The sequence below is a fragment of the Nonomuraea sp. NPDC050643 genome (genome assembly GCF_040654715.1).
Lineage (GTDB): Bacteria > Actinomycetota > Actinomycetes > Streptosporangiales > Streptosporangiaceae > Nonomuraea.
This window is the reverse complement of record NZ_JBFAIM010000072.1, coordinates 1-57146: the sequence shown is the minus strand read 5'-3', so window position 1 is coordinate 57146 and position 57146 is coordinate 1. Positions and strand designations below refer to the sequence as shown.

The window sequence follows — 57146 nt, the reverse complement described above, 5'->3', positions numbered from 1 at the left end:
GATCCACGCGCACAGCGTGTTCTCCCACTCCCCGCTGCACGTGATCGAGGAGTGCTTCGCCCACGTGGGCCGGATCATGAAGCCGGGTGGCTGGTTCGACTTCACCTTCGACCGTACCGAGGGCAAGGAGCACCAGGTGCTGCGGGAGGACTTCTACTACCGCACCGAGACGCTCATCGCGCTGGCCGCCAGGCACGGGCTGCAGGCGACGTTCATGGAGGACTGGGAGCGCTCGCCGCACAAGCAGTCGAAGATCCGCATCACCCGGCCCCCGCTCACCCTCGTCTGAGCACACCGCTCCAGAACGTCTCGAGCCGCGCCGCGCCCGCGGCCGGGTCCTGGAGCATCCACCAGTGGCCGAGCCCCGGCAGGTCCGCCACCGCCGCGCCGGCTCTGGCCGCCGCCGCCCGCGCCACGTCCCCAGCCAGGAACGGATCACCGGCCGGCACCAGCACCAGCCCCGGCGCCGGGACGTCGGTGAAGGCCGGCGACCACTCCTCGCCGACGTGCACCGCCGACCGGTACAGCGCCAGGATGCTCGCCGCCATGACCCCGTCGATGCCGGCGGCCATCGTCAGGGCGTGCCCGGGCGGGATGCCGTAGCCGCCGAGCGCGGCGGCCCGCTCCTCGACCGGCAGGGCGCGCAACTGCTCGAAGAACTGCTCGCCGGCGTCCGGGGTCTGCCACAGCAGGGCCGCGTCGTGCCAGCGGAAGTCGACATGCCCGAGGCCGGCGGCGTCGGTGACCCAGGAGCGTACGAGGCCGGGACGGGTGCTCACCAGGCGCACCACCAGCCCGCCGCCCCAGTCGTGGCCGACCAGGTCGACCTCGTCCTCGATCGCCTCCAGCTCGGCGGCCAGCCACGCCACGTACTCCTCCTTGGTGGCGCCGAAGCCGTGGGGGCGGGGGCCGCCGAAGCCGGGCAGCCGCAGGGCGCGTACGTCCCGCCGGCGCAGGGCCGACCGGAGCGGCTCCCAGATCGCGGGTGTCTCCGGGACGCCGTGGAGCAGGACGGCGGTCATGGTGCGCTCCTTTGCCGGGCGTTTTATCCGAATGCGGAGGCCGGAGGGGTCCCATATGGTGGTGGGACGTGAGAGACGTACGGGCACTTCCCAAGGCCCACCTGCATGTCCACCTGGAAAGCACTGTACGACCCGAGACCGTGCGCGAGCTGGGCGGCACCACCGAGCGGGCCACGGTCTTCGGCAGCTTCCGAGAGTTCGGCGACGAGCGGGCCCGGGTGCGCGACCTGCTCCGCACGGCCGGCCACTTCCGGCGGATCGCGGTCGAGTTCTGCGCCGACGAGGCCGCCCAGGGCACCCGCTACGTCGAGGTGACCTTCACCGCCGCCGCCCACGGTGAGCGGGTGGGGGAGCCGGAGATGCCGCTGGAGGCCGTGCTCGACGGGCTGGCGGAGGGCCGGGCCAGATACGGGATCGAGAGCCGGGTGCTGCTCGACCACTCCAGGCGGCGGCCGGTTGAGCGGCTGTGGCGCACGTACGAGCTGGCCTCCCGCCACGACCAGGTGATCGGGCTGGGCCTGGCCGGCGACGAGAGCCATCCGCTGGCGCCGTTCGCGGAGGTGTTCGGGGCGGCCAGGGACGCCGGGCTGCACCTGGTGCACCACGCGGGGGAGACGGCCGGGCCCGCGAGCATCCGTGAGGCGCTCGACCTGGGGCACACGGAGCGGCTCGGGCACGGCATCCGGGTGCTGGACGACGACGCGCTGGTGGCCGAGGTGCGTGAGCGCGGCATCCCGCTGGAGGTCTGCCCCACCTCCAACGTCCTGCTCGGGCTGGTGCCGTCGCTTGCCGAGCACCCGCTGCCCCGGCTGCGGGCGGCCGGGCTGACGGTCACGATCAACACCGACGGGGAGACGGCGCTGGCCGAGGAGTACTCCCGGCTGCGCGAGGTCTTCGGCTATGGGGACGCCGACCTGGCCGATTTGGCCCGCGCCTCCATCGACGCCTCGTTCGCCCCGGCCGCCTTGAAGACGGAACTCAAGGACGGCGTGGACGCTTGGCTCGCGGCCCCATGAGCGGTGAGGTGAGTGGGTTCGAGGGTGATCGGCCGCCGCCGACGGACGTTCTCGCCGCGTTCGGGACCGCCGGGGAGCCGGTGTGGCTGGGTGGGGCGTGGCGGGCCGGTTCGCTGGTCCTCAAGGCGGTGGAGTTCCCGCCCGAGACGTTGTGGCGCAGTGAGGTGCTCGCCGCGCTTCCGGACTCGCCCCATTTCCGGCTCGCCCGTCCCGTCCGGACGGGGGACGGCGCCTGGGTGTGGCGCGGCTGGGAGGCGTGCCGGCTGGTGGCCGGGGAGCCGGACGTGAGCAGGCAGGACGACGTCCTGCGCGCCGGGGCCGCCTTCCACGAGGCGATCGCCCACCTCGACCGGCCCGCCTTCCTGGACCTGCGCGACGATCCCTGGTCGGGTGGCGACCGTGTCGCGTGGGAGGAGTCGCCGGTCCCACCCGGCGGGGCCGGGCTCCTGGAACCGCTGGTGGAGGCGCGCCGCCCGGTCGCTCTGCCCGCGCAGGCGGTGCACGGGGACCTGCCGGGCAACGTGCTGTTCGCCGAGGCCCGGCCTCCGGCGATCATCGACTGGCCGGTCTACTGGCGGCCGCCGTCATGGGCGGCGGCGGTCGCGGTCGCCGACGCCCTGTGCTGGTACGACGCCTCCCCCGACCTGGCCGCCCGGTGGGCGCACCTGCCCGAATGGGGCCAGATGCTGGTACGTGCGCTCATCTACCGAATCGTCACCCACGAGACGGCCCACGGACCCACCGGCTGGACCCCGGCCCAGATCGCCGCCTACCGCCCGGCGATCGAAGTCGCGCTGCGCCACGCGAACGAGGGGGCGGCATGACCGGGGGTGGCCGGGGTGGCCGGAAAGACTGGCCGGCCCGTTCGGCGCGGGTGTTGGCTCCGCGTCGTGGACGGGTGTAATGACCAGTCCTGCTTGTTGCCTATTACTCGTAAGAGCAAGAGGGTCGTGAAACCTGGCGTTCCGCCGTGTGTGCCGGAAGCGTCAGGCGGGCTCGTCGCCGAAGAGTGCCGTGCTGCCGCGGACGACGAGCGTCGTGGCGAGCTCTATGCGGGTGCCCGCCGGGCCTCGCGGGTGGGTCAGCTCCTCCGAGACGAGGCGGACGGCCTCGTTGGCCATGTCGTCGAGCGGCTGGCGCACCGTCGTGAGGGGCGGTGAGAGCATCTCGCACAGCGGCGAGTCGTCGAAGCCGACCACCGACAGGTCGTCGGGGATGCGGATGCCGTGCTCGGTGGCGGCCTGGTAGACGCCCGCCGCCTCCAGGTCGTTGCCGGCGAAGATCGCGGTGGGCGGGTCGTCGCGGTCGAGCAGCTCCAGGGCGAGCTTCTTGCCGCCCCGGACGAGGAAGTCGCCGTAGCGGGTGAGCGACGGGTCGGAGTCGATCCCGAAGGTACGGTGCGCGGCCAGGTAGCCCTCGTAGCGGTCGAGCGTGCACTGGGTGTCGAGCGGCCCGCCGATGAACCCGATCCTGGTGTGCCCCAGCTCCAGCAGGTGGGTCGTGGCCATGACGCCGCCCAGCCAGTTCGTCGCGCCGACCGTCGACAGGCGCGGGTCGCGCTGCCCCACCGGGTCGAGCAGCACGAGGGGGACGTGCAGCAGCTCCTCGATGGCCGTGATCTCGCGCTGGTCGGCCCGGGACAGCACGAGCACGATGCCGTCGGTGTTGCGCTTGCGGATCATCCCGATCCAGCGCCGCAGGTCGAAGTCGGGCCGCGCCGAGGAGGTCACCACGAGCGAGAACCCCCACCGGGCCGCCGCCTTCTCCGCGCCGCTGACGAGCACCTGGGCCCACGGGGAGCCGAGCCCGTCGATGAGCAGGTCGACGAGGCCGACCCGGGGTGTGCTGGGCGGGCGCGGCGCCTCGTATCCGGAGGTCCTGACCGCTTGGAGGACCTTGTCCCTCGTGGCGGCGGAGACGTGCTTCTTCCCGCTCAGGACCTTGGAGACGGTCGGCACCGACACACCGGCGGCGGCCGCGACGTCGGCCAGGGTGGCTCGAGCCACAGGACCTCCCGCTTGCCAGGGTGCCGCCGTCCGGCGGGCACCGGCGAATTACGAGTTTCGGAAAATCACGCGAAATCGAGGAGTCCACTGACCTGGGACGATCAGCGGCATCTCGTCATATGACCGGACTGTTGACAGGGCTACGAGCGGGAGCCTACCGTAACCCTTCGGCAATGTCACGGTAACCTTTCGGAAAGTTGGCCGGAAACTTTCTGCTCGGCCACAAGGTGCCGGCCGGCCTCCGAAAAGCCTGAACGAACGAGGGTAAATGCCTGCACGTGTGGAGCAGCCGGCTCGGGAAGCCCACGAGCGCCGCGTCGAGGAGTTGGTGGCGGACATGTCGCTCGGCGAGAAGCTCGCCCAGCTCGTGGGCGTCTGGCTGAACGTCAACCGGGACGAGGGCGTGGTCGCGCCCCTGCAGGACTCCATGCAGGGCGAGGAGGTCGCGTTCGAGGCCTTCGCCCGCGACGGCGTGGGCCACATCACCCGTCACTACGGCACCAGGCCCGTCGAGCCCGAGCAGGCCGGCGCCACGCTCGCGGCGCGGCAGCGCTGGCTGCGGGAGCACACCAGGCTCGGCATCCCGGCGATCGCCCACGAGGAGTGCCTGACGGGGCTGGCCGCGTGGCGGGCCACGACCTATCCGGCGCCGCTCGCCTGGGGCGCGTCGTTCGACGCCGGGCTGGTGGAGGAGATGGGCCGCAGGATCGGGACGGGCATGCGCGCGCTCGGCGTCCACCAGGGCCTGGCCCCCGTGCTCGACGTGATCCGCGACCAGCGGTGGGGCCGGGTGGAGGAGTGCATCTCCGAAGACCCGTACGAGGTCGCCACCATCGCCGCCGCCTATGTGCGCGGCCTGCAGTCCGCCGGCGTGATCGCCACCCTGAAGCACTTCGTCGGCTACTCGGGCTCCCGCGCCGGCCGGAACCTGGCCCCCGTGCACGCGGGCGCGCGCGAGGTGGCCGACACGTTGCTGTTCCCGTTCGAGGTCGCGGTACGCGACGCCCGCGCCGGCTCGGTCATGAACTCCTACGCCGAGATCGACGGCATCCCGATCGCCGCCGACGAGCACTACCTCACCCGCGTCCTGCGTGACGAATGGGGCTTCGAGGGCACGGTCGTCGCCGACTACTTCGCGGTCGCCTTCCTGCACACCCTGCACGCCGTGGCCTCCGGCGCCGAGGACGCCGCCGTGCAGGCGCTGAGCGCGGGCATCGACGTGGAGCTGCCCACCGGGGTGGCGTACTTCGAGCTGCGGCAGGCGGTCGCCGCAGGCAGGATCGACGAGGCCCTCATCGACCGGGCGCTGCGCCGCGTGCTGCGGCAGAAGGCGGAGCTCGGCCTGCTCGACGACGACTACGAGCCCGTGCCGCCCGGCCCGATCGACCTCGACGACGCCGAGTCGCGCGACCTCGCGCGGCGGCTGGCCGAGGAGTCGGTCGTGCTGCTGACCAACGACGGCACCCTGCCGCTCGGCGACGCGGCGGGCCGGCGGATCGCCCTCCTCGGCCCCAACGCCGACAGCGTGGCCGCCCTGTTCGGCTGCTACTCCTTCGTCAACCACGTGCTGCCGCACTTCCCCGAGGCCGAGGCCGGCATCGCCGCGCCCACCCTGCTCGAAGCGCTGCGGGAGGAGCTGCCGGGCGCGATCCTGCGGACCGAGCGCGGCACGGGCGTCGACGACGGCGATCGCTCGGGGATCGCCGCCGCCGCCCGCCTGGCGGCCGGGTCGGACGTCGCCGTCCTCGTGCTCGGCGACCGGTCGGGGCTGTTCGGCCGGGGCACCTCGGGCGAGGGCTGCGACGCCGAGACGCTCGACCTGCCCGGCGCCCAGCGGGAGCTGGCCGACGCCGTCCTGGCCACCGGCACGCCGACCGTGGTGGTGCTCATGACGGGCCGCGCGTACGCGGTGCCGGCGCTGCTGGGCTCCGCCGCCGCCGTCGTCCAGGCGTACTTTCCCGGTGAGGAGGGCGCGGGCGCGATCGCCCGGGTGCTCAGCGGCGCCGTGAACCCCTCCGGCCGCCTGCCGATGAGCATGCCGAGGACCACGGCCGGGCAGCCGTACAGCTATCTGCACCCCAGGCTGGGCGGGGCCGGCTCGGTCAGCAACCTCGACCCCGCCCCCGCGCTGAGCTTCGGGCACGGCCTGAGCTACACGCGCTTCTCCTACGCCGGCCTGACCGCCGACGAGACGGTCCCGGCGGGGGAGCCGATCCGGTGCTCGGTGGTGGTGCGCAACGACGGGGACCGGGCGGGCGCGGAGGTCGTCCAGGTGTACGCCTCCGACCGCGTCGCCTCGGTCACCAGGCCGCTGGCCCAGCTCGTCGGGTACGCCCGCGTCGAGCTGGCCCCCGGCGAGAGCGCGCGGGTCGCCTTCGAGGTGCCGGCCCGGCTGCTGGCCTTCACCGGCAGGGACGGGCGCCGCGTCGTCGAGCCCGGCGAGGTCGGCCTGTCCGTACGCCGCTCCGTCGCGGACGTCGTGGACGAGACGACCGTCCTGCTGACCGGCCCTGTCCACGCCTGCACCGGCGCCGAGCCGCGCCTGACGGGCGTGACCGTCGACCAGGGGACGCGCCCTTGAGCGGCCCCGACCTCATCCGGCATCACCACGGGAGCAGTGAAATGGCACGTATGGCCGCGTTCAGGGAGCGCGTGGGCGGCTTCGCCTTCGGCGGCGACTACAACCCCGAGCAGTGGGACCCCTCCGTCTGGCGGGAGGACGTCCGGCTCATGCGCGAGGCCGGGGTCAACGCCGTCAGCCTGGGCGTCTTCGCGTGGGCCTCGCTGGAGCCCGAGCCGGGCACGTACGAGTTCGGCTGGATGGACGAGGTCATGGATCTCCTCCACGACAACGGCATCAGCGTCAACCTGGCCACCCCGACGGCGGCGCCGCCCGTCTGGCTGACGCACCTGCACCCCGAGGTGTTCCCCATCAGGGAGGACGGCCAGCCGTTCGGCTTCGGCAACCGCCTGCACTACGACCCGTCGTCGCCGATCTACCGCCGGTACGCGGCCGGCATCACCACCAAACTCGCCGAGCGCTACTCCTTCCACCCGGCGCTGGCGATGTGGCACATCAGCAACGAGTACGGGCCCACGTCGTACGGCCCCGCGGCCTCGGCCGGCTTCCGGAGCTGGCTGCGGCGCAAGTACGGCTCCCTCGACGCGCTCAACGAGGCGTGGACCACGCGCTTCTGGGGCCAGGTCTACACCGACTGGGACCAGATCGACGTGCCGCACATCCCCCGTACCTGGATGAACCCCACCCGCCGCCTCGACTTCAAGCGCTTCACCTCCGACGCGCTGCTCGAGTGCTACATCGCCGAGCGGGACATCGTGCGCTCCTTCCGCGACGACCTCCCGGTCATGACCAACTTCATGCGCTTCTTCCGCCACGCCGACTACTGGAAGTGGGCGCAGGAGGAGGACGCGGCCGCGCTCGACATCTACCCCAACCCGGCCGACCCCGACTCGCACGTGTCGGCGGCCTTCAACTACGACCTGTTCCGCTCGCTCAAGGGCGGCCGGCCGTGGATGCTCATGGAGCAGTCGAGCAGCGCGGTCTCCCAGTGGCAGCTCAACATCGTCAAGGAGCCCGGGCGGATGCGGCTCGGCTCGCTCCAGGCGGTGTCGCGGGCGGCCGACTCGGTGATGTTCTTCCAGTGGCGGGCCGGCCGGGGCGGGCAGGAGCGCTTCCACTCGGCGATGCTGCCGCACTCCGGGCCCGGCTCGCGCACGTTCAGGGAGATCACCGACCTCGGGCGGGAGATGAGGCTGCTCGCGCCGGTGGCCGGCACGACCTCCCGCTCGGAGATCGCGGTCCTGTTCGACTGGGACGGCTGGTGGGGCCTGGAGGAGGTCTTCGGCCTGCCGCGCAGCGACTTCAGCTACACCGAGACGGTCATGCGGCACTACACGCCGCTGTGGGAGCGGCACCACGCCGTGGACGTCGTGTCCTACCGGTCGTCGCTGGACGGGTACAAGGTGCTGGTGGTGCCGAACGCGTACCTGATCGACGACGAGGGCGCCGCGCGGATCACCGAGTTCGCCAGGAACGGCGGGACGGTGATCATGTCGTTCTTCTCCGGCGTCGTGGACGCCGACAACCGCGTCCGTCCCGACGGCTATCCCGGGGCGTTCCGCGAGCTCATCGGCGCCAAGATCGACGAGTACTGGCCGGCCCGGCCTCACGAGGAGTTCACCGTGGAGTTCGCCGACGGGCGCGGCACCACGTCCACGTGGTGGCGTGACGACCTCCACCTGGAGTCGGGCAAGGCGCTGGCGACGTACGCGGACGGGCTGCTGGCCGGCCGGGCCGCCGTGGTCGAGAACCGGTACGGGGCCGGGCGGGTGGTCTACTTCGCGACCCTGCTGGAGCGGTCCGCGTTCGACGCCGTGGTGGCGGACGTGGTGGCCGAGGCGGGCGTGCGCTCGCGCTTCGAGGGCGTCCCCGCGCACGTGGAGTGCTCGGTACGGGGAGACGGGACCGACGAGTACGTGTTCCTGCTCAACCACAGCGGCGACCAGAGCGCGTCCGTCCCCCTGGGAGGGGAGGGGACGGACCTGCTCACCGGGCTCCCGGTGGCCGGCGAGGTGTCGCTGGAGCCGCTGGGGGCGGCGGTGGTCCGGCTGGCTCACCCGTAGCGGCCCGCCCCTGGTCGGCGTGGTCCTGTCAGAGCAGGCCGGCGTCGCGGACCTTCATGGCCACGTGCACCCGGTTGTCGGTGCCGAGCTTGGCGAAGATGCGGGTGATGTTGGCCTTCACGGTCGCCACGCTCACCGACAGCCGGCCGGCGATCTCGGCGTTCGAACTGCCTCTGGCCACCTCCACGGCGACCTCGCGCTCCCGCTCGGTCAGCGCGGCCAGCTCACGTTCGGCCTCCTCGCGGCGCGGCTCGTAGCGACCGGTGGCGGCCGCGATCACCTGCTGGGCCACGCTCGGCGACAGCACCGGCTCCCCGTTGGCCACCGCCCGCACCGCCTCGATCATCTTCGGTGGCGGCGTGTCCTTCAGCAGGAAGCCGTGGGCGCCGAGCCGCAGCGCCCGCAGCACCATGTCATCGGCGTCGAACGTGGTCAGCACCAGGATCCGCGGCGGCTCCGGATGCCGCAGCAGCAGCTCGGTCGTGGTGAGACCGTCCTGCTCCGGCATCCGGACGTCCATCAGCACCACGTCGGGCCGCAGGTCGCGGATCACCCGCATGGCCTGCCTGCCGTCCCCGGCCTCGCCGACCAGGTCCAGGTCGGGCTCGCCGCCGAGGATGAGCCGCAGCCCCGTGCGCACCATCGGGTCGTCGTCGACGATCACCACGCGAATCACGTGCTCAACCCTCCCACGGCAGCCTCGCGTCCAGCACGAAGCGCCCGTCGCGTACGGCGTGGGTGAGGGTGCCGCCGGCCATCCGGGTGCGCTCGGCCAGCCCGACCAGCCCCAGCCGCCCGCCCGGCCCGGAGGGCGCGCCGAGCGGCGCCGCGTTGCTCACCCGGATGCGCAGGCCGTCGCCCGGCCGCCCGACCAGCTCGGCCCGGACGTGGCTGCCCGGCGCGTGCTTGCGCGCGTTGGTCAGCGCCTCCTGCACGATCCGGTACGCGTGCCGTCCCGTCTGGGCCGGCAGCAGCTCTTTGCCGTGCACGCTGTCGGCCACCTCGACGCGCTGCCCGGCCGCGCGCACCTCCTCGAACAGGGCGTCCAGGTGCGCCAGCGTCGGCTGCGGCGCCTCCGGCCCGCTGCCTCCCTCGCGCCGGAGCGTGCCGAGGACGGCGCGCAGCTCGTTCAGCGACTGGTGGGCGTTCTCCTGGATCGCCAGCGCGGTCTCGCGGGTCTGCTCGGGGCTCAGGTCCTTGCGATAGGCGAGGCCGCCCGCGAGCATCGCCAGCAGGGAGATGCGGTGCGCCAGCACGTCGTGCATCTCCTGAGCGATCTTCAGCCGCTCCTCCAGCTTGGCCCGCGCCACCCGCTGCGCCTGCGCCGTCTCCTCCGCGGCCCGCCCGGCCGCGTCCAGCTCGCGGCCCCCGCCCAGGTAGAGCCCGAAGGCCGTCACCCCGCCGAGCATGGTGACCCCGACCACCGCGTAGAAGGCGGGCAGCCGGAGGTTGCCCGCCCAGTGGGTCGAGGCGATGAAGCTCAGCCAGAACACCACGGCGACCGGCACGATCCGCCGCCACTGGCGATGGGTGGCCAGCGACGTGAGGGCCACCAGCGCCGGGCCGACGAGGGCCAGGGAGGCGACGATCGGCACGGCCGTCGCCAGCGCCACCTGCCACGGCCACCGGTGCCGCCAGCGCAGCAGGACCAGGCCGGCCACGGCCAGCCCCATGTCGGCCAGCAGCACCGGCAGGTCGTCCGCGGGGCCGGGGCGGCGGTCGGAGAGCGCGATCAGCAGGACGACCTGGAGCAGCAGCGGCAGCGCGGCGAACCCGTAGCGGAACACCGCGCCCAGCCTCTGTCCAGCGGACGAGCGTCGCGTGGCGGGGTCGGGCACGACTCCAGCCTAAAGGCCCTGTGGCCTGTGCTTTCAGCTACCTGGGTCCATGCCTGTAGCGACTCTGGTCCACCATCGGCGCGGCGGGCCGAGCCCAACCGCCCGCGGCTTTTCGACCCTGGTCCGATGAGGCCGGACGCGTTCTCCGGTGGACTTGACCCGTGATCGAATTCAACCGCGTCACCAAGACGTACCACGGGGTGCGGGCGCTCGACGAGGTGTCCTTCAGCGTCCGGCCGGGCACCGTCACCGGGTTCCTCGGCCCCAACGGGGCCGGCAAATCGACCGCCCTGCGCGTCCTCGCCGGGCTCGCCCGGCCGACCTCGGGCTCGGCCACCGTGCTCGGGCGGCCGTACACGGAGCTGGAGCGGCCGGGCTTCGACGTCGGCACGCTCCTCGACGCCGGCGCCCACCATCCCGGCCGCACCGGGCGTGAGGTGCTGACCCTGGGCGCCCTGCTGCTCGGCCTGCCCAGGTCGCGTGTGGAGGAGGTGCTGGAGCTGGTGGGGCTGACCGTCAAGGAGAGCAGGCGCGTCGTGGGCGGCTACTCGCTCGGCATGCGGCAACGGCTCGGCATCGGCCACGCGCTCCTCGGCCGGCCCCGGGCGCTCCTGCTCGACGAGCCCGCCAACGGCCTCGACCCCCAGGGCATCCAGTGGATGCGCACCCTGCTGCGCGGCCTGGCCGGCGAAGGGTGCGCGGTGCTGCTCAGCTCCCACCTGCTGTACGAGGTGGAGCAGGTCGCCGACCACATCGTGATGATCGGCCGCGGGCGCGTGCTGGCCGACGGCACGGTGGCCGAGCTCGGCGCGGGCCGCGGCCTCGAACGCACCTTCCTCGACCTGACCGCCGAAGCCGATCGGAGCCTGGCATGAGCACGCCCCAGACCCTTGCCCGCCAGGTCCCGTTCCGCAGGCTGGTGTGGGTGGAGACGCGCAAGCTGTTCGACACGCGCAGCGGTCTCGTCATGACCGGGATCCTGGTCGCCGCGGCGGTCGCGCTCGTCGTGGGGCGGGCCGCCACGGTGGGGCCGCCCAGGCTGTTCACACTGGCCGGGACCGCCGCCGTCGCGCTGGGGGTGCTGCTGCCGGTGCTCGGCATCATCACGGTCACCGGCGAGTGGAGCCACCGGACCGCGCTGACCACGTTCGCGCTGGAGCCCCGGCGGGCGCGGGTGCTGGCGGCCAAATGCCTGCCCGCGCTGGCCGCGGCCGTGCTGGGCAGCCTGCTCGCGGTGCTGGTCGCGGTGCCGGCCACCGCGCTGTCCGCCTCCGTGCTGCACGTCGAGCCCACCTGGGAGGTCGCGCCGCGGGCCCTGGCGGGCTGGATCGTCGTCATGGTGCTGCAGACCGCCCAGGGGCTGGCCCTGGGGCTGCTCCTGCTCAACGCGCCGGCCGCGATCGTGGTCTGCCTGGCCGGTCCCATGCTGTGGAGTTTCGTGGCCGCGGCCGGCGACGGCGGGCAGGCCGTGGCGGAGTGGCTCGACCTCAACCGCACGACGGGCGTGCTCATGAGCGGTGAGCTGACCGGTGACGGCGTCGCGCGGCTGGTCACGTCGGTGCTGGTGTGGGTGGTCATCCCCATGGCGACCGGGGTGGCGCGCGTCGTACGGTCCGATCTGCACTGATGATCTGCCCTGATGATCTGCACTGATGATCTGCACTGACGCTTTACCGAGGAAGGTAGATCTATGCCCGTTTTATGGGGATTCGTTTGCCTTTGTCCGGTTTGGGGGGTAATGTTGTGACTGTTAACGGCGAATGACCTGCGTCTTGCCTGGGTAAGGCGGGGGTCGCGCCGGATCCCGAATCCCGTTTCCGTGGATTCCTTCGCGCTCCACGTAGCGTCCGTATGGCGTGCTGCCCGGCTACGTCTTGCTAAGCGAGCGCCAAGTTGCCATGTCCCTATAACAAAGGACCTGAGAGATTTATGTCTGCTCGTTTGCGTAAGTTCGCCATGCTCGCCGCGTCCGCCGCGACGGCCCTGACCATGGGGTCGGCCGTGGCGCACGCCAACACCCCCCAGGCCGACAAGGGCCGGACCGACCGCCCGGCCACGGCGCACTCCACGCAGGCGCTGCTCCAGGGCTCGACCAAGGCGTCCTACTTCTGGGACGACTCCTCCGGGCGCGCCGGTGACACCGGCCTGCCGGCCGCCGGCAAGCCCATGCAGAAGGGCCTGGTCGCCAGCCCGAGCTGGCCGCTCATGACCGAGGGCTACGTTGTCTACAAGGGCAAGAAGATGCCGTTCTTCGTGGGTGACCGTGGTCCCGGCGACCCCTCCAGCCGTGGCGTGATGCTGGACCTGGACGCCAAGACCTTTGCCGAGTTGACCGGTGGCCGCTTCAACCCCGACACCCTGGGTGTGGACGGCGCCGGCGGCGAGGGCCACATCAAGGTCGACTACGTCATCACCAAGTGGGGCGACGGCGTCGGCAAGAAGAGCTACCCGGTCGCCTTCTCCACCGGCGCCTGGTCGGAGAAGGACGGCAGGTCCATGATCCAGCCGGTGTCGGTCAAGAAGTAACCGGCCGGCCGCTGGAGGAGGGCGCCCCCGTCGCGGGGGGCGCCCTCTTTTCGCCTGTCGCCTGTATCGTTACAAATCGATCGACGCGAAAGGTCCCGATGATCCCCCAGCCCTACCGCGACCCCATGTACGACGGCGCCACCGACCCCACCCTGATCTGGAACCGGGCCGAGCGCGCCTGGTGGCTCGTCTACACCGCCCGCCGCGCCACCGCCCCCGCCAGGGAGGACGTGAGCTGGGTGCACGGCACCGACCTCGGCGTGGCCTCCTCGACCGACGGTGGCGGCACCTGGCTGTACCGGGGGGTGATCGAAGGGCTGGACACCGAATGGGGCCGGCACACGTACTGGGCGCCGGAGATCGTCGACGACGGGGTCACGTACCACATGTACGTCAGCGTCATCCGGGGCGTCCCCGACGCCTGGGCGCCCCACGACCGCCACATCCGCCACTACACCAGCCCCGACCTGATCCGCTGGACGTTCCGCTCCACCCTCGGCCTGTCCTCCTCGCGCGTCATCGACGCCTGCGTGGCCGCGCTGCCGGGCGGCGGGCACCGCCTCTGGTACAAGGACGAGGCCCACGGCTCCCACACCTGGGCCGCCGACAGCGACGACCTGCGCCACTGGCGGGTCCGCGGCCCGGCGGTGACGATCTCCGCGCACGAGGGGCCGAACGTGTTCACCCTCGGCGGCCGGCACTGGATGATCGTGGACGAATGGCACGGCCAGCGCGTGCTCGTCTCCGACGACCTCGACACCTGGCGGCCCCGCGGCCTCATCCTCGACCGGCCCGGCGGACGCCGCGACGACGGCGGGTACGGCCACCACGCGGACGTCGTCGTCACGGGGGAGGAGGAGGCGCTGATCTGCTACTTCACCCATCCGGACGGCGATCGGCGGTCGTCGGTCCAGGTGGCCCGGCTGCGCGTGCGGGACGGCGACCTGCGCTGCGACCGCGACGAGCCGCTCACCGGCCCGCTCCTGCCGGGTGCGGGCCCGGTAACGCGTCCTTGACACGGCGTGATTTGTATCGATAAAAAACTGTATCGATACAAGCATGAAGAGGTGAGCGATGTCCCTTTTCCGCCTGTCCCCTCCCCGCCTGTCCCTTGCCCGGAAGAGATCGAGCGCGATACTGGCGGCGGCGGCCGTCGCCCTGGCCGGCCTCACCGGATGCGGGTCGGGAGGCGGTGGCGGCAAGACCACGCTCGGCTTCTTCTCCTGGGACAACGAGACCACGATGAAGCCGCTGATCGACGCGTTCGAGAAGCAGCACCCGGCCGTCGAGATCGAGTTCTCCAACGCCCCGCCCGTCGCCGAGTACATCTCCACCCTGCAGACCCGGCTCGGCTCCGGCACCGGCGCCGACGTGTTCCTGATCGCCGCCGAGAACAAGACGAACCTCATCGAGGGCAGGTTCGTCAAAGACCTGACCGGCAAGCCGTTCATGGCGAACGTCTCCACGTTCAACAGCGCCACCTACGCCAAGGACGGCAAGACGTACGGCATGTCGCTGTCGTCCTGGGCCGGCGGCATCCTCTACAACGACGACCTGCTCGCCAAGGCCGGCGTCACCGAGTTCCCCACCACGTGGGACGCCTTCATCGCGCTGTGCCAGAAGCTCAAGGCGTCCGGCGTCACCCCGTTCTACGACACGGCGACCGCCATGCCGCTCACCCTCGCCGCCCTCGTCGGCCACGAGAACGCGGCCAAGGGCGGCGACGTGGACGCCCGGATCTTCGCCGGCGGCGCGACGTTCGGCGAGCTGTGGAACGGCCCGCTGACGACCTGGAACAAGCTCTTCACCAGCGGCGCGATGAGCAAGGACGTCGTCGGGCTGACCGGCGCGCAGATCGTGGACGAGTTCGCGGGCGGCCGCGTCGCCATGATCGCCGCCGGCCCGTGGGACGTCCCCAACCTGAAGCAGAAGGCGCCGAACCTCAAGATGACGTTCGCCGGCGTGCCCACCCCGGACGGAAAGCCGTTCTGGGCCGGCGCCGCCTCACCCGGGTACGCGATCAACGCCAAGACCGAGCACCCCAAGGAGGCCGAGGCGTTCCTGACGTACCTGTCGAGCAAGGACGCCGTCACCCTCTACAACAGGCAGACCGCGGCCATGACCACCACCTCCGACGTCAAGCCGCAGCTCGACCCGGTGCTGGAGCCCAACTTCGCGGCCCTGGAGGAGGGCCGGTTCTACCTGCCGCAGATCGCCTGGGAACGCAACCAGGACGCGCTCAACACCGAGGCCGTCGCCCAGATCCAGCTCCTGGTCCAGGGCCAGGCCCAGCCCGCCGCCGTCGCCGCGGCGCTCGACGACCGGCTGAAGTCCGCCGGTGGCTGACCGGGGATCGAGGGTGCGGCTCGAAGCGCTGCGCCTGCAGGCGTTCCTGATCCCGATCACGGTGGTCTTCGCCGTGCTGTTCGCGATCCCGCTGGCGCAGTCGCTCTACTACAGCGTCACCGACTTCAACGGCTACTCGCCCGACGTGCGGTTCGTGGGGCTGGAGAACTACCGGCGGATCTTCACCGACCCGGCCATGCTGGCCGGGCTCGGGTTCACGCTGCTGTACGCGATCGGCACGACGGTGATCATCACGATCCTGGCGATCCCGCTCGCCGTGCTGCTCAACCGGCGCTTCTTCGGCCGGAACGTCGTACGCGCGGTGTTCTTCTTCCCCGCCGTCCCCAGCATCGCGATCCTCGGCCTGGTGTGGGGGTTCATCCTGTCCCCGCTCGGGTCCGGCGCCATCAACAGCCTGCTCGGCGACCTTGGGCCGGTCCCGTGGCTGTCCGACGGCACGCTCGCGCGGCTCTCGGTCATCGTGGTGGCCGTCTGGTCGTCCACCGGCTGGCACGCCATCCTCTACCTGGCGTACCTGCAGTCCATCCCCGGCGACTACTACGAGGCCGCGCGGGTGGACGGCGCCACCCGGCGCCAGTCGTTCTTCTCGATCACGCTGCCGCTGCTCGCGCCGGCCGTCACGATCAGCTCGCTGCTGCTGATGACCGGCGGGCTGAAGGTCTACGACCTGCCCTACACCCTCACCAAGGGCGGCCCCGGGTACGCCACGTTCACCATCACCCAGTCGATCATCCAGAGCGGCATCGCGCAGGCCAAGTTCGGCCAGGCGTCGGCGCTCGCGGTGGTGTTCATGCTGGTGGTGGGCGCGATCGTGGCCGTGCAGCTCGTCCTGTCGCGCCGGGTCGAAGGGCGGCTGTCATGACCGCGAGACGCCGCCCGTCCGTCCTGCTGAGCTGCGCCATGATCCTGGCCGCGGCCGTGGTCGGCGTGCCGTTCTACTACATCGTCGTCAACACCTTCAAGACCCAGGCGGAGACGGCCGCCGCGCCGCTCGCCCCGCCGTCGGCCCTCTATCTCGACAACTACGCCCGCGTCTTCGACAGCACGCCGATCGCGCAGTCGTTCCTCAACACGCTCTACGTCACCGTCCTGTCGATCGTGATCATGCTGGTCGTCGGCTCGATGGCCGCCTACGCGATGCTGCTGCGCAGGACCCTGCTCAACCGGCTCATCGGCGTGCTGCTCGTCATCGCGTTCCTGGTGCCCGGCCAGGCCACACTGATCCCGGTCTACCGGATCCTGGTGGCGCTGCGGCTGGTGGACAGCCTCGAAGGGCTCATCCTGTTGTACGCGGCCGGCTCGATCTTCTGCTACTTCCTCATCCAGGGCTACCTGCGCTCGCTGCCGATCTCGATCTTCGAGGCGGCCCGCATCGACGGCGCCGGACCGTGGCAGATCTACTGGCGGATCGTGCTGCCGCTGATCCGGCCCATCCTCATCACGGTCGGCGTGTTCCAGACCATGTGGATCTGGAACGACTTCATCACGCCCAACGTGTTCATCAGCTCGCCCGAGAAGCAGACCCTGGTGCTGCAGGTCTACAAGGCGGTCGGGCAGTTCGGGGTGGACTGGCCGGCCTTCCTCACGCTCAGCGTGATCGTGCTGATCCCCGTCGTGGTCTTCTTCGTCGCGATGCAGCGCCACATCGTCAACGGGCTCCTGCAGGGCGGCGTCAAGGGATGAGGCCGGGAGAAAGCCACCGCCGTGAAAAGATGCTGAGGTGGTGACGATACAGGACGTGGCGAAGGCCGCCGGGGTCTCGCCGATGACCGTGTCCCACGTCATCAACGACCATCCCCACGTCAAGAACGAGACGCGCGAGCGCGTGCTGCGGGCCATCGCCGAGCTCGACTACCGGGTCAACGTGGCCGCGCGCAACCTGCGCACCGGCCGGACCGGCACGATCGGGCTCGCCGTCGCCGAGATCGACCGGCCCTACTACGGCCAGCTCGCCGCCGCGATCATCACCGCGGCGGAGCGGCGCGGCCTCAAGGTGGCGATCGAGCAGACCGGCGCCTCACGCGAGGGCGAGCTCGACGCCCTCGCGCTGTCGCGCAACCGGCTCTACGACGGGCTCATCCTCAGCACGGTCGGGCTCGGGCCCGCCGACACCGAGCTGCTCAAGGTCGACCACCCGGTCGTGATCCTGGGGGAGCGGATCTTCGACGGGCCCGTCGACCACGTCGCGATGCCCAACGTCGAGGGCGCCCGCGCCGCGACCGCGCACCTCATCGAGCGGGGCTGCCGCCGCGTCGTGCTCATCGACGGCGGTGTCCGGGGCGACGAGGTCGACGTCTCCAGCCTGCGCTACACCGGTTACCGCGAGGCCCTCGACGCCGCGGGCCTCGCCTTCGACCCCGCGCTGGTGGCGCCCATCGACGCGTTCACGATGGAGTCGGGGGCCGCCGCCGCGCGTCGGGTGGCCGACTCGGGCCTCGACTTCGACGGGATCTTCTGCGTGACCGACACCGTGGCGATCGGCGCCCTGCGCGGGCTGGCCGATCGCGGGGTGGCGGTGCCGGGGCGGGTGAAGGTGATCGGGTTCGACAACATCGCGGAGGGGGCCTACTCGGTGCCGTCCCTGTCGACGATCGACCCCGACCACACGCTCATGGCCGACACCGCCGTCGACCTGCTGGCCCGCCGCCTGACCGAGAAGGGCAAGAAGAACAGGCAGGTCGCCCAGGAGTTCATCAGCCGCTTCTCGGTCGTGGCGCGCGAGTCGACCGGCTAGTTCCCGCCGGGCACGGGCACCTTCGACCAGTCGATGTCCGAGCCGAAGTAGAAGCTCGGGTACGCCGGCTGGTTGTAGGCCGTCTGCTGCCGGGCCACCTCCACGCGATACTGCGGGTCGTGCATGAGGGTGTACAGCTTCCGGCCGGTCACCTCCGTGCTCAGGAAGATCCGGATGGCCCCGCTGTCGGTCGTGCGGGTCAGCATCTCCTCCCGCCAGTCACCGAACACGTCGGCCACCAGCCCGGGGTTGCCCTTCGTCCAGTTGTTCGTCAGCGTGCCCTCGGCGGTCAGCACCGTGCCGCGCCTGTAGTCGTCGATGGTCGGCGTCTGCAGGACGGTCGTGGCGGTGCCGTTGACGAGCTGGGTGGTCATGTCGGCGGCCCAGCGGATGCTCATGTTCGTGCCGGGGGCGTTGCGGCCCAGGTACGCGCCGCGAGCCGACCACAGCCCGGCCTCGATCGCCTGGTTGGGCGGCATCGACGACCACGACTCCACGCCGCGGACGGCCGGGTCGATGTCGCCGACCATGCCGCGTCCGGTGTCGACGCCGCTGTAGCCGCCGTGGATCACCTTGCCGGTGGCCGCCTCACGCAGCGCCCACCCGTACGGCGCCCACGGGCCGCCCTCGTGCACCGTCCAGATCTCCAGGCCGGGGCGGTCGGGGTCGAAGTCGCCGACGTGCATGGCGTCACCGTGGCCGAGGCGGACGTTCTGGCCCGGCACGTTGCTCTGGGGCGGGCCCTCGGCGAAGGAGGAGTAGAGCAGGTCGCCGTCGTCGTCGATGGTGGCGGAGCCGTACACGATCTCCTGCCGGCCGTCGGCGTCCACGTCGGCCACGCTCATCGAGTGGAAGCCCTGGGTGGTCAGGGCGGCGTACGCGGGGTCCCCGCCGTCCACGCCGTGCGGGCTCGCGTTGAACGGGTTGGCCATCGGCGCGTGGCCGCTGTCGACGTACCAGACCTGCTTGAGCCGCCTGCCGTCCCAGTCGTAGGCCACCAGCGTCGTGCGCGTGTAGTAGCCGCGGGCGAAGATCGCCGACGGGCGGCGGCCGTCGAGGTAGGCGACCGACGACAGGAACCGGTCCACCCGGTTGCCCGGCTCGATCCTGGCCATCGCGTAGTCGCCCCACATCAGCCCGTCGTCGCCGCGGCCGGGCTTGTACGGGATCGTCTGCAGCTCCTTGCCGGTGGCGCCCTCGAGGACCGACAGGTATTCGGGGCCGGTGATGACGAAGCCGTTGAACTCGCGCAGCCGGTTGTTGCCGCTGCGGCCCGGCGCGTAGACGTCGACGAAGTAGGTGGCCAGGTCTACCGCGGCCTCGTGGGAGAGCGGGTACCGGTGCCGCGGCGCGATGCCGAACGCCGCTTCCAGGGTCGCCGGCCAGCGGCCCGCGACGACCTCCGGGTGCTCATGCCATTTCGCGAACATTTGCACCACGTAGTCGAAATAATCGGCGGCGCTCTTTCGATAGTCGTCGGTGTGCGCGTATCCGGCCTTGACGTCTTTCTGCGGCATCGTGATGAAACGCTCGGAGACGACGTCGCCCCGGGGGCCATAGCGGATGATCTTCGTGCCGGGGGCGGTCTTGAGCATCATCTCCGAACGGCCGTCGCCGTCGAAGTCGTAGACCAGGAACTGCGTGTAGTGGGCGCCGGAGCGGATGTTCACGCCCAGGTCGAGCCGCCAGCGCAACGTGCCGTCCAGCTCGTAGGTGTCCACGTAGGTGTTGCCGGTGTAGCCGCGCTGGGAGACGTCCTTGGAGTTGGACGGGTCCCACTTGACCACGTACTCGTACTGGCCGTCGCCGTCCACGTCGCCCACGCTCAGGTCGTTGGCCGAGTAGGTGTACGCCTCGCCCATCGGGGTCACGCCGTCGGCCGGTTTCTTGAGCGGTAGGTCGTAAAACGATTTAACCCAAGGCGTGGCCGGGGCGCTGCGCTGACCTTCGCGTCCCTTGACGATCGGGGCCACCCGGTACTGGGACGTGGCGGTGCCGGCGGGGTCGCGGTAGTTGGTGCTGTTGGTGACCGTCGCGATGGCGCGGCCGTCGCGGTAGACGCGGAAGTCGGCGCCCGTCATGCCGGAGTCGCCGTGCCCGGTCACCTCGTCGCCGAGCAGTCGCCAGCTCAGGAACACGCCCTCGCTGGCGGGAACCGCCACCAGGCCGCGGTCGAGGTGCTCGAGCCGGATGCCCGCGCCGGGGCGGCCCGTGTCGCCGGCGGCGGCGGGGGCCGCCGGGACCGCCGCCAGGGGCAGGCAGAGCAGGGCGGTCAAGCCCGTGGTGAGCGCGCGGCGGATGCTGCTGGGGGGTCTCATGGTCACGAGCTCCGCTGATTAAATCGATATAATTTTAGGTGGGAGAGTATTGGTCATCTGTGAGGTTTGTCAAGAGCCTGTTACCGGGCGATTTCCCTGCATGGAAAATGGCAGCCCGCCGTAATTGGCCGAGTAAAAGGAAAAGGCGATCGCCGGGCGAATGGCCCTTATGCGGCGCACTCCACGCGGACCTCCTGGAACCCGGCCGGCACGGCGTCGGTGACCAGGCGCTCGGCCGCGTCCCAGCCGCACACGCGGATGGGGGCGCTCAGGGCGAACTTGCGGGCGTCGCCCACCACGATCGTGCGGCGGGCGATGGCGATGAGGCGGCGCTTGGTCTCGGCCTCGTACGGGGTGGCGCCGTACACCCCGGAGCCGTCGAGCGCGGTGGCGGCCAGGAACAGGGTGCGCACGCCGAGGTGCTCCAGGGCCGCCAGGGTCTCGGGGCCGCCGAAGGAGCGGGTGTCGCGGCCGTACTGGCCGCCGATGCCGATGAGTGTGACGTCCGGCCTCGGGGCGAGGACGGCGATGGCGGGCAGCGAATGGGTGACCACCGTGAGGCCGGCGTCGGCGGGCAGGAGCCGGGCGATCTCCAGCGTGGTGGTGCCCGAGTCGAGCGCGACCGTGGTGCCCGGCTCGACGTGCCGTACGGCCGCCGCGGCGATGGCGTGCTTGGCGTCGGTGGCCTGGGCGGAGCGGTCGGCGAAGGGCAGGGCGGGGGAGTCCGCGGCCGTGGCGCCGCCGCGCACCGCCCGGATCAGCCGGTCGCCGGCCAGCCTGCGGAGGTCGCGGCGGATGGTGTTGGGGGAGACGCCGAGCTCGGTGACCAGGTCGGTGGCGGCGACGTAGCCGTCCCGCTCGATCAGGCGCAGGATCGCCTCGCGGCGGTCCGGGGCCGAGGAGTAGCGGAGGCTCGACTCGCTCATATGACCATGATGGACCATAAGTTGGCGTTTTTCCGCCATCATTTGGATTTATAGTGACAACATGCGGTTGCCCGACCGGGATCGTGGTGAAGCCGTACCTGCGGGGTCGGATGCCGCCCGCGCCCGACCGGCGCACCGCCCGGCTCGCGGTCTTCGGCGGCCAGGTGCGGGTCCCGCTCTGGATGCGGGTCAAGGCGGCGCTGTCGCCCGTCCCCGTCGAGGTGATGCGGGCCGATGACGCCGTCTGCGCCGGTGCCGCCCTCGTCGCCGGTCAGGCGGGCGGCTCGCTGGACGACGTACCCGTCCTGCCGAGCGGACGCATGCCGGCTGGATCGGCGTGCCGGCGACCCTGGGCACGACGCTCGGCCCCACGACGAGAGCCGTGCGGCGGGCGGCGGACCGGCGCGAGGTGGCGCGGGAGGTCGTGCCGCACCTGTGCGACGGCGCGTTCGAGGCGCTGCGCGCGGGTGATCCGGCCCGTCATGACGCCCTCGTGCTCCAAGGGTTCCGGGAGCCGGCGGGGAAGGTGGACGTGGTGGTGGCGCAGGCGTCGATGGCCAGGATCACGGTGAGGAGCCCGGGGGCGTGCCGGTGCTGTCGTCGCCGCGCTCGGGTGTGGCCCAGCTCGCCTGAGCCGCCCGCCGGTCAGCCGGTGCGCAGGACGATGCGGCCGGTGGTGGTGCCTGCGGTCTGGCGCTGCCAGGCTGCGGCGGCGTCCTCGAGCGCTACCACCTCGTGTGCGACCGTCAGCCGTCCGGCCGCCGACTGGTGCGCGATGTACGCGATGGCCTCGGCCCGCTGCTCCCGGGTGAGCTCGTTGTTGGTGTATCCGAGCACCCGGAGAGATCGGCTGCGCAGCGTCGAGGAGTCGAGCGGGCAGGTCTCCGAGGCCGACCCGCCGAGGTTGACCAGGCGGCCGCCCTTGCGCAGGGTACGGGCGGCAGCGGCGGCCGGGACGCCGTAGAGCGGGTCGAGCACCAGATCCACCGGACCGTCACAGACGCCGGCCAGCCGCGCCGCGAGCTCCGCCACCTCATCGGCACCCGCCACCCGTACGAGACCGGTCACCCCGTCGGCACCCGCCACCTGTGCGAAACCGGTCCCCTTGGCGAGACCGGCCGCCTTGGCGCGGCTGATCGCCTCAACGGGGCTGGTCGACTCAGCGGAGCCGGTCGACTCAGCGGAGCCGGTCGACTCAGTTGGGTCGGCCGCTTTGGCGGGTCTGATCGCGGCGCGGCCGGTCGTTTTGGCGGTGCTGGTCGTCTCGGCAAGGCCGGTCGTTTCAACGCGCCCTGTCGTCTTAGCCGGACGGGTCGTCGCGGTGGGGTCCAGCGAGGGGTTTGCGCGACCGTGGTCCCCGGGCTCCGGGACGTTCAGGGCCACGACGGCGTCCGCGCCTGCCTGCCGGGCCCGTTCCAGGCCCTCGGCTGAGCGGGCGGCCGCCACCACCCGGCGGGCCCCGGCCAGGCGGGCGAGCTGGATGGCCGCCTGGCCCACCACGCCACCCCCGCCCAGCACCAGCACCTGCTCGCCGGCGCGCAGCCCTCCGCGCCAGGTCAGCGCCATGTACGCGGCCACGGCCGACAGCCCCAGCGCGGCCACGGCGAACGGGTCGGCACCGGCGGGCAGCTCCACCAGGTCCTCCGCTCTGGCCGGCGCCACCTCGGCCATGCTCCCGTCACCCGGCGCCATCCCGGCCGAGGTCGGGAACCACACCGGCCGCCCGCCGACCATGCCGACCCCCTGGACGCCGGGCACGTACGGGACGGCGGGCCGGCCGAAGTACGACGTGCCGCCCGCGCACAGCAGGTCCAGCGGGGTGATCGGCGCGGCGACGACCTGCACGGCCACCCATCCGGAACCGGGTGAGAGCGAGGAGCCGGAGGAGCCGGAGGAGCCAGGTGAGGGCACAGGGCGGTCGGCCACGACGGGCGGCCGGTCACAGCTTTCCACCAGGACCGCCCGCATCAACACACCCCGCCCAGGGCCGCGCGAGGACACACCCCGCTCAGGGCCGCGTCAGGGCACGTCCCGCCCAGGGCCGCGCGGGGGCACGTCCCGCCCAGGGCCGCGCGGGTGCAGGCACCGTTCCGGGCCGGGCGCCGACGGGTCCCGCCGCGAACCGGGCGCTGGCAGGGCCCGTTCCGGGGTGCACGCGGATGGGGAGTGCGCGGACAGGATGTGCGCAGACGGGGCGTGCGCAGACAGGATGTGCGCGGATGGGGTGTGCGCGGATGGGGCCCGATCTGGTGGCCGGGGGTGGGAGGGAGGCCCATCATGTGGCGATGTCCGGATATGGCAGCCGCATGTGCGCCAGCCGCCCCGCGTACTCGAGCTGGAACCCCAGCGGCGGATGATCCCGTTCGAACATCGCGATGAACAGCGTCAGCGTGAGGAACGGATGCGCCCCCAGCTCGAACAGCCGCGGATAGTCATGGCCGGCCAGCGCCTCCCGCTCGGCGTCGTCGAACCGCAGCCACGTCGACGACTCGCCGGAATGGCACCCGAGGATGCGGTTGGCGTACTCGGACTCCCACCACTCCACCGTGGCCCGCGGCTCCGAGCGGTAGCGTTCGACCAGCTCCGGGTCGCGGTCGACGGTGAACAGGAACTTGTTCAGCAGGTATTTGCTCACGATCGCCCGTCTCCGTTCGGATACCAGGTGAAGTACGCCTCCATGGTGTGGAACAGGTCGTAGGTGTCCACGTAGTCGGCCTTGCGGCCCTCGCCCGCGACCCCCATCATCAGCATGAAGTCCATGAACCCGTGGGTCGCGTTACCGGGCAGGTGCAGGCTGTCCAGGGTCACCTCCGCCAGGCAGCCCTCGAGGTCGCCCGAGGAGATCCACTCCACGGCCTTGCGGTCGAACTCCGGGTCGGGGCCGTGCGGCCCGAACTGGCGCGGCCCGCCGAGCTCGAGCGACAGGTGCCCGGTGCCGATGACCGCGACCCGCTGCGTGGAGGGCCACGACTCCACCAGCTCCCTGATGGTCCGCCCGAGCTGCACGAACCGCTTCGGCCGGGGGAGGGGCGGGGCGAAGATGTTGGTGTAGACGGGCACGATCGGCAGGTCGTTCTGCGGGCGCAGGGTGATGATCGGGCACGTGATCGAGTGGTCGATCCGCAGCTCGTTGGAGAAGGCCAGGTCGAACCCGGCGTCCAGGCCCTCGCGCAGGATGTACGACGACAGGTCCTCCTGCCCCTTGAACAGCATGCGCGGCAGGCCGAACTCGCGCTCCTCGTTGTAGAAGTTCGCGTCGTAGAAGGGCGCCTTGCCGACCAGGAACTGCGGCATGTTGTCCAGCCAGAGCTGGTGGAAGTGGTCGGAGCCGACCATGACGAGCACGTCGGGCCGCGCCCTGGTCAGGGTCTCCCTGAACGCCTCCACCTTGCGGACCCACTCGTCGGCGAACGGCGGGCGGTCCGCACCGGTGGCGGTGCTGGCGCGGTGGTAGAAGGGGTGGTGGGTGGATGCGATGACCGCGACGAGCTCAGCCATGCGAACCTCCATCGGGGAACGGCTCGGGCGGGATGGACCGGTTGTTCAGGTCCACCGACAGGAAGATCTCGTTGGCCACCGGCCGCCGCAGCTCCTCGGCGAGCTGCCCGATCAGCCCGGCGGTCCTGGCCAGCAGGGCGAACCCGCGCAGCAGCTCCAGCGGCAGCCCCAGGTCCGCCAGCGCCGCGCCGCAGGCCCCGGCCCCGTTGAGGGGCAGCGTGCGGCCCAGGACGTCGGGATGAACCCGCCCGATGGCCGCGAACAGCGACAGGTGCGGCCCGAACAGCCCCTCCTCGGCCGCGATCTCGAACAGCCGCGGCGTGCGCGGGTCGCCGTCCTTGTGCACGTGGTGGCCGAGCCCGGGGATGAGTCCCCCGGTCTCGCGCCGCGCCCGCACGGTCTTCAGGGCGAGCGCGTCCCATCCGGCGTCGTCGCACGGCAGCGGGTCGTGCGCCCGGACCACCTCGTGCAGGAAGCGGCCGCAGTCCTCGGTGACGCCGAGGAAGCGGGAGCCGCCGCCGAGCAGCCCGGCGGCCAGCGCGCCCTGGACGGAGTCGGGCGCCGACAGGTACGTCAGCCGCGTCACGATCGCGGTCGGCGTGAACCCGTGGTCGGCCAGCGCGGCCAGCACCGCCTCGAACACCCGCACCTCCCCGGGAGCCGGCCGCCGCTGCGTGGCCAGCCAGAACGCCAGCTCGCCGAAGCCCACCTCGCCCATCACGTCCGTGGCCAGGTCGCGGCCCAGCAGGGTGATCGAGGTGGGCGACGAGGCCCCGAGCGCGGTCGGGTACTCGGTCATGCCCCGCCCTCCAGCCACTTGCGCAGCTCCGCGCCGTGCTCGTCCAGGCCGGGGGGCGGCAGGGCGTACCCGGCGGGCGTCTCGGAGAAGCGGATCGGGTGCCGCGTCGTCGGCACGGCCCGCTCGCCCTCGCCCACCACCACGACCGGGTCGAGCCCGAACCGCTCCGCCACCGCGAACCCGCCGTCGATGGTGTTGATCGGCCCGCTCGGGATCCCGGCCTCGACCAGCAGCTCGAACCATTCGTCGGCCGGGCGCGTGACCAGCCGTTCGACGAGGATCGGGCGCAGCGCGTCGCGGTGCTCGGTCCGCGCCGCGTTGCGCGCGAAACGCGGGTCGTCGGCCACCTCGGGGATGCCCAGCACCTCGCACAGCCTGCGGAACTGGCCGTCGTTGGCGGCGGCCACGATCAGGTCGTGGTCGGCGGTCGGCAGCGGCTCGTACGGGAACACGCTCGGATGCGCGTTCCCCATCCGGTACGGCACCACGCCCCCCGCCACGTACGCCGAGCTCTGGTTGACCAGCCCGGTCAGCGCCGACGACAGCAGGTTCACCTCGACGTGCTGCCCCCGCCCGGTCGCGTCACGGTGGCGCAGCGCGGCCAGCACCCCGATGACGGCGTGGTTGCCCGCCATCACGTCGAACACCGAGATCCCCGCCCGGTACGGCGGCCCGTCCGGCTCCCCGGTCAGGCTCATCAGCCCCGACATGGCCTGCACCATCAGGTCGTAGCCCGGCACCCGCGCCCCGGCCCCCGACCCGAACCCGCTGATCGAGGCGTACACGACGCCGGGGTTGCGGGCGCTGACCGCGGCGTAGTCGAGCCCGTACTTGGCCAGCCCGCCCGGCCGGAAGTTCTCCACCAGCACGTCCGCCCGCCGGGCCAGCTCCCTGGCCACCGTGGCGTCGGCCTCGTCCCGCAGGTCCAGCGCGATCGACCGCTTGCCCCGGTTGACCCCCAGGTAATAGGTGGACACCTCGCCCCGCGCGGGCGGCGTCCACGACCGGGTGTCGTCCCCGCCGGGCCCCTCCACCTTGACGACGTCGGCGCCCAGGTCGGCCAGCAGCATGGTGGCGTACGGCCCGGCCAGGATCCTGGAGAAGTCGGCCACCAGCACGCCGGACAGCGGCCCCTCGGCCCCATCGGGCATGGTGTCAGTCATCCGGTTCCCTTCGCGCGTCCGCTCGACGGACGCATGTCCGTTGAAGCGATCCCAGCACTGCGAGGCTCGCCCGTCAACCATCTTGACAGTCCGCCGCCCGCTCATCACAGTGGCCTTGACCGTACAGCGGACGGTTGTTCGTTATCGAGGAGCGTGCCATGAACGAGTTCGAGGCCGGACGCCCCGTGGTGCTGCGCGGCGGCACCGTGTTACCCATGGACGGAAGGCGGGTGCTGCCCGGCACGGACGTCCTCGTCACCGGCGACCGGATCGCCGCCGTCGGCCCCGGCCTGGAGGCTCCGGACGACGCCCTCGAGATCGACGCCTCCGGCGGCATCGTCATGCCCGGCATGATCGACACCCACCGGCACATGTGGCAGACCGCGGTGCGCGGCTACGGCGCCGACTGGACGCTCACCCAGTACTTCGTCTGGTTCTACCTCGAGCACGGCAAGCTGTTCCGGCCCGAGGACGTGCACGCGGGCAACACCCTCGCCGCGATCGAGTCCCTGGACGCCGGCGTCACCACGGTCGTCGACTGGTCGCACGGCCTGCGCACCCCCGACCACGCCGACGCCGCCGCCGACGCGCTGCAGTCGGTGCCCGGCCGCTACGTGCTCGCCTACGGCAACCTCCACCAGCGGCCCGCCGAGTGGGCGACCGCGCCGGAGTTCCGCGACTTCGTCCGCAGGCGGATCACCGGGAACGACCTGCTCGGCTTCCAGATGGCCTTCGACGTGGTCGGCGACCCCTCCTTCCCGGAGCAGCCCGCGTTCGAGGTGGCCCGCGACCTCGGCGTGTCCGTCACCACGCACGCCGGCGTCTGGGGCGCCACCGGCGACGACAGCATCCGCCTCATGTACGAGCACGGCTTCATGACCCCGGGCACGGTCTACGTGCACGCCGCCTCGCTGTCGGCCGACTCCTACCACCGCATCGCCGCCACCGGCGGCTCCATCTCGGTCTCCACGGAGAGCGAGCAGAGCGCGGGCCAGGGCTACCCTCCCACCTACGCCGTCCGCGCCCACGGCATCCCGGTCTCGCTGTCCATGGACACCAGCGTCTGGTGGAGCGGCGACCTGTTCTCGGCCATGCGCACCACCCTCGGCGCCGACCGCTCGCGCGAGCACCTCGAGGCGCACGCCAAGGGCGAGACGGTCACGCACTGCGCGCTGCGCGCCGACCAGGTCGTGGACTGGGCGACCAGGGGCGGCGCCAGGGCCATCGGCCGCGACGACCTCGGCACGGTCGAGCCCGGCAAGAAAGCCGACCTGGTGCTCATCAAGAACGACGCGTCGCCGGTGTCGTTCCCGCTGCTCAACCCGTTCGGCCACGTCGCCTTCCAGGCGCAGCGCGGCGACGTGCACACCGTCCTGGTGAACGGGCGCGTGGTCAAGCACGAGCACCGGCTGGTCGGCATCGACCTGGCCGCCGCGCGCGCCGGGACCGAGCGCACCGTCGAGTACCTGAGGGGCGAGATGGGGGAGGAGGCCTGGGAGAAGGGCATGAACCCGGACATCCCCACGGCCAAGGTCCTCGACAACCCGTACACGTACACGGACTTCCGCAGCGACGCCACGCACCGGCTCTGAGGGCCGCTGTGCGGACGGGTGACCGTCTAAAGTCGGATCAACCGATCCGAGCAAGTGAGGGCGTTCATGGCACGTGGTGAGACCGGACCTGACTTCATCGAGGCGCTGGCCCGCGGCCTCGATGTCATCAGGGCCTTCCAGCCGGGGCGCCCGGTCATGTCCCTGACCGAGGTGGCGGCCGCCGCCGGGCTGGCCCGCCCGACGGCCCGCCGCATCCTGCTCACCCTTCAGGAGCTCGGCTACGCCAGGACGGAGCGGGGCGGGTTCGCGCTCACCCCCCGGGTGCTGGAGCTGGGCGTGTCCTACGTGCGCTCCATGGGCCTGTGGGAGGTGGCCAGGCCGCACCTGGAGCGGCTGGTCACCCAGACGCGCGAGTCGTCGTCGATCGCCCAGCTCGACGGCTCCGACATCGTCTACGTCGCCAGGGTCGCCGTGCCGAAGATCGTGGCCCTGTCGGTGCAGATCGGCACCCGCTTCCCCGCGCTGCAGACCTCGCTGGGCAAGGTGCTGCTGGCGGCGCTGTCGCCGGCCGAGGTGGAGCGGGTCCTGGCCGAGCCGAGCCGCTCGGGCATCGAGCCGCGCTGGCGGCCGGACCCCAAGGAGCGCGAGGCGGTGCTGCGCGGGGTGCGCGCCAAGGGCTGGGCGATCACCGACGAGCAGCTCGCCCTGGGCATCCGGTCGGTGGCGGCGCCGCTGCGCGACGGGCTCGGCAACGTCATCGCGGCCGTGAACGTCAACGCCCACGCCGCCGAGACCTCGCTCGAGAAGCTGACCGAGGAGCACCTGCCGCTGCTGCTGAAGACGGCGGGCGCGATCAGCGCCGACTGGGCGACGTACGAGGCGGTGCCGCACGTGACGGCCTCTTGAGGGGCTCCTGGGTCTTGCCCGTTGGTCGCGGGCGGCTTTCAATGAGCCCCATACAGATGATCCAGGAGGGCACATGCGTGGCTTACGGGCTTCGGCGGTCGTCGCGTTGATCGTCGGCACGACATTCCTGGGCGGACAACCGTCCGCTCCAGCGGTGGCGGGGCCGTCGGATCCGGAGCCGGCCTCACTGGTCACGCTCTCCGTGCCCGACCGGGCCGCGCTCGACCGGCTGGTCGGCTCGGGCGCCGACCTCACCGAACGCGTACGCCCCCAGCCCGACGGCAGCATCCAGGTCGACGCCGTCGTCACCCCGAGCCAGCTCGAGACCCTGCGCCCGCTCGGCGCGAGCCTGGCCCCGCAGAGCCCGCCCCCGAGCACGGCCCAGGCCACCACCGCGCGCGACCGGCTGGTCATCGAGCGGGCCGTCTGGTGGAAGTCCCGCGACGGCTACTTCCTGTCGGTCGAGGCGTCCAGCAGCGCGGCGCAGGCCTCCACGCTCACCGTCACCTGGACGGGCGGCAGCGGCGGCCAGGCGCAGATGGTCGCGTACGTGGACGCGGGCGCGTACCTGGGTCACCAGCTCTCCACCCCGGTCCCCGCCGACGCCCGCCCGGAGCGGGTCACCGTCACCTCGTCGGGCGGCGCCAGGGCCGAGGCGCTGGTCAAGGAGTGGCCGGACGGTGAGCCCCCCGACCACGCCGAGCCCGGCTACCAGAAGGACTTCATCACCCAGTACATGCCGCCGGCGCAGCTCAACGAGCGCATCAAGGCGCTGCACCAGCGCTTCCCCAAGCTCACCGAGCTCATCGCGCTGCCGTACAGGACCAACGGCTACCGGCGGCACGCCCAGGCCCTGATCGGCGCCCCGCCCGCGGCGGCCGTCGTGGTCACCTCCAACGCCTACGGCTCCGAGGGCGGCAACGACCTGGCCGTCGAGCTGGTCGTCCCCGGCGCGCCGAACAGCCCGCTGCGGGTGACCCTCAACGGCAAGCTCATCACCGTGAGCCTGGCCACCGGCGCCTCCGGCGCGCGCGTCAGCACGGCCGCCCAGGTCGCCGCCGCGATCAACGCCACCGCCGGGCTACCGGTCAAGGCCACCACCTACCGCACCGACGCGGGCGCCGGCATCATGGCGGCCGCGCCGCTCACCCAGCTCGACGACTTCCTCAACGCCCCCGCCGACGTCTCCCGCGAGCCCGCGCAGGTCCTGGCCCTGCGGATCGGCGAGCACCGCGACGGCTCGCGCACCGGAGTGCTCGCCTACGCCCAGGAGCACGCCAGGGAATGGGTGACGCCGCTGGTCACCATCGAGGCGGCCGAGCGGCTGCTGCGCAACCACGCCACCGACCAGGCCACGCGCCGGCTGCTGGAGCGCACCGACATCTTCATCGTGCCGACCGTCAACCCCGACGGCGCGAACTACAGCTTCTACGACTTCAACTCCCAGCGGAAGAACATGACCAACCACTGCCCGCCGCAGCAGTCCGACCCGGCGCTGCGCAACACGTGGGGCGTGGACGTCAACCGCAACTACGCCGTCGGATCACTGTCCGACGGGTACTTCGGCGCCTCGGCCAACTGCCAGAACGGCACCTACGCCGGCCCCGGCGAGCACTCCGAGCCCGAGAGCCGCAACGTCATCTGGCTGGCGCAGAACCACCGCAACATCAGGTTCGCCATGAACGTGCACAGCTACGGCGGCTACTTCATGTGGCCGCCCGGGGCGTACAAGCTCGACGGCCGCATCACGCTGCCCCGGCCGAGCCAGCTCGAACTGGCCTACTTCCTGCGCTCGGCCCGCACCATCGAGCAGGCCATCACCGCCGAGCGGGGCACCGTCATCTGGCCGCAGCAGACCGGCCCCGTGACGGACGTGCTGTACTCGGCGGCCGGCAACTCCGCCGACGAGCTCTGGTACGACTACGGCGTCTACGGGTGGGACTTCGAGGTCGGCGCCGACCTGTGGAACCCCCAAAGACGCGCGTGGGAGGGCGTGGGCTTCCAGCCGCCGTTCAGCGAGGGGCACCAGGAGGCGCTGGAGTTCGCCTCCGGGCTGATCTCACTGATCGGGATCGCGGCTGACTACCGGGCACCGTGAACCTCGCGGCCGGGCCCCGCGCCCGGCCGCCCCGGCATCTCGATCCGCGACTTCGGCTGGAGGCCGTCTTGCGCACACCCACCGCCCTCCTCGGCGCTCTCCTCGGCGGGGCCGTCTCGGCCGCCCTCCTGGTGAGCCCGCACTCCGCGCAGGCCGCCCGGCCGGAGCCGCCGCCCCCGGCCGTACGCGACTCCGGCAACGGGCCCGAGCGCAATGAGGTGGCGTCGGGTGTGCCCGACCGGGCCGGCGCCCCGCGCGCCACCACCGGGGTGTCCGCCGAGTACGGCTATCCCCGGCGCACCCGGCTGCCGGTGCCGCCGGAGAACCCGGCCGACGCCGCCATCAAGCTGGGGCTGGTGCCCTACCACGGCATCGCGCCCCGGCTCAACGACCTGCAGGGGCGCAGCGACCGGGTGAGCGCCGAGCTCATCGGCAGCTCGTACGGGGGCCGCGACCTCTACCTCGTCACCGTCACCGCGCCCGAGAGCATCACCGAGGTACGCGAGCAGGCCCGCCTGCGCGACCGCATCGAGAACGAGCCGGCCGTCGCCGCCCACGACCGCGGCCTGGCCGGGCGTTACAAGGCGCCGATCTTCGTCAACGGCAACATCCACGGCAACGAGTGGGAGGGCACCGACGCCGCCCTGCGCACCATCGAGCACCTCGCGACCAGCACCGATCCGGCGGTCGCCGCCCTGCTCAAGCGCACCAGACTGTACTTCAACGTCACCGCCAACCCCGACGGCCGCATCGCCGGCACCCGCCAGAACGGCGCCGGCTTCGACCTCAACCGCGACTTCGTCACCGCCTCCCAGCCCGAGGTGCGGGCGATGCGCCAGGTGATGATCGACACCCAGCCGGTCGCCATGCTCGACCTGCACGGCTACGTCAACGGCACGCTCATCGAGCCGACCACGCCGCCGCACGGCGCCAACTACGAGTACGACCTGTTCATCACCAACACCTACGCCAACGGCCTCGGCATGGAGGCCGCGGTCAACGGCCTGGGCTACACCCCGGAGAAGGACGGCGTGGAGCCGGTCCAGATCCCGTTCCGCGACTCCGCGGAGGGCTGGGACGACTGGCCGCCGATCTTCACCCCGCAGTACGCGCCCTTCCACGGCACGGTCGCCGCGCACACCGTGGAGATCCCGCTGCGGGTCAACGGGGCCGACTACACCAACCTGCCCGTCGCCGAGCTGCGCCGCCGCTCGGCGATCAACACCGACGTGGCCGCGGCCGCGATCCGGGCGACCTACGGATTCGTCCAGGCACGGCACGACCGGCTGATCGCCGACCAGATCGAGGTGTTCCGGCGGGGCGCGGCGGGTGAGCCGTCGAAGGCCGTCCCGCTCGGCATCGTGCCCGGCTTCGGCCCCGAGGACGTCTACACCACCACCTACCCCGGCGCGTACGTCATCCCCGCCGGAGCCGGGCAACGCTCGGTCACGGCCGCCGCGCGCCTGGTCGACCACCTGGTCGCGAACGACGTCCGGGTCGGGCGGGCCGAGCACGCCTTCCGGGCGGGCGGCACCTTCCACCCGGCCGGCTCGTACGTCGTGGACATGCGCCAGCCCAAACGCGGCCTGGCCAACGTCATGCTGGAACCGGGCGCCGACATCTCACCCAAGGTGAGCACCATGTACGACATCTCCGGCTGGAGCCACGGTCTGCTCTGGGGCGCCACCGTGTCGGCCGCCACCGGCCCGGTGAGCGTCGCGACCGAGCCGGTCCAGGCCGCCGCGCCCACCGGCTCGGTCCCGCCGGGCCGCGGCCCGCTCGCACTCAGGGTGGGCGACGCCAAGGAGGTCCTGGCGCTGAACGCGCTGCTGGCCCAGGGCGTCGAGATGACGTGGAGCGGCGGCACGGCGATCGTCCCCTCCTCCGCCAGGGCGGCGGCCAGGACGGCCGCCGACCGTTACGGCGTCGCCTTCACCCTCGCGGGCCAGGCCACGGGCGTCCCGCTCGCGCCGGTGCGCGTCGCCGCCGCGGCCTCGGCCGACGAGCTGTTCACGCTGCGCGAGCTGGGCTTCGCCGTCACCCCGGTCTCGACCGCCGTGCTCAACGCGGGCTTCGACTGGAGCGCCACCGACGTCCTGTACGTCTCCAGCGGCCTCAGCCACGCCGCGCTCAACCCGGCGGCCAGGACGGCGCTGACCGCGTTCCTCGCCAGGGGCGGCGTGATCGGCCGCGGCGGCACGGGCGCCGCCTTCAACGCCGCCGCCGGCCTGCTCACCGTCACCCCGGTGGCCGGCAACCCGGACGCGAACGGCGTGGTCCGCACGGTCACCGGCGACGGCCCCGTGGCGAGCGGGTCCCCCGAGCACGCGTTCGTGTACTCGCCCCGCTGGTTCACCGGGCTCGGCGCGGGCGTCACGGCCGAGCAGTCGTACGCGGCCGGCGGGCCTCTGGTCTCCGGCCACTGGCGTCCCAACGAGGACGGCACCGGCGGCCCGGAGGCGGCGCGGGGCCAGGCGGCCGTGGTGAGCGGCAGGGACGAGGCGGGCGCGGCCGTGGTGCTCTTCGGCACCGAGCCGATGTTCCGCAACCACCCCAAGGGCCTGTTCGCGCAGGTGGCGAGGGCGTTGTACTGGTCGGCCTCGGTGTCGGAGGCCGCCGTGACGCCCTGACTGATCCGATCACAGCGCTGGTCATAGGGAAATCCGCGGGTTACCATCCGGAAACACATCCGATGTATGTGGCCCGCAGGAGCCTCTCATGCCCATCGCCACGCCGATACGTCTGTGCGCCGCCCTCCTCCTGGCCCTCTGCCTTCTGCCCGCCCTCCCCGCGCAGGCCGCGCGGGGAGGCTGGCGGATCGCCGGCCTGCCCGGCGGTCCGGCGGCGGAGCTCGCGCTCGACCCCGGCACGGGGACCCTCACCCTCGCCGTGACCCGCCACGGCGCCTTCGTCCTCGAGCCCGGCCCGCTCGGCATCGTCACCGAGCGGGCCGACCTGTCCCAGGGGCTGCGTCTGCTGCACCGGCGCGACCGCCTGGTGACCGAGCGCTACACCACCGCCGCCGGCAAGCGGCTGGCCAGGTCGGCGCTCATGCGCGAGGCCACGTTCGCCTTCGCGGGCGCCGGCGGGGCCCGCCTCGACGTGGTGGTCAGGGTCGCGCGGGACGGCGTGGCCTACCGCTACCGGCTGCCGGACGACCACGGCGCCGTCCTGCGCGAGACGTCCGCCTTCACCCTGCCCCAGGACGCCACCGCCTGGCTCGCCCGGCACCGCCGCGACTACGAGAACCCGTTCGTCGCGTATCCGGCCAGGTCCGCGCCCGCGGCCGACTTCATGGTGCCCGCACTGTTCGAGACCGGCGGCGGCCATGTCCTGATCACCGAGTCGGACCTGGACGGGCGTTACTCCGGGCCGCGGCTGGCCCACGAGGCGGGCTCGGCCACGTACGCGCTGCGGCTGTGGGACGAGCGGGTCGAGGTGGCCGGGCCGCTGCGGAGCCCCTGGCGGGTGATGATCGCCGGAGACCTGGCCACCGTGACCTCCTCCACGCTGGTGGACGACCTGGCCACCGGCTCCGAAGTCCGCGACACCTCCTGGATCGAGCCCGGCCAGGTGCTGTGGACCTGGCTGGCGGGCGGCAGGGAGGCCGGGCAGAGCCTGGAGGCCCAGCGGGCGTTCGTGGACTACGCCGCCGAGCGCCGCTGGCCGTACGTCGCGGTGGACGCCGGCTGGTACTTCCTCAAGGACCAGTGGGACGTCACCGACCCGCAGTGGCCGGCCACGAGCTGGATCCCGCGGCTCGTCGAGCACGGGCGGAGCAAGGGCGTCGGGATCCTGGTCTGGATCCACTTCCGCGACCTGGACACCCCCGAGGAGCGCGACCTCTGGCTGCCCACCCTGAGCCGCTGGGGGGTGCGCGGGGTAAAGATCGACTTCATGGACGCCGAGTCGCAGGAGCGGCTGCGCTGGTACGACGAGATCCTCCCCGCCACCGCCGCCAACCGGCTCCTGGTCAACTTCCACGGCTCCACGATCCCCAAGGGCCTCCAGCGCACCTGGCCGCACGTGATGACCATGGAGGGCGTGCACGGCGGCGAGAAGCGCACGCTCACCACCGCGCACCTGACGACCCTGCCCTTCACCAGGAACGTCGTGGGCTCCATGGACTACACGCCGATGGCCTTCCACCGCCCGGGAAGGCCCACCTCCGACGCGCACGAGCTCGGCCTCGCGGTGACCTACGAGTCCGGCCTGCAGAACCTGGCCGGCACCGTCGAGTCCTACCGGGCCAGGCCGCAGGCCGAGCGCTTCCTCGAACAGGTCCCCACCGCATGGGACGAGACGCGCCTGCTGTCCGGCCGCCCGGCCGACCACGTGGTGCTGGCCCGCAGGAGCGGCGACCGGTGGTTCGTCGGGGCCGGGATCGCGGGCGCGGCGCGTACGCTCGACGTCCCGCTGGGCATGCTGCGCGGCCGATGGCTGGTCGAGGTCGTCCGCGACGGCGAGACCGGCCTGGTACGCGAGGGCCACGTCGTCGAAGGCCCCCGCGGCCGGCTGACGGTGGCGGTGCCCGCCGAGGGCGGCTACGCGGCCGTCGCCTGCCGATGGCGTCCCCGGATCACGACCTGCGACCGCTAGACCTCCGACCTCCTGTCGTCCAACACCTCCGATGTATAGGTGCATCTTGATGAGAAGACGGTTACTGGCAGGGCCGATCGTCCTGCTGCTCGGCGCGGCGATCGCCGTGGCCACACCCCCGGCGACGACCGCCGCCGGCGCGGAGAGCGGAGGCGCGGTGCGGCCGTACACGCTGTGGTACGACGAGCCGGCCCCCGACACGAACGCGGGCTGGGAGGCGCGCTCGCTGCCGATCGGCAACGGGGCCATGGGCGCCACCGTGTTCGGCGGCGTGCGGGCCGAACGGCTGCAGTTCAACGACAAGACCCTGTGGACCGGCGGGCCCGGCGTCCCCGACTACACCTACGGCAACTGGGACGCCCCGCGGCCGGGCGCCCTGGAGGCGGTCAGGCAGCGCATCTGGCAGGAGGGCGGCATCTCGCCCAACGACGTCCTGGCCGCGCTCGGCCTCAAGTCCGACACGCCGCGCCACCGCAGGTTCGGCGCCTACCAGAGCTTCGGCGACCTGCGCCTCACCTTCCCCGGCCTGTCCGGGGAGGCCACCGGCTACCGCAGGGAGCTCGACCTCGCCCGCGGCGTGGCCGCCGTGTCGTTCACGGCCGGGGGCGTGCGCCACGCCCGCGAGTACTTCGCCTCCGCGCCCGCCGGGGTGATCGTGGCCAGGCTCACCGCCGACCGGCCCGGCGGTGTGAGCTTCACCGCGGGGATCGCCGTGCCGGCCAACCGCTCCGCCACGGCCTCGGCCGGCGGCGGCCGGGTCACCGTCAAGGGGGCCCTGACCAGCAACGGCATGGCGTACGAGGCCCAGGTGCGGGTCATCGGCCAGGGCGGGAGGCGGACCGACAACGCCGACGGCACCGTCACCGTGACCGGCGCCGACTCGGCGCTTCTCGTCCTCGGCACGGGCACCGACTACGCCGCCGACTATCCGGCGTACAAGGGCGCCGACCCGCACGCCGCGCTCACCGCCCGGGTGGACGCCGCCGCGGCCCTAGGCCACGCCCGGCTGCGCGCCGGGCACCTGGCCGACCACGCCGCGCTCTTCGACCGGGTCCGCCTCGACCTGGGCGGGGAACTGCCCGCGATCCCGACCGACGACCTGCTCGCCCACTACGGCAGGACCGCCGCACCGGCCGCCGACCGGGCCCTCGAACAGCTCTTCTACCAGTACGGCCGCTACCTGCTCATCGCCTCCTCCCGCCCCGGATCCCTGCCCGCCAACCTCCAGGGTGTGTGGAACGTCCTGGAGGCCCCGCCCTGGCAGGCCGACTACCACCTGAACATCAACCTGCAGATGAACTACTGGCCCGCCGAGATGACCAACCTGGCGGAGCTGGCCCAGCCCCTGCACGCCTACGTGGACGGGCTGCGCGAACCGGGCCGGGTCACCGCCCGGCAGATGTACGGGGCGCGCGGCTGGGTCGCCCACCACGCCTCCAACATCTTCGGCCACACCGGCGCCTGGGACCATCCGGCCTACTTCTTCCCCGAGTCGGGCGCCTGGCTGTCGCTGCAGCTCTACGACCACTACCGCTTCACGCTGGACGAGCGCTACCTGAAGCGGACCGCGTACCCGGTGATGAAGGAGACCGCCGAGTTCTGGCTGGACTTCCTGCGGACCGATCCCCGCGACGGCAGGCTCGTCGCCATCCCCAGCCGCTCGCCCGAGATCGGCCCGTCCACGGCGGGCGCGGCGATGTCCCAGCAGATCCTCTGGCACCTGTTCACCGACCTGCGCGAGGCCGCCGGGCTGGTCGGCGACGGCGCGTACGCCACGCGCGCCGCCGAGGTGCTGGCCCAGCTCGACCCGGGCCTGCGGGTCGGCAAGTGGGGCCAGCTCCAGGAGTGGAAGGAGGACATCGACGATCCGGCGGAGACCCACCGGCACGTCTCCCACCTGTTCTCCGTGCACCCCGGACGGCAGATCTCGCCGCGTACGACCCCGGAGCTGGCGCGGGCGGCCAAGGTCTCGCTCGAGGCGCGGACCGACGAGGGCACCGGCTGGAGCAAGGCCTGGAAGATCAACTTCTGGGCGCGGTTGCTCGACGGCGACCGCGCGCACAAACTGCTGCGCGACCAGCTCCAGACCAGCACCCTGGCCAACCTGTGGGACACGCACCCGCCGTTCCAGATCGACGGCAACTTCGGCGCGACCTCGGGCATGACCGAGATGCTGCTGCAGAGCCACCTCGGCACCATCGACCTGCTGCCGGCGCTGCCCGGCACGTGGGCGGACGGCCGCGTGACGGGCCTGCGCGCCCGCGGCGCGCACACGCTCGACCTGACCTGGGCCTCGGGGCGGCTGTCGGAGGCCGTCCTGATCTCCGGCGCGGACGGCGAGGTGAGGCTCCGCAACGACGCCTTCCGCGGCGGCGTCCGCGTCGCGGGACCGCGCGGCGGCCAGGTCGCGCACGACCGGGACGGCGATATCGTGACGTTCCAGGCCGAACCCGGCGTGACGTACCGGATCACTGCTATGATGTGATCACTCTTCAGCCTCCCGGCCGCCGTGCCGGGAGGCTTTTTTCATGACTGTCTCTCAACTGTTCGTCCGCCCCGCCGTCGCCGCCGACCGGGCCGCCGTGGAGCGGCTCTGGCTGCTGTTCCGTCATGACATGTCGGAGTTCCAGGGGCAGCTCCCCAACCCTGACGCCACGTACAGAAGCGAACGGCTGGAGTCGGCCTTCCAGGACGCCGCCTGGGCGCCGTACCTGATGACCAGCGGCGACCGGCCCGTCGGGTTCGCGTTCGTCCGCGCCCTCGACGAGCCGGTCCGCGTGCTCAACAGCTTCTTCGTCGTACGCGCCGCGCGCCGCTCCGGGCTCGGGCTGCGCGCGGTCCGAGAGGTGATCGCCCGGCACCCGGGCCCGTGGGCGATCGCCTTCCAGGACGCCAACGCCGCCGCCGTGGCCTTCTGGCGGCGCGTGGCCACCGAGGTCGCCGGCGACGCCTGGATCGAGGAGCGTCGGCCGGTGCCGGACCGGCCGGGCACGCCGCCGGACGTGTGGATCTCCTTCACCGCCGCCTGACCTGGAAAACCCCGCCCCTTTCGCAAGGGGCGGGGCGTCCATCAGGCGGGTGTCACGCGGGGGCGTACCCGGCGGGCCGGGTGGTGAACGTGCCCCGGCCCTGGGTGCGGCTGCGCAGACGGGTCGCGTACCCGAACGCCTCGGCCAGCGGCACGACCGCGGTGATCACCACCGTGCCCGCCCGCGCCGCCGAGCCCGAGATGCGGCCGCGCCGGGCCGACAGGTCGCCCAGCACCGCGCCGGCCATGTCGCCGGGCACGGTGACCGTGACCTCGACCACCGGCTCGAGCAGCACCATCGCGCACGAGCGCAGCGCCTCGCGCAGCGCGAGCCGGCCGGCCGTGCGGAACGCCAGGTCCGAGGAGTCCTTCGGATGCGTGGCCCCGTCGGTCAGCGTGACCCGCACGCCCGTCACTGGGTGACCGCCGAGCGGGCCGTCGGACAGCGCGTCGCGGCAGCCGGCCTCGACCGCGCGCACGTACTCACGGGGCACCCGCCCGCCGGTCACCGTGGAGGCGAAGGCGAAGCCCTCCTCCAGCGGCTCGACGTTGAGCACCACGTGGGCGAACTGCCCGGCGCCGCCGTCCTGCTTGACGTGCCGGTACAGCAGCCCCGACACGCCGCGCTGCACGGTCTCCCGGCAGGCCACCTGCGGCCGGCCGACGGCGACCGCCAGCCCGTGGTCGCGGCGCAGCTTCTCCACCGCCACCTCCAGGTGCAGCTCGCCCATCCCCGACAGCACGGTCTGCCCGGTCTCGGCGTCGGAGCGCACGGCCAGCGAGGGATCCTCCTCGGCCAGCCGCGCCAGCGCCGTCGCCAGCCGGTCGCCGTCGGTGCCCGCGCGCGCCTCGACGGCCACCGACACCACCGGATCGGTCGCGCCCGGCGGCTCCAGCAGCAGCGGAGCCTGCGGCGCGCACAGGGTCGTCCCGGTGCGGGCGCCCTTCGGGCCCACGACCGCGACGATGTCCCCGGCCACCGCCTGGTCCACCTCGGTGTGCCGGTCGGCCTGGACGCGCAGGATGCGGCCGATCCGTTCGGTGCGTCCCGCGCCGCTGTCCATCACCACGTCCCCCTTCCTGGCCGTTCCCGAGTACACCCGTACGTACGTCAGCCGCCCGGTCGCCGTCGAGCTCACCTTGAACACCAGCGCCGCCAGCGGCGCCTCCGGGTCGGCGGGCCGCGCCTCGCCGTCCTGCCCGCGCACGGCGGGCACGTCCAGCGGCGACGGCAGGTACCGCACGACCGCGTCCAGCAGCGGTTCGACCCCGCGATCGCGGTACGCCGACCCGCACAGCACCACCACGCCCTCCCCGGTACGGGTGAGGTCGCGCAGCGCGGCGGCCAGCGTCGCACCGGAGATCGACGGCCCAGAGTCCGGCCCAGAGGTCGGTCCTGAGCCCGGCCCAGAGCCCGGTCCTGAGGTCGGTCCAGCGGCCGGTCGCTCGCAGAACTCCTGCAAGGCGCCCGCGTGCAGCTCGGCCACCGCCTCCTCCAGGAGCCGGCGCCGCCGCCACGCCTCCTCCAGCAGGTCGTCCGGCACCGGCCGCTCCTCGACACCGGTGCCGGCCCAGACCAGGGCCCGCATCGTGAGCAGGTCGACGACACCGGTGAAGCCGTCCTCGCGCCCGATCGGCAGTTGCACCACCAGCGGCGCCGGGTGCAGCCGCCGGCGGATCGACTCGACGGCGGCGTCCAGGTCGGCGCCCGGGCGGTCCAGCTTGTTGACGAAGGCGACGCGCGGGACGCCGTGCCGGTCGGCCCGCCGCCACACGGACTCGCTCTGCGGCTCGACCCCGGCGACGCCGTCGAACACCGCGATCGCGCCGTCGAGCACCCGCAGCGAGCGCTCGACCTCGTCGGAGAAGTCGACGTGGCCGGGGGTGTCGATGAGGTTGATCCGGTGCCCGTCCCAGTCGCAGCTCACCGCGGCGGCGAAGATGGTGATGCCGCGGTCGCGCTCCTGGGAGTCGAAGTCGGTGACGGTCGTGCCGTCGTGCACCTCGCCGCGCTTGTAGGTGGCGCCGGACAGGTAGAGCATCCGCTCGGTGACGGTGGTCTTGCCGGCGTCGACGTGGGCGAGGATGCCGATGTTACGGACGGCGGCCAGAGAGTGGGAAAGTTGAGCGCGCACGGCCCATGACCCTTTCGGGATTCGTGGAACAGGTCAGCGCGATTTCGCCCCGTGTCGTCTTCGTCAGGGCGTCGTCCAGTGACGGCCGCGCGGCCGGCACCGGGACGGCGAAGACACCAGGATCACCTCGAAGCGCGACGGAGGGATGACGGCAGCGGTGCTGGTGCGCACGGCCGGCCCCCTTCCCTCGTCTTCGGTGTCGTCTTCGGTGTCCGTGGCGAGAGTGTAGTGACAGGGGGTGCGGCGGAGAAACGGGTTTTTCTCACCCGAAGGCCGGCACGGCCCACGCGACCCTGACGAAATGGGTCGAGTTGATCTCCTCGGCGCTGTTCACCAGCGTGACCTTGAGCCGGATTCTGGTGCCGCCGGTGACCGCCACTTTGATCGGCTGCGGATTCTGATAGGCGGCGTTCACCGAATGCACATTGGTGCCTTCGACGGTCAGCACGTCGAAACGCACCTGGGCCGTGGTGTTGGCGGATTCCCGGTCGATGCCGACCTGCGCGGAGAATTCGTGCGCGCTCGCCGGGACGAGAAAGTCCAGATGCCCGCTGACGGCGCCGGACCAATTGATGCGGCACGTCATGGCGGGCAGTTTGGTGTCGGTGTTGTCGAGCGAGACCGACTGGTCGTACCAGGCGTTCGAGCCGCTGCTCACCAGCGTGCAATCCTGGTGCGCCACCGCCTGATCCGCCGTCAGCGCGAGGGCGGCGCCGTTCGGCGGGGCGCCGGTCGCGGGCGTCGTCGCCCGCGCTGTCGAGTCGGCGGCCGGTGCGGCCGCCGTGACGGTGACCGTCGAGGTCACGTGGCGGGTCACCGCCGCGTTCGGCACGATCGCCTGGGAGACGTTGCTCGGCGCGAACCGGATTCCGAGCACCGCCACCACGACCGCCGCGAGTCCCGTGATCGCCGCCGAGGTGATCGCGCCCCGGGCGCTGATTCTGGCGACACGGACTTCGTGTCCTTTTCCACGGGCGCCGTCATTTCCGCCACGGGTCTCGCCGCTTCTTCCACCGGCGTCGTCGTTTCGCATGAGAACCCCCCGCCATCGCGGTTTCCCCTGGCACGCCCCCACAGCGCAATCTATCCGCGCGCCACGGCCGGGGACAGCGCAACCCGGAAAGAGGCACTATTTCGCGGCGAGGGGAGGTTCACCCCGATGACGCCTGGACGCCCCTGGTGAGAGGCGCGCCCGTCATGTCGGCATGTCGACATAGGCGCGAGACCCTTCAGGACTCGAGGGAAGGACGCGCCCATGACGATCTCTCTTGACACCGGTCGGTACACGGTCGGCCTGGCCATGAGCGCCGCCGACCTGCAGGCCGCCCAACGGCTGCGGTACGCGGTCTTCGCCGAGGAGATGGGGGCCCGGCTCGACAGCCCGGTCTCCGGCCTCGACGCCGACCGGTTCGACGCCTACTGCGACCATCTCCTCGTCCGCGACGGCGCCGAGGTCGTCGGGACGTACCGGCTGCTGCCCCCGGGGCGCGCCGAGCGGCTCTACTCCGACGGCGAGTTCGACCTCGCCGCCCTGGCGCCCCTGCGCAAGGGCCTGGTGGAGGCCGGCCGCACCTGCGTGCACCCCGATCATCGCGACGGCACCGTGGTGGCGCTGATGTGGGCGGGGATCGCGCGTTACATGGTGTCCGGCGGTCATCAATGGCTGGCCGGCTGCTGCTCGGTGCCCCTCGACGACGGGGGCGCGCTGGCGGCGGCGGTGGTGGAGCGGGTGCCGCTCGGGCCGGAGGAGCACCGGGTCAAGCCCCGTACGCCGTGGCGGGCCTCCCTGGCCGCGGTGCCGCCCGACCGGTTCGTGCCGCCCGCGTTGCTGCGCGGGTACCTGCGGCTGGGGGCGTGGGTGTGCGGGGCTCCGGCGCACGACCGGGAGTTCGGCACGGCCGACTTCTTCATGCTGCTCTCCATGGCCCGAGTGAACGACCGTTACCTGCGTTACTTCCTCGGCGAGTCCCCGGCGGGACGGCTCCTATGAGCACGGTCCTCCCGCCGCCCGCCCGGGAAGCCCTCCGCCCTGCCGTCGCCGAGGCCGACCCCTGGCGGCCGTCCGGGCCGTGCACGCCCGCCGCCTGCGTCGGGCCTCCGGCCGCCGCCGCGGGCCGGGTCGCGCGCCTGGCGCGGTTCGCCGGGGCGGTCCTCATGGTGCTCGCGGGGGTGCCGCTGGCCCTGCTGGGCCGGGCTCTCGACGCCCCGCGACGGGCGCGCCTCACGGGGGCGTGGGCCCGTCTGATGTTGCGGGCGCTCGGCCTGCGGCTCGAGGTCGCCGGCCCTCCGCCGCGGCCGGGGGCCCTGGTGGTGGCGAACCACACCTCCTGGCTCGACCCGCTGGTCATCGCGGCCGCGGTGCCGTCACGGCCGCTCGCCAAGCGGGAGACCGCCGGCTGGCCGGTCGTCGGCACGCTGGTGGCGGGGGCCGGGGCGCTGTTCATCGACAGGGAGCGGCTCTACACGCTGCCGTCCGCCGTGGCCGCCGTCGCCGGCGCCCTGCGGGCGGGGGACACGGTGGTCGCCTTCCCCGAGGGCACCACGTGGTGCGGGCGCGGGATGGGCGGGTTCCGGCCGGCGATGTTCCAGGCGGCCATCGACGCCGGCGCCACCGTGCTCCCGGCCACGCTGCGCTACCGCGAGGGGAACGACGCCTCGACCCGCGCCTGCTTCGTGGGGGAGGACTCGCTGCTGGCCTCCCTGCTGCGGGTGAGCGCCACCCGGAACCTGACCGTCGAGGTGAGGCTGCTCGCCCCCGTCCGGCCCGGCCTCGCCGGGACGCGCGCGGCACTGGCCGGGATCGCCGAGGCCCGCGTAAGCGCCGGCCTGGGGGAACCGCCGGTGAGCCGCCCGTGCCATGGGGGCCGGTGGCGTTGATCGGTTTCCCAACGCTAAGGTTAGGCTCGCCTTATTAAGGTGTGCCTAATCGTTTGAGGAGCCGTACTTGACCCGCGTGTCCGTCCTTGTGGCGCTCGTACTGATCACCATCGTGGGCTGCGGTTCCACAGCGCCCGCGCCGGCGCCCGCCGCAGGATCCGGCGCCGCCGCGTCCGGAGCCTCCGGCGCCTTCCCCGTGACGTTGCCGCACAAGTACGGCAGCACCACCATCACCGCCGCCCCCAAGCGCGTCCTCACCGTCGGCCTCCTGGAGCAGGACTCGCTGCTCGCCCTCGGCGTCGTGCCCGTGGGCACCACCGAGTGGTTCGGCAACCACCCGGGCGCGATCGGCCCCTGGGCGAAGGACAAGGTGGGCGGCGCCACGCTGCCGCAGGTGCTCAAGGACACCGGCAGCGGCCCGCAGTTCGAGAAGATCGCGGCGCTCAAGCCCGACCTGATCATCGGCCTGTACTCGGGGCTGACCAAGGAACAGTACGAGACCCTGTCCAAGATCGCGCCGACCGTGGCCCAGCCGAAGGAGTACATCGACTACGGCATCCCGTGGCAGGAGGTCACCAAGCGGGTCGGCCTCGCCGTCGGCAAGCCCGCCGAGGCCGAGAAGCTGGTCACGGACGTCGAGGCCTCGTTCACCAAGGTCCAGCAGGAGCACCCCGAGTTCAAGGACGCCACCGGCCTCATGGCCACCCTGTACGAGGGCTACTTCATCTTCGGCAGCCAGGACCCGCGCAACCGCCTGCTCGGCTCGCTCGGCTTCAAGCTCCCCGACGACCTCGACAAGGCCATCGGCGACAAGTTCGGCGCCAACATCAGCAGGGAGCGGCTCGACCTGGTCGACACCGGCGTGATCGTCTGGAGCGTGACCGACGTCGCCAAGGGCGAGGCCACGCTGCACGGCGACAGCGTCTACAAGGGGCTCGACGTGGTGAAGGAGGGCCGCGAGGTCTACCTGCCCGAGAACACCCCGCCGAGCGACGCGGTCGCCTTCCTCACCGTGCTCAGCGTCCCGTACGTGCTCGAAACCCTCGTCCCGCGCCTCGCGGCGGCGGTGGACGGCGACCCGGCCACCAAGACGTCGTGAAGGCCCTCGGGGCCGCCGCCGTCGCGCTGATCGCGGTGTGCCTGCTCTCGCTCTCGCTCGGCGCGCGGGCGGTCCCGCCCGACCAGGTGATCGGGGCGCTGGCGGGCACCGTGACCGACCAGGACGTCCTCGACGTCGTCTGGGCCGTACGGGTCCCGCGCACCCTGGTCGGCATCCTGGCCGGGGCGGCGCTCGGCCTGTCGGGCGCCCTCATGCAGGCGCTCACCCGCAACCCGCTGGCCGACCCCGGCGTGCTGGGCGTCAGCGCCGGGGCCGCGTTCGCCGTGGTCCTGGCCATCGGCGTGGCGGGGGTGGCGGTTCCGGCCGGGTACGTGTGGTTCGCGTTCGCGGGGGCGCTGGTGGCCAGCGTGATCGTGTACGGGCTGGCCGGGCTCGGCCGCGACGGCATGACCCCGGTCAAGCTGGCGCTGGCCGGGGTCGCGGTCACGTTCCTGCTGAGCTCGGTGACGAGCGCGTTCGTGCTGGTGGACCCCGAGTCGCTGAGCCGCTACCGGTTCTGGTCGGCCGGGTCGCTGTCCGGGGCGGGCGGGCAGTTGCTGCCGCAGCTCCTGCCGTTCGTGGCCGCCGGGGCGGTGCTGGCGCTCGCGTGCGGGCCCGCGCTCAACAGCCTGGCGCTCGGGGACGACGTCGCCAGAGGGCTGGGCCGCAAGGTCGGCCTGGTACGCGTGCGGGGCGCCGCCGCCGTCATGCTCCTGACCGGCTCGGCCGTGGCGGCCATCGGCCCCGTCGTCTTCGTCGGGCTCGTGGTGCCGTACGTGGCCCGCGCCCTGGCCAGGGGCCTCAGCGGCTCGGAGGCCGACCACCGGCTGCTGCTGCCGCTGGCGGCGCTGCTCGGGCCGTGCCTGCTGCTGACGGCCGACGTGCTCGGACGGGTCGTGGCGCCGCCGATCGAGGTGCAGGCGGGGCTGCTGGTGGCATTCATCGGCGGCCCCTTCTTCGTCGTCCTTGCCCGCCGCCGGCGTCTCGCGGAGTTGTGAGCAGCCATGAGCCGTATGGGGATTCGTGAGCCGATGAGCGGCCCTCCGTCTTCCGGTCCTGCCTCCTCCAGGCGGGTGACGTTCGGCCGGACGAGCGGGAGCGTCACCTTCCGGCTGTCGGCGCCGCCGGTCTCGGGCGTGCTGCGCCCCCGTCTCATCCTGGTCTGCCTGGGCACGGCCGTGGCCGCGTTCCTGGCCTTCTGCCTGGGGATCGGGCTGGGGGAGATCCGGCTCGGGCTCGGCGAGGTCGTCCGGTCGCTGCTGGGCACCGGCGACCAGGGGACGGCCTTCGTCGTCCAGGAGCTGCGCCTGCCCCGGGCGCTGACGGGCCTGCTCGCGGGCGTCGCGTTCGGCCTGTCGGGCGCCCTGTTCCAGACGATGACCCGCAACCCGCTCGCCAGCCCCGACATGATCGGCGTCACCCAGGGGGCCGGGGTCGCCGTGGTGGCCGGGATCGTGCTCGGGCTCGGCGCCGGGCTGCAGGTGCTGGGTTTCGCGGGGGCCGTGACGGCGGCGCTGGTGACGTACCTGCTGGCGTGGCGGCGCGGCACGACCGGCGGCCGTATCGTCCTGGTCGGCATCGGCCTGTCGTGGATCTGCACGAGCGCCACCGAATACCTGATGGTCACCAGCGGCGACTTCCAGGCCCAGCAGGCGCTCGGCTGGCTGTTCGGCAACCTGAACGGCCGCACCTGGGATCATGTCGCGCCGCTGGCCGCCGCCCTGGCGGTCCTGGTGCCGATCACGCTGCTGCTGGGGCAGTGGACGCGCGTGCTGCAACTGGGGGACGAGGTCGCCGTCGTCCTGGGCGCCCGGGTCCAGGTGGGCCGGCTGAGCCTGCTGATGGCGGGCGTGGCGCTGGTGGCCTTCGGCACGGCCGCGGCGGGCCCCGTGGCCTTCGTCGCCCTCGCCGCTCCCCAGATCGCCCAGCGCCTGTCCCGTACGGCCTGGCCGCCGCCGCTGGCGTCGGGGCTCACGGGCGCCTTCATCGTCCTGACGGCCGATCTGGTCGCCCGCCTGCTGATCCCGGACGTGGAACTGCCGGTGGGCGTGGTCACGGGCGCCCTGGGAGCCCCTCTGCTCCTGTGGCTGCTCGCCCGGGCCCGCCGCCGGTAGGCGGGCCCGGCGCCACCCCGTCCGGGTGGGTCGCCGGCCCGCGGGCGCCGGGTTAAACTGCGGGCGTCGGCCCCCCAGCCCCGGTGGATGACATGACGGTTGACGATCAGAGCCTCACCCAGGCGATGCGGGAGGACTCCGCGGTCATCACGCGCGGCGAGCGGCCGGGCGCGCTGGAGCGGAGCCTCGTCTTCCCGGATTTCACCTACCGTCACCTCTGGGAGCCGATCCGCGGCTGGTACCGGCTCAACCTCACCACCGGCTGGATCCGGGCGCGCTCCAACGTGTTCGCCTCCGTCAGCGAGCTGGGCGAGATCGTCTCCAGCCAGGATCCCGTCCCCCGGCCGATGCTGGGCGACGCGCGGTTCACGATGCACAACGTGGCGCCGTACGACGGCGGCGTCCTCGTGCTCGTGCAGGTCGACTGGCCGGAGCCGCTGCTCACCCAGGTCTCCTACGTGGTGGTCAACCCGTAGGCGGCCGAAGTTAAGAATGTTACGTTTTGCGGCCTAACGCGAGTTATGTGACGTTCGGGTGGATAATGCCTTATGGCGGAACGCGATCTTCGTACCGGCGACCTCGAGCTCGACCGGATCATGGCGGAATTCCAGGCGAACTCCCAGGAGTTCTCCGAGGTCATCGGCCTGGCCGGCGAGATCGCCGGTGAGGCGGCGAGCCCCGATGACAAGGTCAGGGTGCGGGTCTCGCCGTCAGGCCAGCTCACCGCTCTGCACATCGACCCCAGGGCGATGAGGCTGGGCTCGCGGGAGCTGGCCGAGACGATCATGGATCTGTCGCAGCGCGCGACCGAGGACGCGGCGCGGCGCCTCATGGAGGTGACGCGGCCCTATCTCGCGCAGGGCGAGCGGTAGCCCGCTCACCTGACCCGCGGGATGAGGCTGCGCGTCCCGTGGATGAGGAACTTCTGGTACATCTCCTCCTCGGTCAGCCCGTGCTCGGAACCGGGCAGGGGGTTGTCGCCGTGCTGCGCGTCCATGGCCATCGAGTACGAGGTCGACGCGGCCATCCGGGGCACGAAACTGCCGGTGTTCAGCGTCATCCCGTTCGGCAGGGGGACGGCGGTGGCGACCGTGCGCAGCCCCGGCACCTTCGCCATCAGCGCCGCCCCGCCGTCGGCGACCCCGTCGAAGACCATGTTCGCCACGAAGTGCTCCCGGAACGTGGTGAGGTTGTGACCGGCCGACCTGACGTCGGCGCCGGACAGGTCCGTCTTGATCCCGCCCAGGAGGTTGAGCCCCAGGGGCAGCACCACCTGGCCCGTGGCGTACGCCGCGCTGTCGGCCACCCAGTAGGAGAACGTGGGCAGCAGCAGGAGGACGAAACGCCGCGCGGTGACCTTGAGCAGGAGCGCCTGCCTCTTCATGATCGCCTGAAAGAGCTTCCAGGTGAGCACCTGATATCCGATGGTGAACATCATGTCCACCGTCATGATCCAGCACAGCACCTTCAGCGCGTGATTGATCTTCTCGATGACGTCGGCGTAGGCCCGGCAGGCGCTGGCCGCGTTGCGGTGCTTGAGGGAGACCGCCAGCACCGCCGGGCCGAACTCCTCGGTCCAGAACCTCCTGAAGGCGTCGACCGCCGCGTCCGAGCTGGTCTTCCAGACGGTCTCGGCGGCCGCGTTCGCGTCCCGGAAGTGCAGGTCGATCGCGTCGGCGAGGTCGTCCAGCACGTCGGCCGCCGCGCGGATCCGGTCCGGATCGCCGTCGAGGAAGGAGACGCCGAACAGCACCTCGGGCGCCAGCGCCCCTGCCAGGCCGGCGCCGGCCATACCGCCCAGGGCGACCTTCGTCGCGAGCCCGACGGGCATGCGCGCCTCACCGGTCCCGTTCTACCGGCGTGGTGGGCACGCCGACCTCGTCGTCCTCGCGCCGGGCGAACTCGAGCAGGTCCTTAAGGACGCCGTTCTTGTCGGCCATGCTCGCCCACTCGGCCCCCCGCACGTTCTTGCTCATCGCCACGACGGCGGAGCCGATGACCTCGTACGACTCGCGGAGGTTGCGCAGGGCGGTGCTCATGTCCTCGTAGGCGCCGTCGAAGCCGGGATGCCCGTCCTTGCCCCGGCGGAAGATCTGGGCCGCCTCGTCGCTCGCCGGGTTGCCGAAATAGGGCAGGAGGGGTTCCACCTGAGCGCGGAGCCGGCCGGCGGTCCGGCCGAACTCACCGCCCTCGGTGTGGATGGCCCTGCCGTTGCCCTGCATGCTCGAATGATCGATGTCCAAGGTGGTCCCCCTCCGCCGACGTGCTCAGCGGCCAGTGTCTGAACCTCGTATTACCGGGAGATGACCTCGCGGTTGCCGTTGTGCGGCGTGTGGTCCGGAGGGGCGCGGGTCGTCGTGGAACGCCTGGCCCAGGGTCGGCTGCGTCAGGACGGACGCGGGAGGGCCCGCCGCGGTGAGCCGTCCCCCTTCGAGGATCAGGCAGTGCTCGGCGCGCATCGCCAGGTCCAGGTCGTGGGTGGCGTGCACGACCGTGACGCCGCGGTCCCGCTCGCGGTCGAGGGCGGCTTCGATGTGCCGCCTGGCGCTCAGGTCGAGCCCGGTCGTGGGCTCGTCCAGCAGGAGCAGGCCGGGCTCCTGGGCCAGCCCCTGGGCGACGAGGACCCGCTGGCGCTGGCCTCCCGACAGCGTGCCCAGCCGGCGCGCGGCCAGGCCGGCGACGTCCAGGCTCGCCATGCAGGCGTCGACCACCGACCAGTCGTCGGCCGTCAGCCGCCGCCACGGGCCGCGCGCCGCCCAGCGGCCCATGGCCACCGTCTCGCGCACGGTGATCGGCAGCGACTCGGCGACCGCGTCGCGCTGGGCCACGAAACCGGGGCGGCCGGGGGCGGCGTGCCCGACCGTGCCGCGTGACGGGCGTACCGTCCCGGCGAGCACGCCGAGCAGGGTCGACTTGCCGGAGCCGTTCGGGCCGACGACGGCGGTCACGGCGGCGCGGGGGAGCCGGGCCGAGAGTTCGGAAAGGACCGTTCTGCGGCCGTAACCCGCGGTGACGCCGCTGATCACGACGCCGTCGATGCCCGTCATGAGACCTCCACTTGAAAGTGACAACGGTTTTCATTGTAGAGTCTCGGGTCATGGATTGGTTGCTTGATCCCTTTCAGGTGTCTTTTGTCCGGCAAGCGCTCTGGGCGGGAATCCTGGTGTCGCTGCTCTGCGCGCTCGCCGGTACGTGGGTGGTGCTGCGCGGCATGGCCTTCCTCGGCGACGCCATGTCCCACGGGATGCTCCTGGGAGTGGCGCTCGCGTCGATGGCCGGGGTGAACGTCCTGGCCGGGGCCCTGGTGAGCGCGGGCGGGATGGCGTTCGGGGTGAGCCTGCTCAGCCGGTCGGCCCGGCTGTCGCAGGACACCAGCATCGGGCTGCTGTTCGCGGGGATGCTGTCGCTGGGCGTGATCGTGGTCTCGCACTCGCGGTCGTTCGCGGTGGACCTGACCGCGTTCCTGTTCGGCGACGTGCTGGCGGTCCAGGGGCAGGACCTGGCCGGGCTCGGGGCCGCGCTCGCGGTCACGGCCACGGTGGCGCTGCTCGGGCACCGGCTGTTCGTCGCGCTCGCCTTCGACCCGCGCAAGGCGCACACGCTCGGGATGCGTCCCCGGGCGGCGCACGTCCTGCTGCTCGGCCTGGTCACGCTGGCGATCGTCGCCTCCTTCCACATCGTCGGGACGCTGCTGGTGTTCGGCCTGCTGATCGGGCCGCCGGCCGCCGCCGCGCTGTGGGCCCGGCGGATCCCGACGATCATGCTCGGCGCGGCGCTGCTCGGGATCGCCTCGACCGTGATCGGGCTGGTCGTGTCGTGGCACGCGGCCACGGCGGCGGGCGCGACGATCGCGGCCGTGGCCGTGGGGCTGTTCTTCCTGTCGGCGCTGGCCGACCTGCTGCGGAACCGGAAGGCGGTCGCGTGATGCGGGCGCTCATGACGGCCGCCCTGATCGTCGCGCTCACGGGATGCGCTCAGGACGGCGGCGCGGCGCCGAAGGCGGAGGAAGAGGTTCCGCACGGGTACGTCGAGGGCGCCGAGGAGATGCCCGAGCCGCAGCTCCGGCTGGTCCTGGCCGACGCGGCGGCGGGCAGGGTGCACGTGCTCGACCTGCTCACGGAGAAGACCACGGCGGTCGCCGACGTCGCGGACGCGCGGGGGATCACCGGCGACGGGCGTTTCGCCTACGTCACCACCGGTTCGGGCGGGCTGCGCGTGATCGACGGCGGCGCCTGGGCCGTCGATCACGGAGATCACTTCCACTACTACCGGACCGGGACACGCGATCTCGGCACCGTCCCTGTCAGCACCGTCCCTGTCAGCACCGTCACCCCTGGCGCTGGGCGGCCTCCGTACGACGTGGTCTCCGACACGGCGCTCACCGCCGTCCGGTCCGGCGACGGCACGGTCACGCTGCTCGACCGCGCGCGCATGGAGAAGGGCGAGCCGGCGGTGCGCGGTGCGCGCGAGGCCGCCGCCGTGGTGCCGTACCGGGGCCGGCTGCTGGTCGCCAGGGGCGGCGCCGTCCGCGTCGAAGGGGGCGCCGCCGTCGGCGCCTGCGAGGACGCGGAAGGGACGGCGGTGACACGGCGAGGCGTGGTCTTCGGGTGCGCCGACGGAGCCCTGCTGGTCAGGGAGAAGGACGGTGCCTTCGAAGGGGTGCGGATCCGCTACCCGCGCGGGACGGCGGCGGGTGAGCGCGCGAAGGAGTTCCGGCACCGTCCCGGCGGCTCGACCCTGGCCGCCAGGGCCGGTGACGCCGGCGTCTGGGTGCTCGACGCCGCCGCCAGGACCTGGAGGCTGCTGAAGACCGGGCCCGTGGTCGCGGTGAACGCCGTGGGCGAGGACGCGCCGGTGCTGTCGCTGACCGCGGACGGGGTGCTGCACGCCCACGACCCCGGCTCCGGCGCGGAGACCGCCAGGACGCGGCTGCTCACCCCGCCGCTGACCGGCTCTCCCGGCATCCAGGTGGACACCGGCCGGGCCTACGTCAACGACCCGGCGGGCAAGGCCGTCCACGAGATCGACTACAACGACGATCTCCGGCGCGCCCGCACGTTCAGGCCCGGCCTCACGCCCACGTACATGACGGAGACCGGGCGATGAGCGCGCTGCCGGCCCGGCTGCTGGCGGTGATCGCGCTCGTGGTGGCGACCGGCTGCGCGAGCGCCGGAGAGGACGCCCCCAGGGTGGTCGTCACCACGAACATCCTCGGCGACGTCACGCGGACCGTCGTCGGCGACGAGGCCGAGGTGACCGTGCTGATGAAACTCGACTCCGACCCGCACTCCTTCGGCGTCTCGGCCAAGGAGGCCGCGCTGATCGAGGACGCCGACCTGATCGTCTACAACGGGCTCGGCCTGGAGGAAGGCGTCCTGCGCAACGTCGGGGCCGCCGAGCGGGCGGGCGTGCCCGCGCTGGCGGTGGGAGAGGGCGTCGACCCGATCCGCTTCACCGCCGACGAGACGGCGGGCGAGCCCGACCCCCACTTCTGGACCGACCCGCGGCGCATGGCCAAGGCCGTGGACCTGATCGCGGAGCGGGTCGTCGCGCACGTGGACGGCGTCGACGCCGCCGCCGTACGGGCGGGCGCGGCGGCGTACCGGGCGCAGGTCGAGCGGCTCGACGCGTGGGTGGAGCGGCAGGTCGCCACCATTCCGCCAGAGTCCCGCCGCCTGGTCACCAACCATCACGTCTTCGGCTACTTCGCCCAGCGGTACGGCTTCCAGGTCGTGGGCGCCGTGATCCCCAGCGGCACCACCCTGGCCTCCCCGAGCGCCTCGGACCTGAAGTCGCTGAAGGACGCGATCGTCCGGACCGGCGTCAAGGCCGTCTTCGCCGACTCCTCCCAGCCCGACCGGCTCGCCCGGGTGCTCGCCTCGGAGGCGGGCGTGGACGTCAAGGTCGTCCCGCTGTTCTCGGAATCGCTGAGCGGCAGGTCACCGGGCGCGGCGACGTACCTGGACATGGTCCGCAGCAACACCGAGGCCATGACCCGCGGCCTCACCGGCCGCTAGAACCCTCCCCTTGGAAAGGTGCACGACATGACCGTCCGGTCACGGACCACCGCGCTGCTCGCAGCCGCCCTCCTGCTCACCGCCTGCGGAGCGCAGGAGCCCACGGCGGCGGCGCCCGCGAGCGCCGCCCCCTCCCGCACGGCGGCGGACCCCCTCGTCGCGACCTACGACGGCGGCCTGTACGTCCTCGACGGCCAGACCCTGGAGCTGGCCGAGGACATCCCCCTCGCCGGGTACAACCGCGTCAACCCCGCCGGGGACGACCGGCACGTCCTGGTCTCCACCTCGACCGGCTTCCGCGTTCTCGACGCCGCCGCCGCCACCCTCAGGCAGGACGAGTTCAAGGCCGCCAAACCCGGCCACGTCGTCCGGCACGGCGGCACCACGGTCCTGTTCTCCGACGGCACCGGCGAGGTCACCCTCTTCGACCCCCGCGAGCTGGGCTCCGGCCTGCCGAAGGGGGAGAGGTACCAGGCGGCCGCGCCGCACCACGGCGTCGCGATCGAGCTGGCGAACGGCGAGCTGGTGGTCACCCTGGGCACGGAGGAGAAGCGCACCGGCATCCTCGTCCTCGGCGAGGACCGCAAGGAGATCGCCCGCAGCGAGGACTGCCCCGGCGTGCACGGCGAGGCCACCGCCCAGGACGAGGCCGTCGTGATCGGCTGCGAGAACGGCGTCCTCCTCTACCGGAACGGCAAGATCACCAAGATCGAGAGCCCCGACGCGTACGGCCGCATCGGCAACCAGTCCGGCTCGGAGCTGTCCCCGATCGTCCTGGGCGACTACAAGAAGGATCCCGACGCCGAGCTGGAACGCCCCACCCACGTCTCCCTCATCGACACCGCGACCGGCGAGCTCGACCTGGTGGACCTGGGCACGAGCTACACCTTCCGCTCCCTGGCCCGGGGCCCTGGAGGCGAGGCCCTCGTCCTCGGCACCGACGGCGCCGTCCACGTCATCGACCCGGCGGCGGCCAAGGTCGTCCGGACCATCAAGGTGCTGGAGGAGTGGAAGGAGCCCCTGGAATGGCAGCGGCCCCGGCCGAACATCTTCACCCGTGACCAGGTGATCTACGTGAGCGACCCGGCGGCCAGGAAGGTCCACGCCATCGACTTCGCGACGGGCCGGATCACCAGGTCAGCCGCCCTGCCCCAGCCCCCGAACGAACTCACCGGCACCCTCGGCTGACCGGCCGCCGCCGGCCGGTGCTCGTACACTGCCGATACAGTGCCGCGGTGGCTGACATTCACGAACTCATGGTCGCGATGGACCTGCGCGGTGACCTGCCCGAGGCCGAGGTCGCCGAGCTGCGCTGGCACCTGGGCCTCGGCCCGCGGCCCGGGCACGTCACCGAGCGGTCGATCGTCGTCAACGAGGTGCTCGACCTGCTCGACGACGAGCGGGAGCCGGTGCGGGACGAGAACGGCGACTGGGTCGTCAAGGAGTTCCCGGAACCGGCGTGGGGCGACGGCGCGCCGTACGCGGCCTCCAAGGTCCCGGGCGCCGGCTTCTCGATCCTGGTTCGCGCGGACGACCACGACGACGCCCGCTGGGCGCTGACCTGCCGCTGGGAGGTCCACCCCGACGGGCACGCGGAGCTGGCCGATCTGATCGGCCGGCTGGTGGCGCGGCTCCACCGCGACCGGTCCTTCTCCGGCTACCAGCGCTGGTACGAGGACGCCGAGCCGCAGCCGCTCAGCCTTCGGGACGGCAAGGTCGTGACGCGCCGCGACGGCGCGTTCGTCCCGCCGTTCTGGGAGGAAGCCGATGATCATGCCTGGGGAGAGTGACCTGAGGGCGCTGCTGAGCGGCATGCGCCCACGGCTGAACCCCGGCCGCTACGTGTTCACCACCGTCGGCGGGGGTGTGCCGTCAGGAGTCGTCCCCGTCGTCACGGTCGCCGAGGACGAGGGCCTCACCCTGGTCGTGCGGCTGGAGGAGGCCGAGGCGGCGGGGCTGGCGTACGGGTACGTGGCGGGCTGGATCACGCTGCGCGTCCACTCGGCGCTCCAGGCGATCGGGCTCACGGCGGCCGTCGCGCGGGAGCTCGCCGACGCCGGGCTGAGCTGCAATGTGGTCGCCGGGTTCCACCACGATCACCTTTTCGTGCCGTACGAGCGCGCCGCTCAGGCGGTCGCCGTGCTGGAGGAGCTCGCGAGACGGTCCGGATAGCGCGCGCCGCGCCGCGACCGGTTCAGGCCGGGACGACGTGGCCGACGCGGAAGAAGCCGTCCGGGTCGTAGGCGCGCTTGACGTCCCGCAGCCGCGCGTGGTCGGCCGCCCCGTACGCCGCCGCCGTCCGGGAGGGGTCGGCCAGGAAGTTCAGGAACGTCCCGCCGTTGGCGTACGGCCGCAGCTCCTCCGCCAGCCCCGGCACCGGCGTGTCCACGATCACCGAGAGCCTGGTCGAGCGGTGGCCGACCGGTCCGGCGTCCGGCCCGGGACGGCCCATCGCGCCGCCCCAGTGCCGGATCTCGACGGTCTGCGCCCGCTCGGCCGTGCGCACCAGCGTGCCGATGACCGCGTCGGGGACGGTGTCGAACATGTCCATGTGCCGGTTGGGCGTGCCGCCCATGGCCGTGGCGGCGTAGGTGTTCTCGCGTGTCTCGTCCAGCAGCGCCGGCCCCGCCGCCCGGAACAGCGGCGCCAGCAGCCGCCCGGCCTCGCCGGCCGTCCCGGCGTGCACGACCTTGAGCAGCACCACGTGCCTGCCGCGCACCGCCGCCGGGACCTGCTCGTCGTCGGGCATCCGCTTGAACACGACCGCCGTGCTGAGCTCGTCGGGCGCGTCGTCGATCCAGTCCCGGTACGCGGTCAGCGTCCGCGCCGCCGCCTCGATCGGGAAGTACGCGAACCCGGAGTACACCCGCGACACCGGGTGGAGCCGGAACTCCAGCGAGGTCACCACGCCGAAGCCGCCCCCGCCGCCGCGCAGCGCCCAGAACAGCTCGGGGTGGCTGCCGGCGTCGGCGGTCACGTGCCGGCCGTCCGCCAGCAGCACCTCGGCCCGCACGACGCTGTCGGCCGCGAACCCGTACGCGCGGGCCAGCCAGCCGAGGCCGCCGCCCAGCGTGTACCCGGTGACGCCCACGGACGGCGCCGAGCCCGACAGTGGCGCCAGGCCGAACGGCGCGGCGGCGGCGATGACGTCGCCCCAGCGCGCGCCGGGCCCCACGCGGGCGATCCGGCGGCCCGGGTCCACCAGCACCGACGCCATCGGGGACGTCCTGACCAGGATGCCGTCGTCGCACGCGGCGTGCGTGCCGTGCCCGGTGGCCTGCACCGCGAACGGCACCCCGTGCGCGCGGGCCGCCAGCAGCGCGGTCCTTATGTCGGCGGCCCCGTACGCCTCGGCCACCAGCGCCGGGCGGGAGTCCACCGACGGGTTCAGCGACCGGCGCAGCTCGTCGTATCCCGCCTCGCCCGGCAGGTGCACGGCCCCGGCGAAGCCGGGAAGGCGGATCTGGTCCTGGGTGGTGTACGGCTGGCTCATCTGTCCTCGGCCCTTCCCTTAGGTGATCTGAGATCACTGTGCTCGAGGGCGCTTACGGCTCCGTTCCGCTCGGCTTACCGCCGCGCCTTAAGCCTCTTCGAGGACTTCAGCTTCGGGCCGCGCGGCGATCCGCGAATCCGCCGGCCGTCGCCGTGCCCGGTACGCCGCCGGTCGTAGGCGGGGCGATCGGGCCTTCCCCGGGAGGGGTAGGCCCGTCGAATTAGGTAAGGCTAAGCTAACATTCTGCCCATGAAGGCGAAGATCGCTTCACGAGGAGACTCCATGGCCATCGCCCTCCGACGCACCCTGGTCGCCGCCGGCGCCGCCGCCGTCCTGCTCGGCGCCGGCGCGTGTGGCGGGACGGGCGCGC

The 57146-nt window shown here is 72.5% G+C and carries 51 protein-coding genes (1 of these 51 running past the window's edge); 34 read left to right on the top strand and 17 right to left on the bottom strand.

The annotated features are described in order from the left end of the window. Positions 1-289: the 3' portion of a class I SAM-dependent methyltransferase gene (locus tag AB0I15_RS54440; protein ID WP_358115518.1), read on the top strand. It extends 485 nt beyond the left edge of the window; only the last 289 of its 774 coding nucleotides appear in the window; its start codon lies beyond the left edge, outside the window; its stop codon occupies positions 287-289. Here AB0I15_RS54440 and AB0I15_RS54435 read toward each other — a convergent pair. Beyond that, positions 276-1022 carry an alpha/beta hydrolase gene (locus tag AB0I15_RS54435; protein ID WP_358115516.1) on the bottom strand — a complete coding sequence of 249 codons (747 nt, stop codon included), beginning with the start codon at positions 1020-1022 and terminating at the stop codon, positions 276-278. The genes AB0I15_RS54440 and AB0I15_RS54435 overlap by 14 nt on opposite strands. Positions 1023-1090: 68 nt before the next feature. Between AB0I15_RS54435 and add the strand changes: the two genes are divergently transcribed. Both add and AB0I15_RS54425 read left to right on the top strand, forming a co-directional pair. Next, positions 1091-2038 (top strand): adenosine deaminase, encoded by a 948-nt coding sequence (gene add / locus AB0I15_RS54430; protein ID WP_358115513.1) that lies wholly within the window; start codon positions 1091-1093, stop codon positions 2036-2038. Between the two features lie 8 nt (positions 2039-2046). Beyond that, on the top strand, positions 2047-2862 hold the full coding sequence (locus AB0I15_RS54425) for a TIGR02569 family protein (RefSeq protein ID WP_358115510.1): 816 nt from the start codon (positions 2047-2049) through the stop codon (positions 2860-2862). Positions 2863-3024: 162 nt separating this feature from the next. On the opposite strand, the gene AB0I15_RS54420 is transcribed toward AB0I15_RS54425, so the two are convergent. Continuing rightward, positions 3025-4044 (bottom strand): substrate-binding domain-containing protein, encoded by a 1020-nt coding sequence (locus AB0I15_RS54420; RefSeq protein ID WP_358115506.1) that lies wholly within the window; start codon positions 4042-4044, stop codon positions 3025-3027. A gap of 268 nt (positions 4045-4312) precedes the next feature. On the opposite strand from AB0I15_RS54420, the gene AB0I15_RS54415 reads away from it, so the two are divergent. Both AB0I15_RS54415 and AB0I15_RS54410 read left to right on the top strand, forming a co-directional pair. Continuing rightward, on the top strand, positions 4313-6625 hold the full coding sequence (locus AB0I15_RS54415; protein WP_358115503.1) for a glycoside hydrolase family 3 N-terminal domain-containing protein: 2313 nt from the start codon (positions 4313-4315) through the stop codon (positions 6623-6625). A 41-nt stretch (positions 6626-6666) separates the two neighbouring features. After that, positions 6667-8688, top strand: coding sequence for a beta-galactosidase (locus tag AB0I15_RS54410; RefSeq protein ID WP_358115501.1), 2022 nt, complete (start codon positions 6667-6669; stop codon positions 8686-8688). A gap of 28 nt (positions 8689-8716) precedes the next feature. Here the strand turns inward: AB0I15_RS54410 and AB0I15_RS54405 are convergent, their stop codons facing one another. Then, positions 8717-9364: a response regulator transcription factor gene (locus AB0I15_RS54405; RefSeq protein WP_358115498.1), complete on the bottom strand. Its 648-nt coding sequence runs from the start codon at positions 9362-9364 to the stop codon at positions 8717-8719. A gap of 4 nt (positions 9365-9368) precedes the next feature. Then, positions 9369-10526 carry a histidine kinase gene (locus AB0I15_RS54400; RefSeq protein WP_358115495.1) on the bottom strand — a complete coding sequence of 386 codons (1158 nt, stop codon included), beginning with the start codon at positions 10524-10526 and terminating at the stop codon, positions 9369-9371. Between the two features lie 161 nt (positions 10527-10687). Here AB0I15_RS54400 and AB0I15_RS54395 point away from each other — a divergent pair, with 161 nt between their 5' ends. The 8 genes from AB0I15_RS54395 to AB0I15_RS54360 all read left to right on the top strand — a co-directional run bounded on the left by AB0I15_RS54395 (position 10688) and on the right by AB0I15_RS54360 (position 18153). Next, positions 10688-11401: an ATP-binding cassette domain-containing protein gene (locus AB0I15_RS54395; protein WP_358115492.1), complete on the top strand. Its 714-nt coding sequence runs from the start codon at positions 10688-10690 to the stop codon at positions 11399-11401. Beyond that, positions 11398-12153 carry a hypothetical protein gene (locus tag AB0I15_RS54390; protein ID WP_358115489.1) on the top strand — a complete coding sequence of 252 codons (756 nt, stop codon included), beginning with the start codon at positions 11398-11400 and terminating at the stop codon, positions 12151-12153. Before AB0I15_RS54395 ends, AB0I15_RS54390 begins: the two co-directional genes overlap by 4 nt. 302 nt (positions 12154-12455) lie before the next feature. Next, the gene (locus AB0I15_RS54385) at positions 12456-13052 is read left to right on the top strand and encodes a hypothetical protein (protein ID WP_358115486.1); all 597 of its coding nucleotides are present in this window, start codon (positions 12456-12458) and stop codon (positions 13050-13052) included. Between the two features lie 98 nt (positions 13053-13150). Next, positions 13151-14068 (top strand): hypothetical protein, encoded by a 918-nt coding sequence (locus AB0I15_RS54380; protein WP_358115483.1) that lies wholly within the window; start codon positions 13151-13153, stop codon positions 14066-14068. 58 nt (positions 14069-14126) lie between these two features. After that, positions 14127-15398: an extracellular solute-binding protein gene (locus AB0I15_RS54375; RefSeq protein WP_358115480.1), complete on the top strand. Its 1272-nt coding sequence runs from the start codon at positions 14127-14129 to the stop codon at positions 15396-15398. A 13-nt stretch (positions 15399-15411) separates the two neighbouring features. Beyond that, positions 15412-16281: a sugar ABC transporter permease gene (locus tag AB0I15_RS54370; RefSeq protein ID WP_358115477.1), complete on the top strand. Its 870-nt coding sequence runs from the start codon at positions 15412-15414 to the stop codon at positions 16279-16281. Then, the gene (locus AB0I15_RS54365) at positions 16278-17102 is read left to right on the top strand and encodes a carbohydrate ABC transporter permease (protein WP_358115473.1); all 825 of its coding nucleotides are present in this window, start codon (positions 16278-16280) and stop codon (positions 17100-17102) included. Before AB0I15_RS54370 ends, AB0I15_RS54365 begins: the two co-directional genes overlap by 4 nt. Positions 17103-17142: 40 nt before the next feature. Further along, positions 17143-18153 (top strand): LacI family DNA-binding transcriptional regulator, encoded by a 1011-nt coding sequence (locus AB0I15_RS54360; RefSeq protein WP_358115470.1) that lies wholly within the window; start codon positions 17143-17145, stop codon positions 18151-18153. On the opposite strand, the gene AB0I15_RS54355 is transcribed toward AB0I15_RS54360, so the two are convergent. Continuing rightward, the gene (locus AB0I15_RS54355; protein ID WP_358115468.1) at positions 18150-20471 is read right to left on the bottom strand and encodes a rhamnogalacturonan lyase; all 2322 of its coding nucleotides are present in this window, start codon (positions 20469-20471) and stop codon (positions 18150-18152) included. The genes AB0I15_RS54360 and AB0I15_RS54355 overlap by 4 nt on opposite strands. Before the next feature lie 167 nt (positions 20472-20638). Then, positions 20639-21397: a DeoR/GlpR family DNA-binding transcription regulator gene (locus AB0I15_RS54350; protein WP_358115465.1), complete on the bottom strand. Its 759-nt coding sequence runs from the start codon at positions 21395-21397 to the stop codon at positions 20639-20641. Positions 21398-21507: 110 nt separating this feature from the next. Here AB0I15_RS54350 and AB0I15_RS54345 point away from each other — a divergent pair, with 110 nt between their 5' ends. Further along, positions 21508-21969 carry an FGGY-family carbohydrate kinase gene (locus AB0I15_RS54345; RefSeq protein ID WP_358115557.1) on the top strand — a complete coding sequence of 154 codons (462 nt, stop codon included), beginning with the start codon at positions 21508-21510 and terminating at the stop codon, positions 21967-21969. Between the two features lie 73 nt (positions 21970-22042). Here the strand turns inward: AB0I15_RS54345 and AB0I15_RS54340 are convergent, their stop codons facing one another. The 5 genes from AB0I15_RS54340 to AB0I15_RS54320 form a co-directional block, all read right to left on the bottom strand. Beyond that, positions 22043-23365 (bottom strand): zinc-binding dehydrogenase, encoded by a 1323-nt coding sequence (locus tag AB0I15_RS54340; protein WP_358115463.1) that lies wholly within the window; start codon positions 23363-23365, stop codon positions 22043-22045. Between the two features lie 307 nt (positions 23366-23672). Continuing rightward, positions 23673-24032, bottom strand: coding sequence for a hypothetical protein (locus tag AB0I15_RS54335; RefSeq protein ID WP_358115461.1), 360 nt, complete (start codon positions 24030-24032; stop codon positions 23673-23675). After that, positions 24029-24895: an extradiol ring-cleavage dioxygenase gene (locus AB0I15_RS54330; RefSeq protein WP_358115458.1), complete on the bottom strand. Its 867-nt coding sequence runs from the start codon at positions 24893-24895 to the stop codon at positions 24029-24031. Before AB0I15_RS54330 ends, AB0I15_RS54335 begins: the two co-directional genes overlap by 4 nt. Further along, positions 24888-25694, bottom strand: a complete 807-nt coding sequence (locus AB0I15_RS54325) for a citryl-CoA lyase (protein WP_358115456.1) — start codon at positions 25692-25694, stop codon at positions 24888-24890. The genes AB0I15_RS54330 and AB0I15_RS54325 overlap by 8 nt, the downstream gene beginning before the upstream one ends. Further along, positions 25691-26857 (bottom strand): CoA transferase, encoded by a 1167-nt coding sequence (locus tag AB0I15_RS54320; protein ID WP_358115454.1) that lies wholly within the window; start codon positions 26855-26857, stop codon positions 25691-25693. Before AB0I15_RS54320 ends, AB0I15_RS54325 begins: the two co-directional genes overlap by 4 nt. 158 nt (positions 26858-27015) lie before the next feature. On the opposite strand from AB0I15_RS54320, the gene AB0I15_RS54315 reads away from it, so the two are divergent. The 7 genes from AB0I15_RS54315 to AB0I15_RS54285 all read left to right on the top strand — a co-directional run bounded on the left by AB0I15_RS54315 (position 27016) and on the right by AB0I15_RS54285 (position 39042). Beyond that, positions 27016-28449: an amidohydrolase family protein gene (locus AB0I15_RS54315; RefSeq protein WP_358115452.1), complete on the top strand. Its 1434-nt coding sequence runs from the start codon at positions 27016-27018 to the stop codon at positions 28447-28449. A gap of 66 nt (positions 28450-28515) precedes the next feature. Then, positions 28516-29316 (top strand): IclR family transcriptional regulator C-terminal domain-containing protein, encoded by an 801-nt coding sequence (locus AB0I15_RS54310; protein WP_358115449.1) that lies wholly within the window; start codon positions 28516-28518, stop codon positions 29314-29316. A 73-nt stretch (positions 29317-29389) separates the two neighbouring features. Next, a complete protein-coding gene (locus AB0I15_RS54305) occupies positions 29390-31414 on the top strand; it encodes a M14 family zinc carboxypeptidase (RefSeq protein WP_358115446.1) in 2025 nt (674 codons plus the stop codon). A gap of 68 nt (positions 31415-31482) precedes the next feature. Beyond that, positions 31483-34044, top strand: a complete 2562-nt coding sequence (locus AB0I15_RS54300) for a M14 family zinc carboxypeptidase (protein ID WP_358115443.1) — start codon at positions 31483-31485, stop codon at positions 34042-34044. Positions 34045-34132: 88 nt separating this feature from the next. Next, entirely contained in the window at positions 34133-36013 is a 1881-nt protein-coding gene (locus AB0I15_RS54295; RefSeq protein ID WP_358115440.1) for a glycoside hydrolase family 97 catalytic domain-containing protein, read from the top strand. A gap of 49 nt (positions 36014-36062) precedes the next feature. Beyond that, the gene (locus AB0I15_RS54290) at positions 36063-38498 is read left to right on the top strand and encodes a glycoside hydrolase family 95 protein (protein ID WP_358115438.1); all 2436 of its coding nucleotides are present in this window, start codon (positions 36063-36065) and stop codon (positions 38496-38498) included. Between the two features lie 43 nt (positions 38499-38541). Then, positions 38542-39042, top strand: coding sequence for a GNAT family N-acetyltransferase (locus AB0I15_RS54285; RefSeq protein ID WP_358115435.1), 501 nt, complete (start codon positions 38542-38544; stop codon positions 39040-39042). A 52-nt stretch (positions 39043-39094) separates the two neighbouring features. Here AB0I15_RS54285 and AB0I15_RS54280 read toward each other — a convergent pair whose 3' ends face one another. Both AB0I15_RS54280 and AB0I15_RS54275 read right to left on the bottom strand, forming a co-directional pair. Next, a complete protein-coding gene (locus AB0I15_RS54280) occupies positions 39095-41176 on the bottom strand; it encodes an elongation factor G (RefSeq protein WP_358115432.1) in 2082 nt (693 codons plus the stop codon). Positions 41177-41438: 262 nt separating this feature from the next. After that, entirely contained in the window at positions 41439-42062 is a 624-nt protein-coding gene (locus AB0I15_RS54275) for an NPCBM/NEW2 domain-containing protein (protein WP_358115430.1), read from the bottom strand. Between the two features lie 369 nt (positions 42063-42431). Here AB0I15_RS54275 and AB0I15_RS54270 point away from each other — a divergent pair, with 369 nt between their 5' ends. The 7 genes from AB0I15_RS54270 to AB0I15_RS54240 all read left to right on the top strand — a co-directional run bounded on the left by AB0I15_RS54270 (position 42432) and on the right by AB0I15_RS54240 (position 48138). Further along, positions 42432-43166, top strand: coding sequence for a GNAT family N-acyltransferase (locus tag AB0I15_RS54270; protein ID WP_358115427.1), 735 nt, complete (start codon positions 42432-42434; stop codon positions 43164-43166). Continuing rightward, complete coding sequence (locus tag AB0I15_RS54265; protein ID WP_358115424.1) at positions 43163-44053, top strand: lysophospholipid acyltransferase family protein; 891 nt, start codon at positions 43163-43165, stop codon at positions 44051-44053. Before AB0I15_RS54270 ends, AB0I15_RS54265 begins: the two co-directional genes overlap by 4 nt. A 76-nt stretch (positions 44054-44129) precedes the next feature. After that, positions 44130-45152, top strand: a complete 1023-nt coding sequence (locus tag AB0I15_RS54260; RefSeq protein WP_358115555.1) for an iron-siderophore ABC transporter substrate-binding protein — start codon at positions 44130-44132, stop codon at positions 45150-45152. Further along, positions 45149-46150 carry an iron ABC transporter permease gene (locus AB0I15_RS54255; RefSeq protein ID WP_358115421.1) on the top strand — a complete coding sequence of 334 codons (1002 nt, stop codon included), beginning with the start codon at positions 45149-45151 and terminating at the stop codon, positions 46148-46150. The genes AB0I15_RS54260 and AB0I15_RS54255 overlap by 4 nt, the downstream gene beginning before the upstream one ends. Positions 46151-46183: 33 nt before the next feature. After that, positions 46184-47266, top strand: coding sequence for an iron chelate uptake ABC transporter family permease subunit (locus AB0I15_RS54250; protein ID WP_358115419.1), 1083 nt, complete (start codon positions 46184-46186; stop codon positions 47264-47266). A 92-nt stretch (positions 47267-47358) separates the two neighbouring features. Next, positions 47359-47742, top strand: a complete 384-nt coding sequence (locus AB0I15_RS54245) for a hypothetical protein (RefSeq protein WP_358115416.1) — start codon at positions 47359-47361, stop codon at positions 47740-47742. A 72-nt stretch (positions 47743-47814) separates the two neighbouring features. After that, the gene (locus AB0I15_RS54240) at positions 47815-48138 is read left to right on the top strand and encodes a YbaB/EbfC family nucleoid-associated protein (RefSeq protein WP_358115414.1); all 324 of its coding nucleotides are present in this window, start codon (positions 47815-47817) and stop codon (positions 48136-48138) included. Between the two features lie 5 nt (positions 48139-48143). Here AB0I15_RS54240 and AB0I15_RS54235 read toward each other — a convergent pair whose 3' ends face one another. Genes AB0I15_RS54235 through aztA form a run of 3 tightly spaced genes read right to left on the bottom strand, consistent with a single transcriptional unit; the run spans position 48144 to position 50313 of the window. Continuing rightward, positions 48144-49097 (bottom strand): hypothetical protein, encoded by a 954-nt coding sequence (locus AB0I15_RS54235; protein WP_358115412.1) that lies wholly within the window; start codon positions 49095-49097, stop codon positions 48144-48146. 7 nt (positions 49098-49104) lie between these two features. Continuing rightward, complete coding sequence (locus AB0I15_RS54230; protein ID WP_358115410.1) at positions 49105-49509, bottom strand: hypothetical protein; 405 nt, start codon at positions 49507-49509, stop codon at positions 49105-49107. 24 nt (positions 49510-49533) lie between these two features. Continuing rightward, positions 49534-50313, bottom strand: a complete 780-nt coding sequence (gene aztA, locus AB0I15_RS54225; RefSeq protein ID WP_358115407.1) for a zinc ABC transporter ATP-binding protein AztA — start codon at positions 50311-50313, stop codon at positions 49534-49536. A 50-nt stretch (positions 50314-50363) separates the two neighbouring features. Between aztA and aztB the strand changes: the two genes are divergently transcribed. The 6 genes from aztB to AB0I15_RS54195 are packed head-to-tail and all read left to right on the top strand — an operon-like array spanning position 50364 to position 55455. Further along, positions 50364-51191: a zinc ABC transporter permease AztB gene (aztB, locus tag AB0I15_RS54220; RefSeq protein ID WP_358115404.1), complete on the top strand. Its 828-nt coding sequence runs from the start codon at positions 50364-50366 to the stop codon at positions 51189-51191. After that, positions 51191-52372, top strand: coding sequence for an ABC transporter (locus tag AB0I15_RS54215; RefSeq protein WP_358115552.1), 1182 nt, complete (start codon positions 51191-51193; stop codon positions 52370-52372). Before aztB ends, AB0I15_RS54215 begins: the two co-directional genes overlap by 1 nt. Next, positions 52369-53283, top strand: coding sequence for a zinc ABC transporter substrate-binding protein AztC (aztC, locus tag AB0I15_RS54210; protein ID WP_358115401.1), 915 nt, complete (start codon positions 52369-52371; stop codon positions 53281-53283). Before AB0I15_RS54215 ends, aztC begins: the two co-directional genes overlap by 4 nt. Positions 53284-53310: 27 nt before the next feature. Continuing rightward, complete coding sequence (gene aztD, locus AB0I15_RS54205) at positions 53311-54471, top strand: zinc metallochaperone AztD (protein ID WP_358115399.1); 1161 nt, start codon at positions 53311-53313, stop codon at positions 54469-54471. A gap of 47 nt (positions 54472-54518) precedes the next feature. Then, on the top strand, positions 54519-55073 hold the full coding sequence (locus AB0I15_RS54200; RefSeq protein WP_358115396.1) for a hypothetical protein: 555 nt from the start codon (positions 54519-54521) through the stop codon (positions 55071-55073). After that, positions 55057-55455 (top strand): ACT domain-containing protein, encoded by a 399-nt coding sequence (locus AB0I15_RS54195; RefSeq protein WP_358115393.1) that lies wholly within the window; start codon positions 55057-55059, stop codon positions 55453-55455. Before AB0I15_RS54200 ends, AB0I15_RS54195 begins: the two co-directional genes overlap by 17 nt. Positions 55456-55477: 22 nt before the next feature. Here AB0I15_RS54195 and AB0I15_RS54190 read toward each other — a convergent pair whose 3' ends face one another. Continuing rightward, entirely contained in the window at positions 55478-56776 is a 1299-nt protein-coding gene (locus tag AB0I15_RS54190) for an FAD-binding protein (protein ID WP_358115391.1), read from the bottom strand. Positions 56777-57146 lie beyond the last annotated feature (370 nt).

Coding starts and splice junctions, on each gene's coding strand:
- AB0I15_RS54410 (WP_358115501.1), top strand. CDS start 6,667: ATGGCACGTATGGCCGCGTTCAGGGAGCGCGTGGGCGGCTTCGCCTTC.
- AB0I15_RS54265 (WP_358115424.1), top strand. CDS start 43,163: ATGAGCACGGTCCTCCCGCCGCCCGCCCGGGAAGCCCTCCGCCCTGCC.
- aztB (WP_358115404.1), top strand. CDS start 50,364: ATGGATTGGTTGCTTGATCCCTTTCAGGTGTCTTTTGTCCGGCAAGCG.
- AB0I15_RS54240 (WP_358115414.1), top strand. CDS start 47,815: ATGGCGGAACGCGATCTTCGTACCGGCGACCTCGAGCTCGACCGGATC.
- AB0I15_RS54305 (WP_358115446.1), top strand. CDS start 29,390: ATGCGTGGCTTACGGGCTTCGGCGGTCGTCGCGTTGATCGTCGGCACG.
- AB0I15_RS54215 (WP_358115552.1), top strand. CDS start 51,191: ATGCGGGCGCTCATGACGGCCGCCCTGATCGTCGCGCTCACGGGATGC.
- AB0I15_RS54290 (WP_358115438.1), top strand. CDS start 36,063: ATGAGAAGACGGTTACTGGCAGGGCCGATCGTCCTGCTGCTCGGCGCG.
- AB0I15_RS54435 (WP_358115516.1), bottom strand. CDS start 1,022: ATGACCGCCGTCCTGCTCCACGGCGTCCCGGAGACACCCGCGATCTGG.
- AB0I15_RS54340 (WP_358115463.1), bottom strand. CDS start 23,365: ATGCGGGCGGTCCTGGTGGAAAGCTGTGACCGGCCGCCCGTCGTGGCC.
- AB0I15_RS54365 (WP_358115473.1), top strand. CDS start 16,278: ATGACCGCGAGACGCCGCCCGTCCGTCCTGCTGAGCTGCGCCATGATC.
- AB0I15_RS54390 (WP_358115489.1), top strand. CDS start 11,398: ATGAGCACGCCCCAGACCCTTGCCCGCCAGGTCCCGTTCCGCAGGCTG.
- AB0I15_RS54375 (WP_358115480.1), top strand. CDS start 14,127: ATGTCCCTTTTCCGCCTGTCCCCTCCCCGCCTGTCCCTTGCCCGGAAG.
- AB0I15_RS54190 (WP_358115391.1), bottom strand. CDS start 56,776: ATGAGCCAGCCGTACACCACCCAGGACCAGATCCGCCTTCCCGGCTTC.
- aztA (WP_358115407.1), bottom strand. CDS start 50,313: ATGACGGGCATCGACGGCGTCGTGATCAGCGGCGTCACCGCGGGTTAC.
- AB0I15_RS54385 (WP_358115486.1), top strand. CDS start 12,456: ATGTCTGCTCGTTTGCGTAAGTTCGCCATGCTCGCCGCGTCCGCCGCG.
- AB0I15_RS54270 (WP_358115427.1), top strand. CDS start 42,432: ATGACGATCTCTCTTGACACCGGTCGGTACACGGTCGGCCTGGCCATG.
- AB0I15_RS54245 (WP_358115416.1), top strand. CDS start 47,359: ATGACGGTTGACGATCAGAGCCTCACCCAGGCGATGCGGGAGGACTCC.
- AB0I15_RS54345 (WP_358115557.1), top strand. CDS start 21,508: ATGCCGCCCGCGCCCGACCGGCGCACCGCCCGGCTCGCGGTCTTCGGC.
- AB0I15_RS54250 (WP_358115419.1), top strand. CDS start 46,184: ATGAGCGGCCCTCCGTCTTCCGGTCCTGCCTCCTCCAGGCGGGTGACG.
- AB0I15_RS54325 (WP_358115456.1), bottom strand. CDS start 25,694: ATGACCGAGTACCCGACCGCGCTCGGGGCCTCGTCGCCCACCTCGATC.
- AB0I15_RS54235 (WP_358115412.1), bottom strand. CDS start 49,097: ATGCCCGTCGGGCTCGCGACGAAGGTCGCCCTGGGCGGTATGGCCGGC.
- AB0I15_RS54415 (WP_358115503.1), top strand. CDS start 4,313: ATGCCTGCACGTGTGGAGCAGCCGGCTCGGGAAGCCCACGAGCGCCGC.
- AB0I15_RS54320 (WP_358115454.1), bottom strand. CDS start 26,857: ATGACTGACACCATGCCCGATGGGGCCGAGGGGCCGCTGTCCGGCGTG.
- AB0I15_RS54315 (WP_358115452.1), top strand. CDS start 27,016: ATGAACGAGTTCGAGGCCGGACGCCCCGTGGTGCTGCGCGGCGGCACC.
- AB0I15_RS54330 (WP_358115458.1), bottom strand. CDS start 24,895: ATGGCTGAGCTCGTCGCGGTCATCGCATCCACCCACCACCCCTTCTAC.
- AB0I15_RS54310 (WP_358115449.1), top strand. CDS start 28,516: ATGGCACGTGGTGAGACCGGACCTGACTTCATCGAGGCGCTGGCCCGC.
- AB0I15_RS54380 (WP_358115483.1), top strand. CDS start 13,151: ATGATCCCCCAGCCCTACCGCGACCCCATGTACGACGGCGCCACCGAC.
- aztC (WP_358115401.1), top strand. CDS start 52,369: ATGAGCGCGCTGCCGGCCCGGCTGCTGGCGGTGATCGCGCTCGTGGTG.
- AB0I15_RS54350 (WP_358115465.1), bottom strand. CDS start 21,397: ATGAGCGAGTCGAGCCTCCGCTACTCCTCGGCCCCGGACCGCCGCGAG.
- AB0I15_RS54355 (WP_358115468.1), bottom strand. CDS start 20,471: ATGAGACCCCCCAGCAGCATCCGCCGCGCGCTCACCACGGGCTTGACC.
- AB0I15_RS54285 (WP_358115435.1), top strand. CDS start 38,542: ATGACTGTCTCTCAACTGTTCGTCCGCCCCGCCGTCGCCGCCGACCGG.
- AB0I15_RS54195 (WP_358115393.1), top strand. CDS start 55,057: ATGCCTGGGGAGAGTGACCTGAGGGCGCTGCTGAGCGGCATGCGCCCA.
- aztD (WP_358115399.1), top strand. CDS start 53,311: ATGACCGTCCGGTCACGGACCACCGCGCTGCTCGCAGCCGCCCTCCTG.
- AB0I15_RS54295 (WP_358115440.1), top strand. CDS start 34,133: ATGCCCATCGCCACGCCGATACGTCTGTGCGCCGCCCTCCTCCTGGCC.